Raw genomic sequence first — 54,689 nt, forward strand, 5'->3', positions numbered from 1 at the left:
TAAGGGTTGCTGCAGTTATAAAAAATCAAGCCAGCTATAAAAATAACTATAAAATAGCTGCTTAAAATTTGTTTTTATCATAACAATCATTTCGACCGAAGCATATCGAAATGGAGAAATCTTTGAACCATGCTAAAAGATTTCTCCGCTGCGGTCGAAATGACGATATCTCTGAACCTGTCGTTTTATTTAAATCTGCTCGCAATTTATATGGTTTTCACGAAAAATTAGCCCACACAATGACAAAACGCATCTTAATTTAGGCAAATTAACCTAACCTTCTTAAATACAGGATCTGGAAAGGTCATCTATTCAACCGGTAAACAGACCAATAAACTAGTATCTTAGCGTAGAACTAACGGTCTAAATTTACGGCGCCTAATTTTTAAATCATTCATCCAATCTTCATATTCGTTAGTGACATTTGATCAATAAATCAGAAAAGAAAAATGTCCGGAAAACAAATATTTCAAACTGAGACTAAAGCGCGCTGGCATACATTTACATGGGTAAGCCGTACGTTTTTTGTAGTCTTCATTATCGCAATCATTTGTGTAGTGTACACACTATCTTCAGTGCAGGCACCTAATTTGCCTTTTATCAACACGAATACACCTTTAACACAAAAACAGTTAGAGAAGTTAAAAAAATCGCAACGGTATAAGGATTTCACTATCGAAAAATCAAAGTTGCAAAAGATCAAAAAAGATCGCGAACACCGCATTTTAACCCACCATGGCAACAATAAGCGCATCAACCTGGCATTTTATGTGAGTTGGTCAGGAAGTAAAGAATCATCAATATCGGATTTAAAACGCAACATCAGCCATTTAGATATGGTGGCCACAGAATCGTTCTTTTTAAATGGAGATTCTATTGTAGACAAAGCAGATACTGCGGCCTTAAAGGTGATACATGCTGGTAAAAAATCGGCTCTTGCAGTGGTTTCAAATTATAATAAAGATCATTGGGATGGTGCAGCAGTACGAAGATTATTAGATGATCAGCCTGCTCAGCAAAAATTGATCTACGAACTGATAGCCATAACCAAAAAATACGGTTATCGGGGAATCAACATCGATTTCGAAGAGCTGAACCTTAAAAACAGCGATAGTTTTAACGCTTTTATGAAGAATCTGTATGCGCAGTTTCACGCTGAAAAACTGATTGTATCTCAGGATATTTCTCCTGAAAACGACGATTATAAGCCAGAAATTCTTCAACAATATAACGACTACCTTATATTAATGGCTTATGATCAGCACACCGAACTAAGTAATGCCGGCGATATTTCACATCAGGAATGGGTTGAAGAAAAGCTTGATGAGATCTGCAATAAAGTTGATGCCGACAAAGTAATCCTGGCATTGGCTTGCTATGGTTACGACTGGCCAAAGAATAGCGTTGGAGAACCGGTTACCTATGAGCAGGCGATGACAAGAGCGGTTACTTATAAAAGCAAGATAAACTACGATCCCGCTTCTGCCAATTTAAACTATACTTACAATGATGGAAGCGGAATTGAACACGAAGTGTATTTTACCGATGCAGCTACCTATTTTAATTTAATCCGCAAAGCTGATGACTGGGATATTGCCGGTGTAGCTTTATGGCGTTTAGGTTCGGAAGATAAACGTTTGTGGTCGTTTATTTCTAACGACTTAAGTTTGGATACGTTAAAGAAAAAACCATTCGATTTACGCAAAATTGCTTCTTTAAATATGGGGGGAATCTCCTATTTGGGCGATGGTGAAATATTAGACCTCATTTCTACTCCTAAACCAGGCAGCGTAAAATTCACTTTAAATAAAGAAGATTTCTCCATTGCCGATCAAAAGTATACCAGGCTTCCAGAGCAATACGTAATTAAAAGGTTTGGAGAGGCCGATAAAAAAATTGCTTTAACTTTTGATGATGGCCCCGATCCTGTTTATACACCGCAGGTACTGGATATTTTGAAAAGGGAAAAAGTACCTGGCTGTTTCTTTGTAGTTGGCGTTATGGCCGAAAAGAATATGGAGTTATTAAGGCAGGAATATAATGATGGTTACGAAATTGGAAACCATACCTTTTTCCATCCTGATATGTCGGCTATTGGCACTAAAAGGGTAAAATTTGAGCTGAATGCAACCCGCAGGTTAATTGAAGCCGTTACCGGACACAGTACCATTTTGTTCCGTGCGCCTTTTAATGCCGATGCCGAGCCACAAAATATTTCCGAAATTTTACCGGTTGCACAAAGCCGCAAAGAGAATTACATCAACATCGGAGAATATATCGATCCAGAAGATTGGGAGCCTGGCAAAACTGCAGATCAGATTTTTAACGAGGTGGTAAAACAGCAAGACAATGGTAATATCCTTTTACTGCACGATGCCGGCGGAAACCGTGAAGCTACTGTTGCAGCCCTACCCCGGATTATAAAATTCTTTAAAGACAAAGGTTACACCTTTACTACTGTGGGCGATTTGATGGGCAAAAAAAGATCGGAACTCATGCCAGCCGTAAAATCTACGGCAAATAGTGGCTTTTCAGGTTCTGGTGATTACTTTTTCATCAATTTCTTCTATTATGGCAACATGATTTTAAACATCATATTTTCTGTTGCAATCGTACTTGCAATCTTAAGGACCATATTTATCGCTTATTTAGCCATCAGACAGCGTAAAAGAGCAAAACGCAACCGGGGTAAACTAGTAGAGCATCCTTCAGAAAAAGTAAGTATCATCATTCCGGCCTACAATGAAGAAGTTACTGCAGTTCAAACCATCAATAGCCTTTTAAAAACAACCTATCCGGATTTTGAATTGATTTTTGTTGATGATGGTTCAAAGGATAAAACCTTTCAAATTGTTAACGAAAATTTTGGCAATCATCCTCAGGTAAAGGTTTTCTGTAAAGCAAATGGCGGAAAAGCATCTGCATTAAATTATGGTATTTCAAAAGCCACTGCCCAATTTGTAGTCTGCATAGATGCAGATACGCAGTTAAAAAATGATGCCGTAACCGAACTAATGCGCTATTTCTATAGCGATAAGATAGCAGCTGTAGCAGGAACCGTAAAAGTTGGAAATGCCAATAATATCATTACCAAATGGCAATCGATAGAGTATATCACTGCCCAAAATATGGATAGAAGGGCTTTCGATTTGCTCAATACGATTACTGTGGTACCGGGAGCGATAGGTGCCTTTAGAAAAAATGTAATTCTTGAAATTGGTGGCTTCACTATCGATACTCTTGCAGAAGACTGTGACTTAACCATGCGCATTTTGAGAGCGGGTTATAAAGTTAAAAACTGTGATAGCGCTATTGCCTATACAGAAGCACCAGAAACAGTAAATATGCTGCTCAAACAGCGTTTCCGTTGGAGTTTTGGGGTAATGCAAAGTTTTTGGAAAAACAGAAAAACATTACTCAACAAGAAATATGGCTATTTTGGTATGGTAGGGATGCCAAATATCCTGATCTACCAGATCATTTTACCATTATTTTCACCCCTCGCTGATCTTTTTATGCTTATTTCTTTAATTAGTGGTCTCTTTTCATTAAGCGCTATTAATAATTTAACAATAACCGGATTCTCAGGAATTTTAAGCCTTCACAATGGTTTTGGCCAGGTGCTCTTTTATTACATTATCTTCATCTTTGTTGATATGATCTTTGCGGCAATTGCTTTCCGGATGGAGAAAGAAAAGTATACCAATTTACTTTACATTTTCCCTCAACGCTTTTTCTGGAGACAATTGATGTATGTGGTGTTATTCCGTTCGTTCAGGAAAGCGATTAAAGGCGAACTGGAAACCTGGGGAACGATAAAAAGAACAGGAAATGTGAAGGAACGGGTAGCTTAATGGAATTCCCGTTTAAAAAAGAAGTCAAGTTTAATAGCCAGTGTGCTATAAAACTTGACTCTTTGATTCAGTTAGAAAAAATCTTTTACTTTTCGATTAAGCAAACGGCATAAGAAACAACGCCCTCTTCTCTGCCAATAAAGCCCATCTGTTCGTTAGTTGTTGCTTTAATAGAGATATCTTCGGTAGAAATTCCAATGGCATCAGCAATATTCTGCTGCATGGCAGGAATATGAGGATTAATTTTTGGCGCTTCTAAACAAAGCATGGCATCGATATTTCCGATCCGCCATCCTTTTTCAGCCAATAATTTAACGGTTTCTTTCAGCAGGATTAAACTACTGATCCCTTTCCACCGATCATCTGTATTCTTAAAATGGAAACCAATATCGCGAAGATTGGCTGCACCTAAAAGCGCATCGCAAATGGCATGAAGTAAAACATCAGCATCCGAATGCCCGAAAGCCCCTTTATGATGATCTAAGGTAACACCGCCAACAACAAAAGGATGTTGATCTTTTAACTGATGTACATCAAATCCGAAACCTACTCTAATTTTCATGTTTATTTGCTTTAATCTTATTTATCTTTTTGCTTTATTTTCGCCAAAGTTAAACAATAGACCAAAACGGAGGGTATTTGCAAGTGGACTAGTCTGTGCATTTGCAATTAAATAAGAGAAATCGATATTAAAAACATTGTATTTTAAGCCAAGTCCTAAGGTAAAATACCGGCTATCACCTTTCATCGGGCTCTGATAGTTATAACCTGCCCGAACCGCAAACTGTTGATTGTACCAGTATTCGAGACCAGTTGAAATTCCAACTTCTTTTAATTCTTCGCTAAAACCACCCGGTGCATCGCTAAATGAACCAAAAATTCCGGCAGGTACCGAACGGTTTGGATTTTTTCCGCTTACGATGTTATCGTTCGAATCGTATATTGGCTGTGTGGGTACCAGCAATTTATTAAAATCAAGCGCAAATGTTAAAGTGCTAAAATCATCTACAGTAACTGTTGATGCCCCTCCGATTTTAAAATTCGTTGGTAAAAAGAAATTCTCCCCACCATCAGAATAGCTCATTTTTGTTCCAATGTTAGATATATTGGCCCCGGCAGAAAGAACAGTTTGCCTTCCGAACATGGTAGTTGTTGTTTTGTATAATCCGGAAACATCAACTGCTACAGCATTTCCACTGTGCACCTGCCCTGAAGAAGAAAATTGACCGGAAGCCAAATTCGAGTAAATATACCTCAATGAAGTTCCTAACGAAAACTCCTTGCCAAAATTACGGGCAAAAGAAACATCTAAAGCAAGCTCATTAGGATTGGCAATCCCCAGATCCTGTTGGTTAATATCGGTAAGCTGGATGGACCCCAAAGAGAAATATCGTAAAGATGCACCAATGGTATTACGGTCGTCTAGTTTATAAAATCCACTCAAATACGCGAGATTAATATCAGGCACTAAACTTTTTAACCATGGGCTGTAAGACACAGCAAATCCGTAAGGTTTATCTAGAAAAGCAAGTTTAGATGCATTGATACTGGCTGAGTTTACATCACCTGCTACGGCTACACCTGCATCACCCATTGCACCGGCACGGGCATCGGGTGTAATGAGCAGAAATGGAACTGCTGTTACAATATTGTTTGCCTCGCTACCGTTTGTTTGGGTATTACCTATGGTTACCTGTGCGTTTGTTTTACCAAACACCAATGCCATTGAGAGTGCAGAAAAAGCAAGTTTACTGATGTACTTGAAATTCATCCTTTTAAAGGTACGTAATTTTAGATTTCGGTATTTTGTAATCACTGGGGAATATATCAGTAACGTAAAACCAAAACTTATATTTCACCAAAATACGAATTCTAAGATTATTTACTAATTAAACATACGATTTTTACATATGGGTGTTAGTACCTGAAATGTAAGTATAAAGCTAATAGCCATTTAGCTTAAAAAACAATACATATATTATCGCAGCGGAAAACCAATTTAACTGTTAAGGAGCCAAAAAACGAAATGTGGCGGTTTGAATAACATATTCCAAACCGGATATTATTTGTACTGTTTAATAATAACGATTTCAACCGAATGCCATATACTTAGCCTGATTATCCAACAATTTTAATTAAACTAAACTATAATAAATTCATCCATAGAAATGTGATTGATTACCAATACACTGTACAATCTTGAAGTAATTATTTTATCTAGCTTATTTATAATTATTTAGCTATAATTTCGTTTAAAATCGAAGAGACGCAATATGCTTTGAAATCATACACTATCAATCAAAAATATATTAGATATTTATTGCCTCATTATTTATATATTCATTTAAAATTTGTTTAATTTTATCGGTTGAAAGGCCGTTAGGCTATATCCATTTGCTTTATATGAAAAAACTATTACTATATTCTTTTACTTGTTTATCATTAGCCGCCCTGCTTTCGAGCTGTAGCTCAAAAAGCGCGAGTTCTAGCAAAACAGGTATTCCTTATGCCAACAGGAAAAGCAAAAACAACCAATCCGGTGCTTTTGCGGTAGCCACCCAGTATAAAAGGGCGCCCGGACCTGGTTTAATCCCAATTGAAGGTGGGGTTTTAGTTGTTGGTGGTAGTGCCATCGAAGTACCAGGTGTTGAGCCCAATATTTATAATTACAAAAGACAGGTAACAGTGCCATCTTTTTATATGGATGAGACTGAGGTATCAAATACCGATTGGTTAGAATACTTGCACTGGATCAGATACAATTATCCTGAAGATCAGGAGTTTTACTACAATGAGCTCCCTGATACTTTGGTTTGGCGCCAGGCATTATCTTATAATGAACCTTATGTAGACAACTATCTAAGACACCCTGCTTACCGTGATTACCCTGTGGTAGGCGTTTCATGGGAACAGGCTTCACGCTATTGTGAGTGGAGAACTTCAAGAGCAAATGAATTTATTTTACGTGAAAAAGGAATCCTAACTGATTATAAAACGCTTGCCGGAAATGGAAAAGGTAAGGCTGGTGCAACCACTGCTGCAACGCCTAAACCAGATAAACCTTTCAATACAGATGCCTATTTAAATGGTCAGTATGATGATAAAGGTAAAAATGCATTTGTTGATTACAATACTAAACCGGGTGCAGCTACCACTACAGCAGGCGGAACAGCAGCTACCGGCACAGGCAAAAATAATCAGCCAAGAAGAACAGCTACCTTAGAAGATGGGGTAATTATGCAACCATACCGCCTACCAACTGAGGCAGAATGGGAATATGCTGCCTTAGGTTTAATTGGCAACACGGAATACGAAAATATTAATCAGAATAAAATTTACCCTTGGAATGGATTGGGTGTTAGTTCGGCCAAAAAGAAAACCAGAGGTATGATTCAGGCTAACTTTAAAAGGGCGCCTGGAGATTATATGGGTGTTGGTGGTTCATTGAACGATAAAGGAGATTTAACTGTTCCGGTTATTCAATACGCTCCAAATGACTTCGGTTTGTATAACATGGCCGGAAACGTAAACGAATGGGTGAATGACGTTTACAGAACAGCTACATTTACTGATGCAGATGCATTTAACCCTTACCGTGGCAACTATTTTACCAATAAAAAGTTAGCAGATCCTCAAAGCGGAAAAATTGCATTGGATAAATATGGTAATCCGATTAAGGAAAACGCTTATGCCGGAAGAAAGCAAACCTGGGCAGAAAAACAGGCACAAGCGAAACGTACTGATTCGATTTCAAAATCGACTGATCCACAATCGCCAATGGCATCAACCAGCTATCAAGCCGATCAGAGAGGTTATCGTGATAGACAAAATATTTTATTAAATGAAGAAGGTGTAACGCTTGTAAACGATAAATCAAGGGTTTATAAAGGTGGTTCATGGAATGATATGGCTTACTGGTTAAACCCGGCAACACGCCGCTTTATGCAACAGGATGAATCATCGGCTGAAGTAGGTTTCCGTTGTGCCATGACTATGCTTGGTGCTCCAGAAATTAGTACTGCTGGCAAAAGAAGTTTTAAAAATCCACCGCAAAAGCCTTACAGGGTAAGTAAAGGTAGATAATAAAGAAAAGTCCCGAGGTAAAATCGGGACTTTTTTTGTGTTATGTATTGTGATCTAACTTAAACGAAACTAGTCAATTCACGACACACCCCCTCAAAGACTCGTCATTTCGACTGAAACGCGGCGAAATGCCTGCCCGTACAGGCGGGGAGAATCTATCTAATCAAGAGACTTAAACGATCCTGAAATAAGTTCAGGGTGACGACAGCAATAAATAGCTTAGTGTGAACAAGTCTAACTACTTAAACTGAACCAATATCTGGTTCTTTTCTACCTTATCTCCCTGCTTAACAAGGATCTTTTTAACCACCCCATCTGTTGATGATTTTAAGATATTTTCCATTTTCATCGCCTCCAGTACCAAAAGGTTATCTCCTTTTTTTACCTCAGCATTTTCTTCAACCAAAACCTTTAGCACTAAACCAGGCATAGGCGCTTTTATCTCTAAAACTTTGTTCGCGGATAGATTATCCAGACCTAGTTGTTTTAATAAAATATCGAACTGATCTTCGATACTGACCTGATAAATATTTCCGTTCACCTTTATTTTGCAGGTTTTTTCAGCCTTATTTATGTCAACAACCTCTGTATTAAAAGACCTGTTTTGGTATAGCACATGTGTCCTGTTATGTCTAATTGTACTTAGATCAAGCTGAACCTGCTCGCCATTCACCAAAAAAGCTGAATCCTTATTCTCCACTTCGAATAAAAATTGATCGTTTACTTTTACTTTATACATGGCTTATTGTGTTAAAGCATATTGAACTAAATTGGCGCCCATTTTTAGTGCTTTGGTCCGCGTTTCTTGTGTATCTTCAGGGTAAGTACCAAAATCTTCCCAACCGTTCCCTAAATCGCACTCATAGGTATAATAACAAACTACCCTACCCTTGTAAATTAAAGCAAATCCTTGTGGACGTTTATTATCATGCTCATGAATTTTTGGCAAGCCACCTGGGAACTTAAACTTTTGATTATAAATGGCGTGGTTGGCGGGCAGTTCTACAAAACTGAGTTCGGGAAATACCTTCTTCATTTGTGGCCTGATAAATTTATCTAAGCCGTAGTTATCGTCTATATGAAGAAAGCCACCACCTGTAAGGTATTGACGTAAATTTTTGATTTCCTGATCACTAAAAACAACATTTCCATGCCCCGTCATATAAATAAACGGATAATTGAAAATTTCTTTTGAGCCTACTTCCACAATGCTTTCTTCAGCATAAAAATTGGTTTTCAGATTGGCATTACAATAGGCAATTAAATTTGGCAAAGCTGTTCTGTCTGCATACCAATCGCCACCGCCACTATATTTTAATTTGGCCATACGATAGGTTGGCGGAGTGAAAGCGAAAAGCATAAAGCTAAAAGCTAAAAGAGCAAAGCTAAAAGCCAGTGTCAAAAATTTTTGAAACTGAAAACTGAAAACTGAAAACTTCAAACTGACTATCGGTTAAGGTAATTGATTTCAAAACAAACAGATAAAGCCGCAGTTTCTGTGCGCAACCTGTTATCACCTAAAGTTAATGCTTTAAAGCCTTTGTTCAAAGCTAAATTAACTTCATCTGGTGTAAAATCTCCTTCAGGACCAATAAGAATTAAATACTTTTGATGCGGAGCCACCAATTCGGATATAAATCGTTTTTCTCCGTTATCAATACAATGTGCAATTAATTGATCACCATCAAAGGGTTCTTTTAAGAAATCATCAAAGGCAATGGCATCGTTTAATTTGGGGTGATAAGCCTTAATAGATTGTTTTACGGCAGCGGTAATTACCTTGTTGAGGCGATCTTCTTTAACCACCCTCCGCTCCGATCTGTCGGTAATAATTGGTGTAACTTCATCAATGCCCAATTCTGTAGCTTTTTCTAAAAACCACTCTATACGGTCGATATTTTTAGTTGGTGCAACAGCAACATGCAGGTAATGATTCCTTTTATGGAACTCCGTTTCTACTTTTAAAACGGATAAAGAAACTTTTTTTGGATTATCAGCAGTAATTTCAGCAGTATAAAAACTACCTTTCCCATCAACCAGATTAATGATTGAGCCTATGGTAAGGCGAAGTACCCTAACACAATGTTTACTCTCTTCTTCGTTAAGGGTATACGTATTTTGGGTGATATCTGGTGTATAAAAAATATGCATGGTTGAAATTAATGATTATCAACCATATCTTCTTTATTGATCACCAGTTCTAATTTGATGGTTTCGATATTTTGTTCCGTCTTTTTTAAGATGGTAAACAGGTAACCATATGATTCGTTGCTTTCACCCACCTCTGGAATACGTTCAAAAATGTGTGATACCAATCCACCAACAGTATCGAAATCTTCGTCCTCTGGCAAGTCGTGAGGCAAATGTTCGTTCACATCATATACGGTAGCAAATGCATTTACAATAAACTCGTTATCAGAAACTTTTTCTACCAACGGTTTCTCTTCATCGTATTCATCTTGTATTTCTCCTACAAGCTCTTCTACAATATCTTCTAAGGTAACCATACCCGCTGTACCACCAAACTCATCCAACACAATAGCAATCTGTATGCGGTTACTTTGCAGTTCGCTCATCAAATCGTTAATTTTTTTGGTTTCTGTAACGAAATATGGCTTTCTGATGATGTCATTTAATGTCCAGTGCTGGTTACCCGCTGCAACCAATGGTAAGATGTCTTTTGCATGGATAATCCCCACAATTTTATCCATAATATCATCGTAAACCGGCAAACGGGAATATCCTTCCTTAATGATGGTATCAATTACTTCTTCTTTAGGGGAAGTTAATTCAATCCCCGAAATCTTCGTCCTGGGTACCATGATATTCTTTACCACGCGCTCATTAAAATCAAATACGTTTTTAATCAGCTCATGTTCGTTATTATCCAATGCACCACTTTCTTTACCCTGATCGAGCAAATACTGCAATTCTTCGGTACTATGGATCGATTCGTGGCCGGCAGAGGCATCAATGCCAAATGGTTTAAGAATAATGGCGGCTAGACTATTTAGCGTCCAGATGAATGGTTTAAACACCACATAGAATAATTGCAGCGGTATAGAAACAAAAAGAGTAGTGGCTACAGGTCTTTGAATAGCGAAAGATTTTGGGGCCAGCTCACCAAATACGATATGCATGATCGTGATGAGCGAAAAGGCAACCACTGTAGATGCCGTATGGATAGAAGCGTCGCTTAAGCCCCACTGTAAACTATCAAAAAGATTTTTGAAAATAGTATGCATAACGCCTTCACCTACCCAACCTAAGCCAAGTGATGCAAGCGTTATGCCTAGCTGTGTGGCGGCCAGATATCCGTCGAGGTTATGGATTATCCCTTTGGCCATTTTGCCAACACGGCTGCCTGTTTTTGCTTTAATTTCAATCTGTGATGCCCTAACTTTTACAATTGCAAACTCCGCTGCAACAAAAAAACCATTTAGTAACACCAAAAATAATGCAAGGAATAATCTCCATCCAACAGAAGTGGTATCAGTTTCCTGTACTGCAGCCAAAACTACGTTTGTGGGCAGAATTGCACTTAGCTCTAAATTTAAAAACAAACATACCGTGGGTAAATCCATTAAGCTAATTCTCTAAATGTTGTGTTGTAAAGTTCTATGCTTTCTTTAATTACTTTATGCGCATAGCGAACACCAAGTAAATGTTCGATAGTCACATTTTTATCTTCTAATGCTTTATAATCCTGAAAGAAACGAACAATCTCTTTCATTTGGTGCGGAGGCAACTCATCTAAATCATTGATATAGTTTACCGACATATCGTGAGCAGCTACAGCGATGATTTTATCATCCTGTTCTCCGTTATCAACCATGTGCATTACACCTACTACTTTTGCTTCAATCAATGTCATTGGATATACATCCACTGAACATAGCACTAAAATATCTAATGGATCTTTATCATCACAATAAGTTTGTGGGATAAAGCCATAATTTGCAGGATACATTACTGACGAAAAAAGAACCCTGTCCAACTTAATCAGACCTGATTCTTTATCTATTTCGTATTTTGCTTTTGAACCTTTTGGAATTTCAATAATTGCGTTTACAACCTCTGGAAGGTTTGAGCCAGGAGATACGCTATGCCATGCGTGATGATCGTCTTTTGCCATTTTTAATTTAAATCTGTTTTATCCTCTTCAGGACCACTTACTACTTTACTTTTTACAAAGGTAATTAATAATGGAATAGTTGTAATAAGGATAAAGCCAATAATAATATATAATAAATAATCGTTTATTTCTTTTTCAAATCTTTTGCCTAAAAAATAACCTAGCAAAGTTAAGGAACAGATCCAAAGTACTCCACCTAAGATATTATATAAAGCAAATTTTTTAAAGTCTAGTTTTACAACTCCTGCAAAAATCGGTGCAAAAGTTCTAACAATGGGTACAAATCTGCCCATTATTAATGCAAAAGCCCCCTGTTTCTGATAATATTCCTTAGCAGCGGTTAAATATCTCTTTTTGAAAAAGAAACTGTCTTTTCTGGTATACAACACCGGGCCAGTTTTCCGGCCGAACCAATAACCTGTAAAATTTCCAGAAATGGCCGCTATACATAAACCAGCCAAGAGTACCGCAATGTTTACATCAAGCTTGCCTGTTGCCACAAACATTCCCGCTAAAAACAACAAATAATCACCAGGAAGGAAAAAGCCAAAAAACAGGCCTGTTTCTGCATAGATAACGAATACGACTAGATAGAATCCGCCCTCCCTCAATAATTTCTCGGGATCAAGTAGCTGATGCAGGTTATTCCAAAAATCGTGCATATTCAATTATTCGTAAAACTACAAATAATTATTAAACAACAGCATACCTATATTAGGTTTAAAATAATTGCCGGATAAATACCCAATACCAATGTAATTGCAACGGAAACCAACAAAACCACTTTATATTGTGCAGGGGCTGAAAGCTCTGTTTCTGCACCATCTTTAAACCACATGGCTACAATCACCCTAAAATAATAATAGAAACCAACCAGCGCATTTAAAATCGCGAATGCAACCAACAGGGTTTTATACTCGGTCATTACATTCAGGAACATTAAATATTTACCAATAAAGCCAGCGGTAAGTGGAATACCGGCCAATGAAAGCATCGCTACAGTTAAACACAATGCAATAAATGGATTCCGCTTTGCCAAACCATTAAAGCTTTCGAAGCTATCGCTACCTGTTTTTTGTTTTACCAAAATTAATACAGCAAAAGCGATAATTGAAGCGAAAGTATAGGCAGCTGCATAAACCAGCACATTGTTTCCAGAGTTTTTGGTCAGTACAATTAACGAGAACAACAGGTAACCTGCATGTGAAATACTGGAGTATGCCAACATACGCTTGAAATTCTTCTGGAAAAGTGCCGTTACGTTACCTATAAATAAAGTTAAACAAACGATCACCATCAGTGGGGCAACCCAAAAATCGTGGAGTGGTGCAAATGCATCAGCAAATAATCTTAAAAATGCGGCAAAACCTGCAGTTTTAACCACCGTACTCATAAAAGTAGTGATCAAAGATGGCGAACCTTCGTATACATCTGGTGTCCAGAAGTGGAATGGGGCAGCGCCAACTTTAAAGCTTAAACCTATCATCATCAGGATTACCCCAGGATAAAATATTGGAGAAATTGTTTGACTATTATTTACAAGATAAGCTTGTATTTTATCTAAATCGAATGAGCCTGTGGCACCATAAATTAAGGTAATTCCAAACAACAGGAAACCAGTGGAGAAGGCCCCCATCAGGAAATACTTTAGTGAAGCTTCGTTAGAGGCAAAATCCTTTTTACGGATACCCGCCAAAATGTATAAACTCACCGACATGATCTCTAAGCCTACAAACAACATGGCCATATTTTTATATGATACCATCATGATCATGCCTGCCAGTGCGAAAAGAATCAAGGTATAATACTCAGCTATGTTATCGCTTTTAGCGTGGAAATAGTTTTGTGTTAATAAAAAGATTAAAAGTGTACCAACAATACATATTCCTGAAAATGCCAGTGCGAAGTTATCTGTCTGCATCATCCCGAAATGAACAGCATTAACATTCCACGCAGAAAAAGTAAATCCCAATGCAGTAAGTAAGCCAATAACGGTAAGTGGTAGTAATGCTTTATTTGCTTTAAACAAACCTGCATAAAGCACTATAAAAGCTGTTATACTAATGGTTATAATAATATTCATTGCTTAATTTACTGTGTTTAATTTTTGATTTACCTGTTCTAATAAATGTTGTACAGATGCCTCTGTTAAATGCAAAACCGGTTTGGGATAAACACCCAAAACAATAATCAATGCACATATAGTATAAAGAACCAGTTTTTCAGTTCCTTTAATATCGGTAAAGGTGATGGTTAAACTATTGGTTTCGCCCAGCATCACGTTCTGGTACATGCGTAACATGTAAACTGCTCCGAAAATGATGGTTAAGCCGGCAATGGCTGCAGCCCAGATACCGTAATTGTAAACGCCCAATAGCAATAAAAATTCGCCAATAAATCCGTTTGTTCCTGGTAAAGCTACAGTGCCTAAAACAATAATCAGAAAAGTCAGTGCCAACTGTGGTGCTACTTTTGCAATGCCTCCCAATTCCTCAATCCTATTGGTTTTAACGCGAGAGAAGATAATATCCAAAACAAAGAACAAACCCACTACATTAATACCATGGCTCAACATCTGCACCATTGCACCTTGCATACCTTGCTGATTAAAAGCGAAGATACCTGCTGATATTAATCCCACGTGAGCGATAGATGAATAAGCGACTAAACGTTTTGCATCCTTTTGTGTAAAAGCAATCAGCGAAGCATAAACAATACCAATGATTGATAAAATAATAGCCAACTGACCCCAATCATGAACGCCAGCCGGAACAATCGGTAACAACCACCTGATTACACCATAAATACCCATTTTTAACATAATACCTGACAACAACATGGTTCCTTGTGCAGGTGCTGCAGTATAAGTATCAGGCTGCCAGGTATGGAAAGGAAAAATCGGCATCTTAATGGCAAAGGCAATAAAGAAAGCCCAGAAAATCCACCCTTGTTGTGCGCTGTCTAAGTTTAAAGCGTAAAAGGCCTGAATGTTAAAATTATGCGCTGGATTTTGAAGATATAGGTAAATAATCCCCATCAACATAAACAATGAACCTGCAATGGTGTACACAAAAAATTTCATGTTAATCCGGATGCGGTCTTTTCCACCCCAAATGGCGCAGATAAAATAGATTGGAATTAAGGCTGCTTCCCATCCGATATAGAACAAGAAAGCATCCAATGCGGTAAATACCAATAATAAGCCCGTTTGCATGAATAAAATCAGCGCATAGAATGCAGCCGGATTTTTATACTCATGGTTGTAACTCGATAAAATGATAATTGGTACCAGTAAATTAGTAAGCAATACCACCAGAAGGCTAATGCCATCAATACCTGCGTGGAAGTTAATACCCAGATCAGCAATCCATGGCAGGTTAACCTCAAACTGAGTACTTGCATCTGGAATGAAATTACCGGCGACAACCAAAGCTAACACCAAAGAAGCCACCGAAAACACGGTAGATACGATTTTAGCCGACTTACCAGTAAATGCGGTAATAATTGCACCTACAAGCGGTAGAAATATAAGTAGTAAAAGTTGTTCCATTATTTATTTTGAACCCTTTTTATATGTAGAAAAATGTATACAATAGCAATGCGACGATACCGAATACCATCATAAATATATAGAAACCTACGTTTCCACTTTGCAATAAACGAATACCTTTACTGGCCTCATTGGTGCTCCATCCCAATCCATTTACAATTCCATCTATAAATTTATTATCGATAATCCTATAAAAGAATTTCGATAGTGCATCTAAAGGTTTTGTGATGATGAAATCATAAATCTCGTCTAAATAGAATTTGTTGTACGATAGTTTTGCGAGTGGTGAACGCGGTGCTTCATCAGAAACAGGAACCCGTGCGCCTTTTACATATCTGGTGTACGCATATAATAAAGCGATTACAGCCGCCGCTACCGAAACACCCATTAATGAATATTCAGTTGAATGGCTTAACTCCAATTCATGCTGCGAAACACCTGCGCCTGATAACCAATGAGCTAACCATTCATTTCCACCAAAAACATGAGGAAGATTAATTAATCCACCAATTGCAGCAAGAATAGCTAAAATGATTAAAGGCAAGGTCATCGCTGTTGGCGATTCGTGTACATGGCTCTCTTGGTGATGTGTTCCGCGGTATTTTCCAGAGAAAGTCAGGAACATCATCCTGAACATATAGAATGCGGTTAAAAATGCGGTTAAAACGCCAACTCCCCAAAGTATCGGACTAGCCTGAAAAGCATGTGCTAAAATTTCGTCTTTAGAAAAGAAACCCGAGAATGGAGGTAAACCCGCAATGGCAATAGTACCGATCATCATCGTTAAAAAAGTAACCGGAAGTTTCTTTCTCAACCCGCCCATATGACGCATATCCTGTTCATGGTGCATGGCATGAATTACCGAACCGGCACCCAAAAATAATAATGCTTTAAAGAATGCATGGGTTAATACATGGAAGAATGAACCGGTATAAGCGCCAACGCCCAAACCTAAAAACATATATCCCAACTGCGATACGGTAGAGTAAGCCAATACCTTTTTAATATCAGTCTGCGTTAAAGCAATAATGGCAGCCACTAACGCGGTTGCTGCGCCTACAACGGCAATAATATGTTGAGTAAGCGGTGCAAGATCGAATAATATACTAGAACGTGCAATCATATAAATACCTGCCGTTACCATCGTTGCAGCGTGGATTAAAGCTGAAACTGGGGTTGGCCCGGCCATCGCATCTGGTAACCAGGTAAATAACGGCAATTGAGCCGATTTACCACAGGCACCGATAAATAATAAAATGGTAATTAAAACCAATGTATTATTGCCTGGCAACATATTAGCTGCCTGAGGAAAAACTTTAGCAAATTCTACACTGCCAAAAGTGGTGAATACTAAAAATACGCCTAGTAAAAAACCTAAATCGCCGATACGGTTCATTACAAAAGCTTTTTTAGCTGCTGATGCATAAGCACTATTGGTATACCAAAAGCCGATTAGCAGGTAAGAGCATAAACCTACACCTTCCCATCCAATGAACATGACGATGTAATTTGAACCCAATACCAACAACAGCATGAAAAACACAAACAGGTTTAAATAAGCAAAAAACTTACCGAAGCCTGCATCATCGTGCATATAACTAGTGGAATATAAATGGATCAGGAAACCAATTCCGGTGATGATCAAAAGCATGATCGAGCTTAGGGGATCAACCAGGAAAGATAGTGGAATGTGTAATGTACCCGCGCTGATCCAATCGAATAAAAATACTTCGTGAGATTTCTGTGTGTCGCCTTGTAAACTAAAGAAAATAACTAAACTGATAACAAAGGAGGCCAGAATTACTCCGCTTCCGATGATACCAACAAGTCCTTTAGATAAAGAGTTTCTGCCCAGTCCATTAATTACAAACCCTAAGAAAGGAAGTAACGGAACCAACCAAATCAATTGTTCTATTGTCATTCTTAATTATATATTTACCACTTAAGGCGATTTAAAACATTAATATCTATCGATTTCGTATTTCTGTAAACCATTACAATGATGGCTAAACCTACTGCAACCTCTGCAGCGGCCAGGGCCATAATGAAGAATACGAAAACCTGTCCGGATGGATCGTTGCTATGCACAGAAAAAGCGGTTAACAACAAGTTAACGGCATTAAGCATCAGCTCAACCGACATAAAGATTACGATTGCATTTCTACGGGTAAGTACACCGATTACGCCAATAGAAAAAATAATGGCACTTAAATAGATGTAGTGATTTAGCGGAACGCCCTGAAGTTGTGATGTTAAATTTTCCATTATGCTTCTACCTCATCTCTTTTAGATAATAAAACGGCTCCTACCATTGCTGCCAATAATAATAAAGATGACAATTCGAATGGCAATAAGAATGGGCCAAATAGCTCCTTGCCTAGATTTTCTACCAATCCCAAGCTTGGATTTTTCAAAATTAACGGACTGGTAATACTTGCCGATTTTAAAGAACCGATTAAGGTAACCACCAAACAACCGCCGGCAATAACCCCAACAATTTTAATCAACGGTGATTTACTGGGCTCAGTCTCGTTATTCAGGTTAAGCAACATCAGTACAAATAAGAAAAGTACCATAATGGCCCCCATGTAAACAATAAAGTTTACCACTGCCAAAAACTGCGCGTTTAAAAGCACGTAGTGAACAGTGAAGGTAAAAAAGGTAAGAATTAAGTATAATACACTGTGGATTGGATTTTTTGCAAAAATCACCAGCAGCGAAAAGATGATACTTAATGTGGCTACGAAATAGAATACTTGTGTACTCATTAATTGTTTATTTATTTATGTTCTATGGTTTTTGTCTCCACAAACCATTAATTATCTTTTGTTTCGTGAAGACACGAACCGAAGCCTAATGGCATTTCTTGTTTAGTCCTTCGACAGGCTCAGGATGACAATAATTATTTTTTCATTTCTAATGGTGCCTCTACCAGCTTATCTTTTCCGTAAATGAAATCTTTACGTAAATAATCAGCAGGTACAATCGGGCCATCTAAATAAATAGCCTCTTTTGGGCAAGCTTCTTCACATAAACCGCAGAAAATACAACGCAACATATTGATTTCGTAAGTAGCTGCATACTTTTCTTCACGGTATAAATGTTTTTCTTCTGGCTTACGTTCAGCGGCTATCATGGTAATGGCTTCAGCCGGACAAGATAAAGCACATAGGCCACAAGCAGTACAACGTTCTTTACCATTCTCATCGCGTTTTAGCGAGTGCATTCCCCTAAAGTTGGTCGAGAATTCGCGTTCTACTTCAGGATATCTTACGGTAGCCTCTTTTTTAAATAAGTGACTGATGGTGATGCCCATGCCCTTGGCAATTGCCGGCAGGTACATCCTTTCCATAAAGCTCAAGGGCTTTTGTTCCAGTACTTTTTTCTTATTACTTAATGATTCCATAATTAAAACTTCTCAATAATCGCAATCACGACACCTGTTATTATAATATTGGCTATGGCCAAAGGTATTAAACCTTTCCAGCCTAAATTCATCAATTGATCGTAACGGAAACGAGGGATTGTCCAACGCACCCACATAAAGAAAAAGATGAACATTACTATTTTTCCGAAGAAAACAGCCGTACCAATAAGCGGAGCCCAGGTTGGACCTAAATGCGCAGCAACGTAATCCATTCCAGGATAGTTATAACCACCCCAATATAAGGCTGCCATTACTGCCGATGACACGAACATGTTGATATATTCTGCAAAAAGGTAAAAACCTAATTTCATTGATGAATATTCAGTATGATAACCACCAATCAGCTCGGTTTCACACTCAGGTAAATCGAAAGGTGCACGGTTGGTTTCAGCAAAAGAGCAAACCATAAAGATTAAAAATCCGAGCGGCTGGTACCAAACATTCCAGTTTAACCCATGCTGCTGACCAACAATTTCTTTTAAGCTTAAGGTATTGGTCATTAAAAGCAAAGCGATGATCGATAATCCCATTGCAATTTCATAACTGATGTTCTGTGATGCGGCGCGAATGGCACTTAACAAAGAATATTTATTGTTTGAGGCCCATCCACCAATCATTACACCATAAACACCTAAAGAAACTACGCCAAAGATGTATAAAACACCAACGTTGATATCTGAAACCTGTAAGGGAATAGTTTTACCTGCAATTAAAACCGGGCTACCCCATGGAATAACGGCCGTACCGATACAGGCACAAAGTAATGCTAAACCAGGACCAGCGATAAACAAAAATCTATTTGATGATGTAGGAATAATTTCCTCTTTCATAAACATCTTAATACCATCTGCCAGTGGCTGTAAAATACCAAACGGACCAGCTCTATCCGGACCTAAACGATCTTGTAAATATGCAGCAACCTTACGTTCTGCATAAGTAGAATACATGGCAATAACTAAACTGATGCCGAAAATTACAGCTACCAGGATAAATTTTTCTATAACAAAAGCGCTATCCATTAGTATTTAACTGTTTTATGTAATTCAATTTCATTTGCAGCCTGTAAAGCCTCATTAGGCTGAATTACATGCAAAGGTTTTAATGTTTCGTAGTGGTTAGATGCAATTACCGAAGTATCATCAATGTGTGTTGGATGTTCAATTACCCAATCAGCAGTTGCTTTTTTATCGAAGCGGCAAGTATTGCAAATAAATTCTTCCACTTCGCCAAACTGATCCTTACGGGCAGTAACACGTAAAACATCAGCTCCTTTATACCAAAGGGTTACTTTTCCATTGCACTTCTCATGATCGCAATCGCGATGCGCATCAACAGGTTTGGTAAACCAAACACGGTTTTTAAAACGGAAAGTCCTATCGGTTAAAGCACCAACAGGGCAAACATCGATTACGTTTCCTGAGAAATCGTTATCAACCGCTTGTTGGATATAAGTAGAAATTTCTGAGTGATCGCCACGGTTTAAAATACCGTGAACACGTTTATTGGTAATCTGATCTGCAGTAAAAACACAACGATAGCATAAAATGCAACGGTTCATGTGCAACTGGATCTTATCACCTATATCAATACGCTCGAAAGTACGGCGTTCAAACTCATAACGTGTTTTTTGCAAACCATGCTCATAACCCAAATTCTGAAGATCGCACTCTCCTGCCTGATCACAAACAGGGCAATCTAAAGGGTGGTTAATCAACAAGATCTCTACCACACCCGCACGTGCTTCCAAAACTTCTGGTGAAGTAATGTTAAGCACTTCCATCCCGTCCATTACTGTAGTACGGCAAGAAGCCACCAACTTTGGCATAGGGCGTGGATCTTTTTCCGAACCTTTAGTCACCTTTACAATACAGGTACGGCATTTACCGCCACTGCCCTGTAATTTAGAATAATAGCACATGGCTGGTGGAACAATATCCCCTCCGATTTGCCTTGCAGCATTCAGAATGGTTGTTCCGTTATCAACCTCTACTGTTATCCCATCTATCGTAACCTTAACTTTTTCACTCATGGTTAATGATATTCTTTTATTTTTTTTATTTCTAACGTCATTACGAGGTATGAAGCCTTTTTTTATTCAAGCCATGGTTCGTGTTTCCACGAACCAGTTCATTTCGCTTTCGTTTCGTGGGGACACGAACCGAGGCGCTTTTTAAAAATTCTTATTTTCAAAGGTCGCAAATTGTGACTTTAGATCTTATTTTTCTTCCGCTACCGGAGCTTTTTCAATCGGTGTTGCATAATTGGCAATACCATAATTTTGGCTCTGGCTCTTTATCGGTTCTTTAATGTGCCATTCAAATTCATCCCTGAAATGACGGATTGCACTGGCAACCGGCCAGGCTGCTGCATCACCCAACGGACAAATCGTATTTCCTTCAATTTTTCGTTGGATATCCCACAATAAATCAACATCTTCCATGGTTCCATGGCCATGTTCGATTTTGTGCAATACTTTTTCCATCCATCCCGTACCTTCACGGCAAGGAGAACACTGTCCACAACTTTCATGGTGATAAAAACGAGAGAAATTCCAGGTATTACGAACAATACACTGATCTTCGTCAAAAGCGATAAAACCACCTGAACCTAACATGGTTCCAGTTGCGAATCCTCCTTCCGATAATGATTCATAACTCATTAAACGAGGCTCGCCGTTGGCTAATTTTAAAGTTAGGTTAGCTGGCAAAACAGGTACAGAAGAACCGCCCGCAACTGTTGCTTTAAGGCGTTTGCCATTGGCAATGCCACCACAATATTCATCAGAGTAGATAAATTCTTCTACTGGTAAACCCAATTCTATTTCATAAACACCTGGTTTTACCAAGTTGCCGGATGCTGATATTAATTTTGTACCCGTACTTCTACCGATACCGATTTTGGCATATTCATCACCACCATCATTGATAATCGGAACTACTGCAGCAATGGATTCAACATTATTTACCACAGTTGGACAACCATATAAACCAGCAATAGCGGGGAATGGCGGTTTAATACGTGGATTCCCTCTTTTTCCCTCCAGTGATTCTAACAAAGCAGTTTCTTCACCACAAATGTAAGCGCCACCGCCAGGTTGAACATATAATTCTAAATCGTAACCTGTTCCTAAAATGTTTTTACCTAACCATCCGGCAGCTTTAGCTTCAGCAATTGCTTTTTCTAAAATGCGGATCTGAGGCATCATCTCGCCACGTACGTAGATATAAGAAACCTTTGCACCTAATGCGAAACTTGATACGATCATTCCCTCAATTAAAGCATGAGGAATGTAAGTCATTAAATAACGGTCTTTAAAAGTTCCCGGCTCAGATTCATCGGCATTACACACCAAATAGCGCGCAACACCTTCTGGTTTAGCCAAAAAGCTCCACTTCATCCCGGTTGGGAAACCCGCACCTCCGCGACCGCGTAAACCTGATTTTTTAACCTCTTCAACAATTTCTTCTGGTGTTAAGGTTTTCAGGGCTTTTTCCACAGCACGGTACCCGCCCTTCTGGCGATAGACTTCAAGTGTATTGATGCCCGGTACGTTTATATGCTCAAGTAATAATTTACGGCTCATTATCTATAGATATGAGATGTGAGACATGAGATATTAGACAAATGCCTGATCTCATATCTCAAATCTAGTTTCTCAAATCTTATTCTTTAAATCTTCAATCAATTTATCTACACTTTCGGTAGTTAAGTTTTCGTAGAAAGTATATTCCGGGCTAATTTGTAATACCGGCCCGTAACCACAGGCGGCTAAACATTCAACTCCTCTAAAGCTGAATAAACCATCGGCAGTAACTTCACCTTCTTTAACACCTAACTTGTTTTCCAGGTGACTTAATATTTTTTCGGCACCAACCAGGCAACAAGGACCAGTACGGCAAACCTCTAAGGCATACTTACCTTGTGGTTTTAAAAAGTACATGGTATAAAATGTAGCCACCTCATACACTTCAATTGGCTGAATATTTAAATATTCGGCAACTTTATCCATCGCTGGTGTACTTACCCAAAGGTACTCGGCCTGTACCAGGTGCAAAAGTGGTAGCAATGCTGATTTGCTTTTATCTGCCGGATAACGGCTTTTTATATCATCAAATTTGGCAAGCAATTCTGACGAAAACACTACAGGTGTTTGTTCTTCTACTTTAAGCATCTAATTCTCCTGCAATAATATTCATACTACTCATGTTGATAATGGCGTCAGACAATAACATGCCTTCGCTCATCGGTGCAAACATCTGGTAGTTTATAAAACTTGGTCTGCGGAAGTGTAAACGGTATGGTGTACGGCCTCCATCGTTAATCAGATAAAATCCCAATTCACCATTTCCGCCTTCTACAGCGTGATAAACTTCTGCTTTTGGCGCATCAATCTCACCCATCACAATTTTGAAGTGATAGATTAATGCTTCCATATTATTGTAAACTTCTTGCTTCGGAGGAAGGTAAAATTCAGGAACATCGGCATGAAAAATACCTTTTGGCTCTGTTTTTAACTTTACAATTGCCTGTTCGATAATGCGGACACTTTGCCACATCTCTTCGTTACGCACCAGATACCTGTCATAAATATCGCCACTGGTACCAACTGGTACTTCAAAGTCAAAATCCTGATACGAAGAATATGGATCGCTTATACGCACATCATAATCTACTCCCGTTGCACGCAATAATGGGCCCGTCCAACTGTATTCTAAAGCAGTTTCTTTAGTTACTTCTGCAACACCGGCCGTTCTATCAATAAAAATACGGTTACGTGTCAGCAGATTTTCGAATTCTTTTAGTGCTTTAGGAAATTCTTTTAAAAACTTATCGATTTTGGCAAAGGCGATATCATTGAAATCTCTTTCAAAGCCACCTATACGTCCAATATTTGTGGTTAAACGTGCGCCACATACTTCTTCAAAGATTTCGTAAATATGTTCACGAAACTGAAAAAGATATAAGAAAGTGGTGGTGGCTCCCGTATCCTGACCAATAATCGTGTTACAGATAATATGATCGGCAATACGTGAAAGCTCCATAATGATTACCCGGAGATAATCTACACGTTTCGGCATCTGAATATTTAATAACTTCTCCACCGTCATGTGCCAGCCCATGTTATTAATAGGCGAAGAACAGTAGTTTAAACGGTCGGTAAGTGGGGTGATCTGATAAAATGGGCGATGCTCGGCAATCTTTTCGAAAGCACGATGTATGTACCCAATAGTAGAAACGCCGCTTACAATACGTTCGCCGTCTAACTGCAAAACATTTTGAAAAACGCCGTGGGTTGCAGGGTGTGTTGGACCTAAATTTAGGGTTACCAGCTCACTTTGCGGATCGTTATCTGTAAATACCGGATGGTTATGATTCATAGTTTACCTTCCAAAAAATTCATCTTTTTTATCTACCCTATTCGGATCTTCCAATGGATATTGTTTCAGCATTGGGTGAACACCTAAATCATCCATATTTAAAATACGGCGTAAATCAGGGTGACCTTCAAATTTAACCCCGAACAGATCGTAAGTTTCACGCTCCATCCAGTTGGCACCTTTCCAAACAGTTGTTGCTGTAGGGATGGTTGGATTTTGTTCTGAAATGAATACTTTAATCCTGATCCTCACTTTTTCTACCATGTTATGCAAATGGTAAACCACTGCTATACCATGATCTTTACCAGGGTAATGAACTGCTGTAATATCTGTTAGAAAATTGAATTTTAATTCTTCTTTAAGATGCGAAAGCACATTTACGATAACATCTTTATAAGTTACAAAAGTTAATAGACCATAAGGCTCAGAAACAGCAGTAACTTTTTCGCCAAACTTTTCAGTCAGCTTAACATGAATGTCGTTATTTAGCGTCGTTTCTTCCATTACTTAATGCCATATTGACCTAAAAGGTCTTTGTAATAATCAGAATTTCTTCTTCTTCCTGATTCGTTCTTCACTAAATCCTGAATACGCTGGAAACCATCTAAAATAGCTTCTGGTCGTGGCGGGCACCCCGGAACGTAAACATCTACCGGAATCACTTCATCAATACCTTGCAACACAGAGTAAGTGTCAAAAATACCACCACTACTTGCGCAGGCACCAACTGCCATTACCCAGCGTGGCTCTGCCATTTGGATATAAACCTGCTTTAATACCGGGGCCATTTTTTTAGCGATGGTACCCATAACCATTAAAACATCGGCCTGGCGGGGAGAGAAGCTTAAGCGTTCGGCACCAAAACGACCTAAATCGTAGTGAGAACCCATGGTTGCCATAAACTCGATTCCACAACAAGAAGTGGCAAACGGTAAAGGCCATAATGAATTTGAGCGCGCCAAACCAATCACTTTATCAAGAGAAGTGGCAAAAAAGCCAGGTCCTTCGGTTCCCGGCGGCGCATCAACTATATTAATTTCACTCATGTTTATAAACAAAAAATGCTCATCCCTTTGCAGAATGAGCAACAAATTTACAATATTTTAAAGGCAAACAAGCGAGTTTTACTCGATTTAGAACCTTTCTAAATAAAAAAACTGGCTTGAGTTAGTGTAAGCGATACACATTCAGTTTTCAGTTGGCTTATTTCAGTTTATAGTTATTAAACCAAGAACTATTAACTGCCGATTGTGAACTGATCACTACGGACTGACTAGTTCCAGTCTAAAACTTTTTTCTTGATTACGTAAATGAACCCGAGCAATAAAGTGCCCATAAAAATGAACATCTCAATCATTCCATCCATTCTTAATGCGCGGAAATTCACAGCCCACGGATACATAAAGATAACCTCTACATCAAATAATACAAAGAGTATAGCTACTACGAAATATTTGATTGAAAAAGGCTGGCGTGCATTACCAATCGATTTTACACCTGCCTCAAAAGTTTCTAACTTATCACTCGTTTTACGTTTTGGTCCTAAAAAGTGAGTAGCAACCAATGTAGTTACCACAAAACCTAAAGCAACAATTACTTGAAATATAATTGGTAAAAAATCTATAGCCGAACTTTGCGCTTGCATAATTTTAATTTTTGTGATGCAAAAGTAAAAGAAAAAGGCAGAGTAACCAAACTCTGCCTTTTCTAAATTATTTAACTGATTAATTATTTGCCTTTACCTTTTGCTTTTGAAGCACCTGCAGGTGATTGCAATTCTTTAAGCTTGGCTGCAGCAAAAGGACCTTGTGGATCTAGCGCTATACTTTTATTTAAAAAATCTATAGCTTTCGCTTTATCCTTATCGGCATAATATGCACCAAGATAATCATAAGCCTCTACAAGGTTTGTTTTGTTTGCAGCCTGTTCTTCTGGTTTAACCAAGCTGATATACTTTTCAAACAATGGAATTGAAGCATATTTTGGATTTGCTTTGTCCTCTAAAAGGTTAGCAATCCTTGCTCTTGTAAAATAACCTAATGCAAATTCAGGAGAAACGTTATTTAAGTGACTCAATGCTGAATCAGCCTCAACTAATGCAGCTGTATTTAAAGGTTTTTTATCTTTTTGCGCAAAATATCCTTCCAAGAACCTGGTTTGACCTATATAATAGTAATTGGTTAATGAACCCTTACCATTTGGATTATACTTAGTTGCTAAAGTATAAATTTCAGCTGCCTTACCATATTTCTTAGCTTTGTATAAAGCTAAACCAGCTTCAGCTAATGCATCAGCGTTGGTTGAATCGATTTTAGCTGCTTCGATAATATTGTTTACACCTAAACTATCTTGACCAGCTTTTAATTGAGCTTTACCCAAATAAAGGTAATCATTACCTAAAATTTTAGATTTATCTTTCTCTTTTGCGAAAAATTCAGTTAAGCTGGTTAATGCCTGAGGATAGTTACCATTTTCATAAGCTGCCCAACCTTTCATCCTCGCAACAACATTACCCTTAGGGTCGTTAGCTGGAACCTGTAAAGAAGAAGCCACTTGCTCTAATGTTTTATAATCTTTTGCATAAAACAAGAATTGAGCATAACGTAATTGAGATTCTAAAGATTTATCAGTTAAATCCATGTATTTTTTATAATTCTCAATTGCTTTAGCTGCTTTTTCTTTATCAACACCAAAACTACTCCATTGTAGGTATAACTCCCCTAACTCACGGTAAGCCGGACCATAATTTGGATCAGCAGTAATTACATCTTGTAATTCTTTTTCTCCTTCAGGAAAAGCCCTTGATTCTTTATACATTTTACCAATTTGCGTTTTAGCTCTTCTGTTGTTCGGATCAACATCATTTACGCGCATGTATGGGCCTAATGCTTCAGAGTTTTTCTTTTGTAAGGCATAAGCATCACCTTGAGCCAAGAAAACTTCAGCATCCTTATCTTTAGAATCCAATTCATCAGCTTTGGTAATATTGGCTAACGCATTGGTAAAGTCAGGTTTTGATACATCATCACTTGGTTTATCCTGAGCCAAATAAGCTTTACCGATATACAAATAAGTTTTGTAATCTTTAGGAGATAATGCTACTGCTTTATCAAAATTAGTTTTTGCAGACGTTGCATCGTTAGACAATAAATCCGCTTCGCCTAAACCAATTAAGTTTAAGTTATTTTTAGGGTCAGCAGTAACACCTTTATTAAATACGGCTCTAGCTGAATCTATATAACCGGTCTTTAAATAAACCAAGCCAAGATTGTAATAATTATCACCATCTGAAGCTTTTGAACTCACCAAAGATTTAAGCATTGATGATGCTTTTTGATATTGCTCCGCGTCGATGGCTTTTTTCGCCTCATTTAAATCTTGAGCAAAAACGGCAGAACCCATCAACACCAAACCTACATTTAAGGTTATCGCTTTCTTTAAAATTTTCATAGTTCTTTATTGTTTTTTAATGGTAATGAAACTTACAATCATGCAGGTCTCATCTGATATTCTGTTTTTTATTTAATAAAAATGAAGTGTTGCTTTTGGGCTTACTTCGTGGTTCAATTTATAATTTTTAATTTAATTTCCTTTGGTCAGGTTAATTTGTCTTGGCATTAATTTATGTGGGCCAAGTCCAGATTTAAGTACAATCAATTGTCCCCTCTGACTTCTTAACCATGTTGCAAATCCTGTGCCTAAACCATCTCTTCCTTCGCAATCAATAATATTTATATTTCTCAAGAAAGGATAGACACCATTAATTAAATTATCCTGAGTCGGTTTATAGAACTGATCATCACCCACCTTTCCTTTTACGTTCTTTACCCCCAATACCTTTATTTGAGAAAGGTATTCGCTCATTTCTGCATGTTTGCCCGTGATCCAATTCACGCCCAAAATACCAATAAAATTTTTATCTTCTGCAATAAGCTTAATTACTTCCTTACTAGAATTTTTTGAGTAAACACCTGTAGCAGGAAATTGTTTAATATTGGCCAACGTTTTAAAATACTGAAAGGTACTTGAATAAGCATTATCAAAGACCAATTTTTTGTCTGATTTCTTTCCCTGTAAGATGTCAATTACCTCTTTAACGTTAATGGTACTGTCTATATTGCTCTTATTGGTAATTAACGCAATACCATCAACAGCAAAACGCGAAGTATTGATCTTAATACCGCGTTGGTTATAATACTTTTCTTCAGCTTTGGTTAATAACCTTGGCAAAACAATTACCCTTACGCTATCATTCAGGAATGCAGGTAATAACTTTTCTTCAGGTTTAACGGTCGTCTGAAACTTGGCATCGGGATAATCTAAACTAAAAATATCGATCTGGTCCTGAACAATCTGCCCAACACTTTCATCAACCAATATTTTTAAGGTACCACTTGTTCTTGTCTCTTTAACAACTACTGGCTTGTTTTTACGCTTGCAGGATAAGAGTAAAGCGAGTACACAAAATATTAAAAGGATATTTTTCATTTAAATGATTAGTCGCGCCTACCAAGGCTTAAAAGTCTTACAAAAGCATAAATAACGAGGAAAACACCAATTGTAATACGTCCCCATTGCGGAATAGCACTTAAACGAAGTGCAATAGGTTTATAAAATATAAATGCGCAGCCCAGTATCACATAAAAGACAAACATGATAAGGCCTAAAATGAGCAAAAACCGCTGTTTAGGCGATTTTTGCTTAAAGATATCGAAATTTAACATTTACGATTAGTTCAATGTAAAGTTAACGTTGATGTTGTATTTTACCCTTACCGGCTTACCATTCTGGATACCTGGGTTCCATCTTGGACTAGCTTTCAATACACGGATGGCTTCTTCATCAGTTCCGCTACCCAAACCACGGGTAACTGTGATATCAGTTAATTTACCATCTTTTTCCACAACGAAAGATAAAAACACTTTACCCTGAACGTTGTTTTCTTGTGCCATTGGCGGGTATTTTATGGCTTTACCTAAGTAACCATAAAATTTAGCGATACCTCCCGGGAATTCTGGTTGTTTCTCGATACTCACAAAGTCATAAACTTTATTGTCATCTACCGCAACAGCAGCTTCTCTTTTTGGTCCTTCCCCTACCGGTTCAGCGATATTAATCTCTGCCGTTGGATCACCTTTGATATCTCTCTGACCTGGATCAGCTTCCTTCAATTTTTCAACTGTAGGTGGTTCATCTCTAACCTCTATATCAGGTTTTACAATTGGAGGTGGCATTTTCACCTGGTCAACCTTTGGTGGCGGTGGCTCTACCGGTGGCGGTGGAGGTGTCTCCGGGTTTACCGGTGGTGGTGGAGCTAAAATAACTTCCTGTGCTTTTACCTGTTCTTCCTGTTGATCCATTGAGCCTTTGATCAGACTAAAGATCTTTGGAGAGAAGAATAAAATAAGGAAGATAACAGATCCAATAATTAAGGCTCTTGTAGTATTAGCACCATTGGTTTTACGCAATTGGTACGCACCGTAGCTTTTGTTCTTATCAGCAAAAACCACTTCAAGCCATTCTTTTCTGAATATATCTAACTTCGACATAAAATTGGTTTTATTGATTATAAAATTCCCTTTTCTTTCATGAACTGCTTCTCATTTTCAAGGATGTTATCATCATCAATCTGACGAACCTTTACTTTAAGAATTTCCAACTCGTCCATAATATCAACGAAGTTCTGAAAGGTAGAACCTGCTGTTGGTTTTACAAGTACAACAAAGTCACCTGCAACACCCGAAGCATCGGCTGCTTTTCTATTTTTAACAATTGCATCTTCGATCTGCGAAGCTGATTCGATTGTTGGTGCGCTTGCGCCAGCTACTCCCATGTACCAAGCTACTTTATTGTTTTTACCCAATAAAATGGTCATCGTTTTACTTGCTTTAAGCTCTAATCTATTTTCAGGTAACTTCTCGTTTTTATCCGGTTTTGCAATATCCATCGCCTGTGGCGTAGAGATTACTGTTGTTAAGATAAAGAAAGTTACCAACAGAAACATTAGATCCACCATCGGGGTCATATCAACCCTTGGCGTGGCTTTCTTCCCGCCCGTGTTTAATTCTGCCATTTCTTATTTCTTCTTTTTAGCTTCAGAATTAGTTACCAACAAAAATTTGTTTACACTTTGTTTCTGAAGTACATCAATAATCTTTTTCACAACTGGATACTCTTCTTTAGCATCGCCTTTGATACTGATACGCATATCCTGATTGTTGATCTCTTTTGTAGCTTTACGTGCATTCAGTACCCAAGCATTTAATTGATTGTCGGTTGAATCAGCAGGGATACCTGGCTGAATACCTGGTTTCATACGGTCGCCCGCATTCATCGCAATTAATTGCTTTAAGCTTTGAATAGGAACACCGAAGCTTCCGATTCCTGAGAATCTAGCCACTTCTTCAGGTGTAAATTTAACACCATATTGTTCGCCCATCAGCTGCAATGTTTTTTCTCTCACTTTATTACCTGCTACCTCGAAGAATACCTTTCCTTGTCCGATTGTTAAAATCGCATTGTTTTCTACCGGCACCTTAAACTCATATGTAGATGAGGGTGTAGAAACAGCTAGGGGTTCTGGTTGTCTTGCCGTAGCGGTTAAAATGAAGAACGTAAGTAACAATGCCGCCACATCGCACATTGCGGTCATGTCTGTTACTGTACTTGTCCTTTTTACTTTAATTCTAGGCATAATTTTTTTTACTAGTTTTAATAATGATGATCTTTTTTCCGGTTTTCCATAAAGCCGGTAAAAATTTTTTCAAAATTCTTATTTATGCGAACTAGCGTATGTTTGAACGATGCTGAAACCAGCCTCATCGATTGCGTAAGTTAACTTATCGATTTTAGATGTTAAGATATTATACATAATGATCGCCAAAGTTGATACCGAAATACCTGTCATGGTGTTGATCAAGGCCTCAGAGATACCTACTGCTAATGCTGACTGATCTGGAGCACCAGAATTTGCTAAACCGGCGAATGCACGGATCATACCTGTTACTGTACCCAATAAACCGATCAAAGTACCGATTGATACCAAAGTAGCAATAATGGTTAAGTTTTGCTCTAACATTGGCATTTCTAAAGCTGTAGCTTCTTCAACTTCTTTTTGGATAGCAACGATAGATTGCTCAACATCCATGTTGGTATCAGCTTCAACTTCGCTATATTTTTTCAAACCAGATTTAATTACGTTAGCAACTGAACCTTGTTGTTTATCACATTCAGCTTTAGCTGCTTCGATATTACCTGCGTTTAATAAACCTTTTACTTTAATGATGAAAGAATCTAAGCTTGATTTACCACTTGCTTTACCGATAACAATTAAACGCTCGATAGAGAAAACGATTGTTGTTAATAATAAACCGATCAAAACGGCAACAATAGGACCTCCTTTGTAAGCTGTACCTGGGTAATTGTTAGGTAATGGTAAGTTTTCGTTGTTGTTATCGATAAAGTTAGAGGGATCTCCCAATACATATTTCCAAATCACGAATCCGATAACGATACAAATAGGAATAACTAATGTTGCGAAAACATTTGAAGCACTAGAAGAGCTCTCTTTTTTAACAGTTGCTGGTTTTGGTGCGTTTGCCATTTTTTTTGAATTTTTAGTTTTAGTTCTTGTTTTTAATTTTAGCTGTTTTTTTCTTTTTGTATTACACTCAACGTTTCTTATCCGAAATTGTTGCGAAAAACAAATTTATAAATTGATTTTAAATTACAAATTAATAAATCAATAAACTATTAAATCGTTACTTAAAATTAAGTTTCGGTAATCACCTAGGGTGTATAACAAAAAAATTGCCCCAGCCGAGGCAATTCTTTCACAATAAAAACTAAAAAAAACTCCAATTGCAAATTTTTCGTTCAAAAAATGCATTTTAAAGCACATTTAACATAATTTTAACGCCTCGTGTCTGCTTTTTGGTACTTTTGTCAGTTCGAACTGCCTGAAATTCTCTGTGAAGGCATTAGACAGTTCATATGCTTTTAAAAAGTATTCTTCCTGGTTGCTCCATGTCTTAGAGGGGTCTAAAATTTCATCGGGTACGCCAGGGCAACTTAAAGGCATCATTAATTTAAATACGTGGTGTTGCTTATATTTATTATGATCTAAATCGCCGTGTAATGCAGCTGAAATCATTGCTCTGGTATAACTTAATTTCATTCTTTTACCTACACCATAAGCTCCTCCGCTCCAGCCTGTATTCACTAACCACACATTTACCTGGTGTTTTTCCATTTTCTCGCCCAACAACGCAGCATATTTAGATGGGTGTAGCGGTAAAAAAGCCTTACCAAAGCAAGCTGAAAAAGTTAATTGAGGCTCTGTTATCCCGGTTTCTGTCCCTGCAACCTTTGCGGTATAACCACTCATAAAGTGGAACATGGCCTGTTCTACATTCAATTTTGAAATTGGAGGTAATACCCCAAACGCATCTGCAGTTAAGAAAAAAATGTTTTTCGGAACAGCTCCTATTGACGGTAGAATGGCATTTTCGATATAATCTATAGGATAGGCCACACGGGTATTTTCTGTTTTGCTGATATTACCATAATCAACCTTTTGCGTACCCGGGAAAAAATTAACGTTCTCCAATAATGAACCAAATTTAACTGCTTTAAAAATCTGTGGCTCTTTTTCTTCGGTTAAATCTACACATTTTGCATAGCAACCGCCTTCGAAATTAAATACTGAATCTTTGCCCCAGCCATGTTCATCATCACCAATTAGTCCTCTTTCGGGATCGGCCGACAGGGTAGTTTTTCCGGTTCCCGACAAGCCAAAGAATATAGCGGTATCTCCATTTTTACCCATATTAGCCGAGCAGTGCATGGATAAAGTGTTATGATATACGGGCAGCATAAAATTTAAAACAGAAAAAATTCCTTTTTTTATTTCACCGGTATAACCTGTTCCACCGATTAAAATCATCTTCTTGGTAAAATTGATGATGGAAAAGTTTTGTTGCCTGGTTCCATCTAGTGCTGGCTCGGCCAAAAAACCTGGTGCAGCAAGGATGGTCCATTCTGGTGTTGAACCCAGTTGATCTTCCTCCGGGCGAATAAACAAATGATGAGCAAAAAGATTCTGATACGCCGTTTCGGTAATGACCCTGATGGATACGGAGTAATCCGGATGGGCACAAGCGGAAGAATCGCGGACATAGATTTTCTTATCTTCAAGATAATTGGTCAGCTTATAAAATAACTGATCGAATTTTTCAGAAGAGATTTTAATGTTTACATCACCCCACCAAACCTGATCTTCGGTGATGTCGTCGCATACAATAAAACGATCTTTAGGAGAACGTCCGGTAAACTTTCCGGTATCAACCGCAAGTGCACCTGAAGCGGCCAACGTACCTTCTTTATTTAATAAGGCCTCATCAATTAATTCCGTAGGAGATAATTGGTACTTTACAGCAATGTTCCCGCCTAGATTTAAATAGCTTAAATCTGGCGTTTGCAGTTTCTTTTTGCTCATAACAATAAGTTAGTTAGTGAGGCAAAGGTAAAAACTTATCAGGTACAAAAACGACTTTTAAAACGTAATTTTTTACATATTGTAGCAAATACACTATGATTTAATTTACTAAAAATCAGCTATTTAAATCATAATTTTAAACCTAAAAAAAATTAAAAATATACACTAAGTAAAATCTGATAAATGGTTTTAGTACGTTTAAGTTCTTATGGATATACACACTTATAATGGATTGAAGAAGTCATGCTTTTTCCATTAAACATCAATTGATCACCTACCTTACGGGCACCTCTCCAAAGGAGGGGAATAATTAGACACTGGAAAGGCAAGCCGCTTAATAGCAGCACCAGCCTGCGTGAAATAAACCTGATAAAAGCGGCAGCTCCCGATCGCACAAACAATAAAAAAGCACCGACCATCGGGACTATAGCGGTTAGCAGGGCTACACCGACATACGCATTACTGCAGTATATTTTCTAATAATCAAAATTTACTGATCAACCACCCCGCCCTACGGGCACCATTTCAAAGGAGGGGAATAATTAGACGCTGGAACGACAAGCCACTTAGATAGCAGCACCAGCCTGCGTGAAATAAACCTGATAAAAGCGGTAGCTCCCGATCGCAAAACAATAAAAAAGCACCAACCATCGGGACTATAGCGGTTAGCAGGGCTACACCGGCCGAAGCCTAACTGCAGTACCTTTTCTAATAATCAAAATTTACTGATTAATCACCGCGACCTACGGACACCATTCCAAAGGAGGGGAATAATTAGACGCCGGAACGACAAGCCACTTAAATAGCAGCACCAGCCTGCGTGAAATAAACCTGATAAAAGCGGCAGCTCCCGATCGAACAAACAACAAAAAAGCACCAACCATCGGGACTATAGCGGTTAGCAGGACTACACAGACATAAGCATTACTGCAGTATCTTTTCTAATAATCAAAATTTACTGATCAACCACCCCGCCCTACGGGCACCTCTCCAAAGGAGGGGAATAATTAGACAATGGAAAGGCAAGCCGCTTAATAGCATTCTACTAAGGGCAAAAAAAATATGGCTATTTCATTTACTTAAACGTTTTAATAGAAATTTCGAAATAAAAATTAAAAAACATTTGCATTTTAAAAAAATTATATACTACTTTACAAGTGTAAAAAGTACACCAAGTCAAGATGAATTTTAATACTTCAATTATTACAACGATTATTATTACCACCGGTATAAACCAGCGGGGCTAATTTGTTGTAAATTGAAAAAACATAAAACACAGAGAGCGTCCCGATGAAAATCGGGACGCTTTTTTTTTAAACCCATGCTGAATGAAACCTGCACAAGCGAGCATTTTAAACCATATACCGGGTGCAGCAGCAAACAGTTAAACCTCATATAAAATAATGAAAATACTCAAATTCGGCGGCACATCCGTAGGTTCGGCCGAGAACATTAAAACGCTCTTACGCCTGGTTGGCGAAGAAAAACAGAAGAATAGCCCGGTAGTTGTATTATCGGCAATGAGTGGTGTAACCAATTTGCTCACCGATATGGCTGAAATGGCTGAACGGGGTGAAGATTACGATGCCCATTTAAAAGAAATCGAAGCAAAACACTTTGCTGTAATCCGCGCACTTTTGCCTGCAGCAGCACAAAACCCGGTGTTTACCCGTTTAAAAATATTTTTTAACGAGTTAGAAGATCTGCTGCAGGCTGTAACCAATCTACGCGAACTAAGTTTACAAACCAAAGATCAGATTTTAAGTTATGGTGAACGCTGTTCTACCTTCATGATCAGCCACATTGCCTCGAAAAACATTGGCGATTCGCTTTACGTGAATGGATCTGACATGATTAAAACCGACAGCAATTTCGGACAGGCCAAGGTTGATACTGAACTGACCGAGCTACTGATCAACAATTTTTATCAGGAAAATAAAGACAAAGTACTTTTTGTAACTGGTTTTATTGCCAGCAATGCCGCTGGAAGGATGACTACTTTGGGCCGTGGTGGTTCTGATTATACCGCAGCGGTTTGGGGCGCTGCATTGAATGCAGAAGAAATAGAGATATGGACGGATGTAAATGGTATGATGACCGCCGACCCACGAATGGTTAAAAAGGCTTTCTCGTTACCTGAATTAAGTTATACTGAAGCCATGGAACTGAGTTATTTTGGAGCGAAAGTAATCTACCCGCCAACCATGATCCCTGCTTTCATGAAGAAAATCCCGATTGTAATCAAAAACACTTTCGAGCCTGACTTCGCAGGAACCTATATCAGAAGCGATGTAAAAACATCAAATTTACCCATCAAAGGAATTTCTTCAATCGATCATATCAGCATTATCAACCTCACCGGAAGTGGTATGGTAGGTAAAGCAGGCTTTAGCGGAAGACTATTTTCACTGCTTTCGCGCGAACAGATCAATGTGGTATTAATTACGCAATCTTCATCAGAACACAGCATTACTTTCGCCGTTAAACCAACAGATGCTTCGCAGGCCATTTTCCTGATCAAAAAAGAATTCGAGCTGGAGCTGGATGCTAAAAAACTGGAATTACCGGAAGTTGAAAATAACCTTGCCGTTTTAGCCATTGTGGGCGAAAACATGAAACGCACCCCGGGCATGAGCGGACGTTTGTTCAGCGCACTGGGCCGTAATGGTATCAACGTAAGAGCAATCGCCCAAGGTTCATCAGAATACAATATCTCGGTAATCATTAGCAAGGATGATTTATCGAAAGCTGTAAATGCAGTGCATGATGCTTTTTTCACCGACCTGAAAAGAACATTGAACGTTTTCTGTTTGGGTACGGGAAACATCGGCAAAACCTTATTCAACCAGTTAAAAGAGCAGATGCCCTTCCTCGCAGCCAATAACGATCTGCAGGTGAAAGTAACAGGCATCAGCAATACACGCAAAATGATATTCAATGCCGATGGGCTTTCTCTGGGAAATTGGGAAACAGAATTGAATACAGCTGGCGAACCAGCAGATTTAGCAGGTTTTGTTGCTCAAATGAAAGCGCTAAACTTACCCAACTGTGTTTTTGTAGATAACACGGCAGCGGAAAAACCTATTGAATTTTACCAGGGTATATTCGAAAGCAGCATTTCGGTGGTAACCTGTAACAAAAAAGGGAACTCGGCAGATTATGCACAGTATAAATTATTCAAAGATACTGCCCGTAAATTTGGTGTAGATTTTTATTACGAAACCAATGTTGGTGCAGGCCTACCGATTATCCGTACGCTACGCGAGCTGATGATGAGTGGCGATAAGGTAGCCCGGATTGAAGCCATCTTATCAGGAACGATTTCTTACATCTTCAACAATTTTAAAGGCGACGCTGGCTTTTACGAAACGGTAAAGGAAGCACAGGAACTGGGCTATACTGAACCAGATCCCCGCGACGACTTAAATGGAAAAGATTTTATGCGTAAGATGTTGATTCTTGCACGCGATGCCGGCTATCCACTAGAAGCCAGTGACGTGAAAATAGACAATATTTTGCCTGATGCCTGCTTAAATGCAACATCTGTTGAAGACTTTTATTCGGAATTGCAGGCCAATGCGGCTTATTTCGAAAATTTAAAAAACACCGCAGCGAGCGAAGGAAAGGTTTTACGTTATATCGGTAAACTGGAAGATGGCAACGTAGAAATCAGCCTGCAAATGGTAGATGACAGTCACCCTTTTTATATGCTATCGGGAAGTGATAATATTATCTCTTTTACAACAGATCGTTACAAAAGCCGCCCACTGGTAGTTAAAGGGCCAGGAGCTGGTGCTGAAGTGACCGCCGCCGGAGTTTTTGCCGACATCATTAATGTGGGTACTTTAAATAAATAGCTAAGCCAATTAATAATGAAAAATAGTATAAAAGTTTTCGCTCCGGCAACCGTTGCAAACGTAGTTTGTGGTTTCGATGTACTGGGTTTCGCCGTAAACGAACCTGGCGACGAAGTTGAAATGCGTTTTACCGATACGCCAGGTGTGGTGATCAAAAAAATTACCGGCGATGATGGCCGTTTGCCTTTAGATTCAGCAAAAAATACCGTAAGCGCCAGTGTTCAGCATTATTTAAAACACATCAACCGTTTAGATGTAGGCGTAGAAATTGAACTGCACAAAAAAATGCCCATAGGTAGTGGTTTGGGTTCAAGTTCTGCCAGTACCGTTGCTGGTTTAGTTGCCATTAACAAATTAATGGGCGATTTATTAACGGCTAAGGAGCTGGTTCCTTTTGCCATGAAAGGCGAAGAACTGGCCTGCGGTTACGGACATGCAGATAATGTTGCGCCAGCTTTGTTGGGTGGTTTTGTACTGGTAAGAAGTTACGAACCATTGGATGTAATTTCTTTACCTACTCCAGCCGGCATGTATGCCGCAATTGTTTACCCAGAGGTAGATGTACCTACCAAAGATGCCCGCCAAATGATTCGCAGTAAGGTGGCATTAAAAGATGCGGTTACGCAGTGGGGAAACGTTGCAGGTTTGGTAAGTGGGCTATTTATGAACGATTTTGACCTGATTGGAAGAAGTATGCAAGATGTTCTGGTAGAACCAACACGTTCGATCCTGATTCCTGGTTTTGAAGAAATGAGAAAACTAGCGACAGAAAACGGCGCCATTGGTTTCGGGATTTCAGGCTCAGGCCCATCTGTTTTTGCTTTAACCCGAAACGAAGAAACAGCCAGAATAATCACCAAATCACAACAACAACATTTACATAAAATAAATATTAACAGCAAAGCTTTTGTTTCTCCGGTGAACGCCGAAGGACCTAGAGTAATTTAAAGAAGTTGTAAGGTAAAAGGCTTATGGCGTAGGGTTGTACCCGGCGCCATTAACCCTAAACCTTACACCCCAAACCCTACACCTTAAAATGAAACTATACTCAACCAACAATAAAGATTTACGGGTTTCTTTTAAAGAAGCCGTTTTTAACAGCATGCCACAGGATAAGGGCTTATATATGCCTGTTGAAATACCACAGCTTGATGCCGAATTCATTCAAAATATTGAGCAATATTCTTTACCTAAAATTGCTTATAAAGTTGCTTCAACCCTATTAAAAGATGAAATTCCGGCTGAAGATCTAAAGGCATTAATTGATGATGCGATTAATTTTGATGCACCAGCTGTTAAATTGGACGACAAAACCTTTGTTTTAGAACTTTTCCATGGGCCATCTTTGGCTTTTAAAGATTTTGGTGCCCGTTTTATGAGCCGTGTAATGGCTTACTTCCTAAAAGACGGGGAACAGCTGCTGGATGTCCTGGTTGCAACTTCGGGCGATACCGGCGGTGCAGTAGCTTTAGGTTTCTTAGGCGTGCCCAATACGAGAGTAACTATCCTTTATCCGGAAGGAAAGGTAAGCCCGATACAAGAATTACAGTTAACCACCAACGGGGAGAATATCAGGGCTATTGAAGTAAAAGGAACATTTGATGATTGCCAGGCTTTGGTAAAACAGGCTTTTGCTGACGATGAATTAAATGCAAAATTCAGGTTAACTTCAGCCAATTCGATTAACATTTCGCGATTGATTCCGCAAACATTTTATTATTTCAATACTTATGCCCAACTGAAAAAACAAGAGTTTAAAGATGTGGTATTTTCTGTCCCGAGCGGAAATTTTGGAAATATTGGCGCAGGTTTACTGGCCTATAAATTAGGATTACCTGTTAAACAATTTATCGCCGCTACCAATGTGAATGATACCGTACCACGCTTTTTAGAAAGTGGTGTTTATGAAACCAAGCCTTCAACCCAAACCTATTCTAATGCCATGGATGTTGGTGCGCCAAGCAACTGGGTCCGCATTATGGATCTTTTTGACCAGAATATAGAAGCGGTTAAAAAAGTGGTTACTTCTTACCGTTTTACAGATGAAGAGACATTGGTAGGGATTAAAGAACTTGATAATAAACTAAATTATGTTGCCTGTCCGCATACCGCGATTGCTTACTTGGCAATAGAAAAGCACAGAACCGAAAATCCAACAGATAATAGTGCAGCTGTTTTCTTATCTACTGCACATGCCTGTAAATTCCCAGATATCTTTCCGATAGACATCGCTGCAAAAATCGAGATCCCTGAACAGGTTAAAACTTTAGAAAGCAGACCTAAACATGCAGATCAGCTGGGAACAGATTTTGAAGGATTTAAAGGTTACTTACTTAAAGGTTAGTAATTAGACTGATCGTCATTTCGAGCGGAGTGCAATGAAGCCGAGAACCACGGAGTGCTCAGCGAAGCTAAATCTGTCTAGAGATAGATCTCTCCCCGCCTGTACGGGCAGGCGTTCCGCTGCGCTACAGTCGAGTTGACGATTTATAAAAATGCAAATCCATTCCAACTTCTGACCTATCTCTAAAGTTAGTCGGGATTTGTAATCCTTAACAAGGAAAAGTCATACAACACAAAGGTCCGGACTATAAATCCGGACCAATTAGAAAATATTTATTTAATTAACAGAAGCGAAAGCTGTAGAAGTAATGCTGACATTATTGAATGTCGCGCTTCCTGAACTAGTGGTGATCGCCTGTCCATTAAATCTAAAAGTGCGTGAGCCTGGGGCCGCGGTATAAATAATAATAGTATAGGTGCCGGCAGTCAGCGGACCATATGACCCGCCACCTGGTCCAAAATAAGCACTAACAGGCGTAGGTCCATATAAGTAAATGGACCCGTTATCACCAGTTCCATTGCTTAAATTTAAACCAATGCTAAAAAATTTACTGGCATTAATTTCAGCCTTGGTATTTTGTAAAGGTAATACAGCCAGCACTGTACAAAACAGGAATAATTGAATAAGCTTTTTCATAAGAATTGTTTTTTAATGTAGATTTATATCGGTTAGTTATATAAAAATAAAAATTTAAACGTTACGCAGGATGGTATTTGTAAAAATAAATAGTCATAGCATTACGTTAGTTAATACAACCCTAACTAAATTAAAAATTTCTTTAGAAATTAATCAAAGCCAGATTACAAATCTGAAGAACTGTAGGTCCAGATTGCAAATCCGGACCAGCATCCAACACGAAGTTAGTCGGGATTTGCAATCCCGACTTTTGTACTAAGGATTTGTAATCCTTATAATTAAATGAATTATGGCTTTCAAATACGCTGTTACTGATCAAAATAACATTTACTTCATTACTACAACAGTAGTGGGATGGATTGATGTATTTACACGAAAAGAGCTCGCCGAAGTTATTATTGAAAGTCTTAGATATTGCCAATCACAAAAAGGATTAATTATTTATGCATGGTGTTTAATGCCAAGTCATTTACATATGATTGTTAGTGCTAAAGAGAATTACAACCTTTCGGACATTATCAGGGACTTTAAAAAATTCACTTCTAAAAAGATTGTCAAAACGATTGGAGAAATTAATGAAAGCAGAGAATGGCTATTGGATAAGTTCTCCTTTGCTGCCCGAATCCATATCAAAAACAAAGAATATAAATTCTGGCAGGATGGTTTCCATCCCATCGCTTTATATTCAAATGAGTTTAAAGACCAAAAACTAGAATACATTCATCATAATCCTATTGAATCGGGAATTGTTTCTGAAGCGGAACATTACAACTATAGTTCGGCTATAAACTATGCTGGTGGTCTAGGCCTGTTGGAAGTTGTTTATTTATGATTAGGTGATTAGGAACTTGTAAACCAGACTACAAATCTAGAAAACTATAGGTCCGGATTACAAATCCGGACCAACGTAAATGAAATTATTTAGCACCTTGCGATTTTAGCATTTTAAGCTCGTGCTTTAATGCTTCGATCTGTTGCTGTTGCTCTTTTATGCTCGCTACCAAAAGCGGAACCAAGCGCTCATAATCCACCTTGGTAATGGTAGCACTTCTAAAAGCATTTTTACCTGAGCTGTAATCTTTGGATTGTACTGAAACAATATTTGGAACGGCGGCTTTTGCATCAGCACCTACAAAACCATATTGCGGCCTTGCAGATAACTTTAATTTTTCTGCCCAAACTTTATCATAATTAAAACTTACGGGCTCTAATTTAGTAACCTGGCTTAAAGCATTTTCTACAGGTTTAATATTATTCTGCACCACTTCTTGTGCACTGATTTTTAAAGAGGCAGCGATTAAAAGCACTGCGAATGAAATTGCTCGTTTCATATCTATTAATTATTTTGTAATTTTTGAAATAGAAAATTGGTTCTGCTTCTTAGAAACAGGAAATAAATTTAAAAAGATGTATTAAACGGATGGCGGCGGCGTTAAAACCTCTGGAAAGTATGCCAGCTGGAAAGCATGATCAGGGATAATCACCTTTTTTGTAGTCTGAAATGGGAAATATAATGTCGAATTAAATAAGACTTCATGCACTACAAATTCGCTTTCTGTCTTCTTTTCTTCCTTTTCAGTTGCATCATCATTTGTAGACGAAAACTCCACATTTTGAACAGAATAGCTTAAATACGAAACCACATGACTTACTTTTACGAAAAAAGCGAGTGTAATGCAGGTAATCAATATATATTTAAGACCATCAGATTTCATTGCGACAAATATAACTGCTATTCTACTAAAACAATAATTTAAGCTTAATGTTCGGTAAGAATTTCAAATGCAGCATCAGCTTGACAGTATTATGGCAGAATTTTCGACTTCTTGCGCCAAATATTTCAGTAAATATAATCCTCATTTTCGTCCGTGTGGATTAACATTGATAGAATCGACAAATGCAGTTGTCATTCTCGCGCAAGCCGGCATCTAAACACTTGTATTAAGATCGCCAATTAAGTTGGGGATGAAGATCTCACGAGGGACATCACCTAATAAATTTAGTTTTCAATCATATTGATTTTCATACAATAAATTATCCCTCAGATGGAAATTTTATACTCATAATAAAGCCTCGTCGCTCTGTCCTTAAAATATAGCCTTCGCAATTTGCTTGGTCTGCTCTGGGCGACCCATGGTATAAAAGTGTAATACAGGCGCACCAAAATCAATTAGTTCTTTACATTGTTTGATCATCGCTTCCGTACCAATTTCTTTTGCCTCATTATTGTTTTTAGCATGCGATAGTGCATCCGTTAACTCATCTGGTAAATCAATGTGGAATATCTTGGGCAATACATTTAGCTGCGATAAGGTACTGATGGGCTTCAAACCCGGTATAATTGGAATATTGATATCATTCTCCCTACATTTCTTTACAAAATCGAAATACTTCTGGTTATCGAAGAACATCTGCGTAACAATAAACTCCGCTCCTGCTTCAACTTTCTTTTTCAGATATTTGAAATCTGTACTCATATTGGGTGCTTCGAAGTGCTTTTCCGGATAACCTGCAACACCGATACAGAAATCACTTTTAAAAGTTTCTACATCTTCGTGCAGAAATTTACCTTCGTTATGGTTCTTGATATGCTCGATTAAATCTGTTGCATAACAGTGCCCGCCAGGAGTTGGCACAAAATTCCCATCTGCCTTACGGGCATCGCCACGCAAAGCCAAAACATTATCAATCCCCAAAAACTGTAGGTCGATCAATGCATTTTCAGTTTCTTCTTTGGTAAATCCACCGCAAATGAGGTGCGGAACGGCATCAACTTTATATTTATGAATAATGGCTGCACAAATGGCAATGGTACCCGGACGTTTACGGTAAGATACCTTTTGAAGCAAACCATTAGCCTGTTCTTTATAAATGTAATCCTCGCGCAGCGAAGTTACATCGATAAAAGGCGGATTAAACTCAAGCAATGGCTCTATCGCATCATAAATCCATTGTATACTTTGCCCTTTGATGGGCGGCAATAATTCAAAAGAGAATAAGGTTTTACCCTTTGCGTTTTTTATATGGTCTGTAATCTTCATAACCCAACCCCTAAAGGGGCCTTAAATTTTAATTTGTTTGTAATTCCCTCCCCTTAAGGGGACGGGGGTTAATAAGCTAAATTTGGACTTAACCATCGCTCTACTTCTTCAATCGGCATATTTTTCCTGATGGCATAATCTTCAATCTGATCCTTGGTAATTTTTCCTAATCCAAAATATCGTGAATCTGGATGTGCGAAGTAAAAACCACTTACCGCAGCTGTTGGGTACATGGCATAACTTTCGGTTAAACGCAATCCTATTTTGTTCTCTGCATCAAGCAATTGGAATAAAGTTCCTTTTTCGGTGTGCTCAGGGCAGGCAGGATAACCTGGTGCGGGGCGGATACCTGCATATTCCTCTTTAATTAATTCCTGATTGCTTAGTTTTTCATCTTTGGCATAACCCCAGTATTCTTTACGTACACGCTCGTGCATGCGCTCGGCAAAGGCTTCTGCCAAACGATCGGCCAGTGCTTTGACCATAATACTGTTGTAATCATCGTAATTGGACTCGAACTCATTCACCAGTTCGTCAATCCCAATACCTGCAGTTACCGCAAAACCACCAAAATAATCCTGAATTCCGCTTTCTTTTGGCGCAATAAAATCAGATAAAGCATAATATGGCTGCCCATCTACTTTTTCGGCCTGTTGGCGGAGGGTGTGAATAGTTACCAGTTGGGAGTTTTCGGTTCTCAGTTCTGAGTCGACGGGCAGACTTCCGACTTCGGACTCCGGACTTCGGACTTCTAAAACAATGTCGTCTCCTACCGCATTTGCCGGCCAGAAACCAATTACTGCTCTTGCTGTTAATAGTTTCTCATCGAGGATGCGTTTTAATAAAGTCTGTGCATCATCAAACAGTTTCTTTGCTTCGTCGCCTACATTTTTATCATCGAAAATTTTCGGATAACTTCCGCGGAGCTCCCAGGTATGGAAAAATGGTGTCCAATCGATATACGGAACCAGTTCTTCTAAGGGATAATTATCGAAAACCCTGGTACCAGTAAATTCGGGAACAGGTAGATTAGGTTGAAAATCGATCTTAAACTTATTATTTCGGGCTTCTTCCAGCGTTTTAAAACGTTTATCAGAACGTTTGTTTAAATGGGCTTCGCGGGCTTTATCATATTCAGCTCTTATTCCTGCAATATATTCATCTCTCGTATCAGGATTCATTAAAGTACTGCAAACTGTAACACTTCTTGAAGCATCTAATACGTGAATTGCAGGACCTGAATAATTCGGCGCTACTTTTACCGCTGCATGGATACGTGAAGTGGTGGCACCACCGATAATCAATGGAATGGTAAAACCTTCGCGTTCCATTTCTTTGGCAAAGTGAACCATTTCATCCAATGATGGTGTGATCAATCCACTCAAACCAATAATATCAGCATTTATTTCTTTGGCTTTTTTGATGATATCCTGCGCCGGAACCATCACGCCCATATCTACAATTTCGAAATTGTTACAGGCCAATACCACGCCCACAATATTTTTACCAATATCGTGTACGTCTCCTTTCACGGTAGCCATCAACACTTTTCCTGCTGAAGAATTTTGGTTCTGATCTGGATTATCCAGTTTCTCCTGCTCAATAAAAGGCAACAGGTAGGCTACGGCTTTTTTCATTACCCTGGCCGATTTTACCACCTGGGGCAAGAACATCTTTCCAGCACCAAAAAGATCACCAACAATGTTCATCCCATCCATCAATGGTCCTTCGATTACCTGGATCGGGCGGGCATATTTTTGCCTGGCTTCTTCCACATCATCATCCAGGTATTCTACAATTCCTTTTACCAGTGAATGTGATAATCTTTCTTCAACAGAACCTTTTCTCCACTCTTCGTCTTTAACTACCTCTTTCCCTTTTGATTTTACGGTATCTGCATATTCTACCAACCGCTCTGTGGCATCTTCTCTTCTGTTTAAAAGTACATCCTCTACTCTTTCCAATAATTCGGGTGGAATTTCCTGATAAACCTCTAACATCCCTGCATTAACGATGCCCATATCTAACCCAGCCTGAATGGCATGATAAAGAAAGGCAGAGTGCATGGCTTCACGTACCACGTTATTTCCCCTGAATGAGAACGAAATATTAGAAACCCCTCCACTCACTTTAGCATGAGGTAAGTTTTCTTTAATCCAACGGGTAGCATTAATAAAGTCGACCGCGTAATTGTTGTGTTCCTCCAGTCCGGTGGCTACGGTTAAAATATTCGGGTCGAAAATTATATCTTCTGGTGGGAAGCCAATTTCGCTTACCAGGATATCGTAACTGCGTTTACAAATTTCGATCCTGCGTTGGTAGTTATCGGCCTGTCCCTGCTCATCAAAAGCCATTACCACTACGGCAGCACCATATTGCATAATTTTACGGGCACTTTCGCGGAATTTATCTTCACCCTCTTTTAAGGAAATGGAGTTTACAATTCCTTTTCCCTGCAGGCATTTTAAACCATTTTCAATCACCGACCATTTTGATGAATCGACCATGATCGGCAGTTTGGCGATATCAGGTTCGGAGGCAATGAGGTTTAAGAATTTGGTCATGGCTGCTTCCGAATCGAGCATCCCTTCATCCATATTCACATCAATTACCTGTGCACCACCTTCAACCTGTTGCAGGGCAACGGCTAATGCAGCTTCGTAATCTCCACCCAAAATCAGTTTGGAGAATTTTGGAGAACCGGTAATATTGGTCCGCTCGCCAATGTTTACAAAAATGCTTTCGGGCATAATGGTTACTGGTTCTAATCCACTTAAACGCATGTATGCCGGAAGCTCAGGTAATTTTCGGGGTTCGGCTTTCCGGGCATTTTTAGCAATACAGCCAATATGTTCAGGTGTGGTGCCGCAACAGCCGCCCACAATATTTACAAAACCCGAGGCAATAAAATCATCCACCAGGTGGGCAGTTTCGTGTGGTTGCTCATCGTAAGCACCAAATTCGTTTGGTAAACCTGCATTTGGATAAGCCGAAACATAACAACCTGCTTTTGTGGCCAGCTCCTCAATATGCGGACGCATTTCTTTTGCACCTAAAGCACAGTTAAAACCAATACTTAATGGTTTTGCATGCATTACAGAGTTTAAGAAAGCTTCGGCAGTTTGTCCTGAAAGTGTTCGCCCGGAAGCATCTGTAATGGTACCAGAAATCATGATCTCCAGTTTACGGCCTATTACTTCTTCATATTTTTTAATGGCCACGATAGCCACCTTGGCATTTAAAGTATCGAAAATAGTTTCAATCAACAATACATCAGAACCACCATCTACCAATCCACGCACCTGCTCGTAATAAGCTTCTTCCAACTCATCAAAATAAACCGCCCTAAAACCAGGGTCGTTTACATTTGGCGACATGGAAAGGGTACGGTTTGTTGGCCCGATAGCACCGGCAACGAAACATTTACGGTCAGGATTTGCGGCCATAAATTCATTTACAGCCTCCTTTGCCACCCGTGCGCCTTCGAAACTCATTTCGTAAGAAAGATCTTCCATTTGGTAATCGGCCATGGAAATGCGCTGTGTACTAAAGGTATTGGTTTCGATAATATCGGCACCAGCGGCCAGGTACTCCAAGTGTATTGTTTTGATAATATCAGGCCGCGTGATGTTAAGCAAGTCGTTATTGCCTTTTACATCACAGGGATGGTTTTTAAATCGCTCTCCCCTAAAATCTTCTTCGCTTAAGTTATATCGCTGAATCATGGTACCCATTGCACCATCAATCACTAAAATACGTTTCTCTAATTCTTCTCTTATACCCATTTGTTGTTGTAAGATTTGAGATATGAGAGATTAGATATGAGAATGGATTAGACGCAATGTCTAAAACCTCAAATCTATTGTCTCAAGTCTCTAAAAGGCTTATTTAAAAAGTTGGTACGTGAATCGTAATCCTAAACTTATCTTTTTCTGCTATTTGCAGAATAGAATTTAGCACCTTGTAGGTTACAGGTTGCTAAGACTTCGTTGGGTCTAATCCCTCCGTCTTTCTTAATAAGCATACAAAAATGCAACAAAGCTACATCAATTCCAAAATTTATCGCTTTGCTGCCAAATAAAATTACAAAGGCCATGCAATTCTGCACGGCCTTTAAAATATTATTCGGTTTTGCGTTTACTTTCTGCTTCCGAAAATGCGTAATAAGAAAAGGAATATGTTTAAGAAATCAAGGTATAAAGACAATGCAGCTACAATGGCCATCTTTTTACTTTCAACCTGAAGAACCTGTTCGCCGCTTGCTTCAATTCCTTCACCAATTCTTTTGATTTTTTGCACATCATAGGCTGTTAATGCTGTAAATATTGCAATTCCAATAAATGCCATAAACAAGCTGAACTGTTCGCTTTGAATAAACATATTAATTACACTGGCAATTACTAAACCAATAACCCCAACCATTAGAATCGGTCCAAATTTACTTAGATCGATATTGGTTGTGTACCCCATAAATGCCATAATTCCAAATATTCCGGCAGCTCCTGCAAAACAGCTCACGATTGAACCTGAGGTATAAGTTAACAAGATAAAACTTAAACTCACTCCAGTTAGTACTGAATAGAGAACGAAAACGCCGATTAATGCAGGTAATGATAATCTACTTAAACCCAATCCCATTAAAAGAACTAATCCCAGCGGTGCAAACATTGCTATATAGCCAAAAATTGACATGCTCACTTTTCCAGTTGCAGGGTTGATATTTAAAAGGTATTGCATCAACTGCTCATTAGTTCCGAATAAATAGGCAGCGATTGTAGATAAACTTAACGCCACAAACATCCATAAGAAAACGTTGGCAAAGAATTTTTTAGAAACAGATCGTTCCTGAACGAAAACACTGTTGTCTTGGTATTGATAATTTTGTTGTTCCATTTTAGTTTTTGTGTGATAAATTATATAAAAATAAAAATTTAGTTCAATCTTTTTGTCAGCTGTTCTTCAACTTTTTTAAAGAACTGTAATGGCTTTAATGTACGCCAAGGCAGATTGTCAAACGCACCGCCAAAGTTAATGTAATAATCGATGCTATTATCGCGAAATTCACTGATCACATGTTCCTGAAAATTCACCCCAACAATCCAGCCATCTTCTACTTCCTGAAACCATTCTTCATAATAACTATCATCAGAGGCATGAAAATTAAGAACGTTTTCACCGATCAGGATAAATTTATTAAGTCCTTCATCCATCATCGTCTCTAAAATATCGCGTTTCAGCAACATAATGTCGTTATTAATGGCATCGTTCCACTCGCCTATAAACTCAATAATCGCATAGCCTCGATCATAATCAGCATATAATACCTTCATGTACAATGTGTTCGAACCAAACTCATCCCACTGTGGGTGCAATAAAAAATTATATATCTGCTTATCGAAGTAAAGTTCTGAATACTCGGTATTGTAAAATGGCGAACGCTCATCTTCCGCCGAAATATAATCATCTCTCCACTGGTAATAAGGCTCAATTTCGTGCATATTTTTCTCTAGTTATTGAATGAGTGAATTTTGAATAAATGAATGTAAGTTTGTTTCTACCTTACATCATTTTATCTTTCAATCATTCTCTCATTTCTTATTGTCCTGCTTCTACGGCTTTACGTACACTTCCATATCGGGTTAACAATTCGGCGGCTTCATCGTAACCAATATTCAGTTCATCCGCAACCATTTGCGTGCCACGATCTACCAGTTTATGATTAGTTAACTGCATATCGACCATTTTGTTTCCAACTACACGCCCCAGCTGAACCATCACCGTGGTACTCAACATATTTAATACCATTTTTTGCGCTGTACCGGATTTCATGCGTGTAGAGCCGGTAATAAATTCAGGTCCAACCACAACTTCAACCGGAAAATCAGATTCAGCAGCAATAGGGCCACCGGCATTACAAACAATACAACCCGTTAAAACACCATGTTTACGCGCCATGTTTAATCCACCAATTACATATGGCGTAGTACCTGACGCGGCGAGGCCAACCAAGCAATCTTTTTCATTAATATCAAATTCCTGAAGATCTTTCCAGGCTTGCTCAGCATTATCTTCAGCAAATTCTACCGCTCTTCTAATGGCAGTGTCTCCGCCGGCAATAATCCCTACAACCCAATCAAACGGCACACCATAAGTTGGCGGGCATTCTGAAGCATCTACCACACCTAAACGACCGCTGGTGCCTGCACCTATATAAAAGAGACGACCGCCTTTTTTCATGCGTTCGGCCACGGCCGATGTTAATTTTTCGATTTGAGGCAAAGATTTTTCAACGGCAAATGCTACAGTTTTATCTTCGTTATTAATGCCCTGCAAAACCTCTAATACCGACATCTGATCAATGTGGTCATAATTAGATTCCTGCTCGGTAACTCTATTCATAAATTTAATTTTGATAAAATTCGGTAAATTCTTTCTAAAAACTAGGCTAAAAATCTAAAAAATATCTACCATAAATTTTAACCAACTGTGCCAGGCGTTATTTAATGTTAAATATTATAAACAAAAGACATGAAAATGCAGTTAAAAAATATATCAACCCGCTAATTTTCATAAATTTGCGGTAACGCCAATGAAAAAAAACACCAAAAACAACATGCTTATCGCTTTAAGCTATTCTGTGATCTTAATAGTCGGCATGTTTTTGGGCATAAAATTCATTAAAGATCAAGGCTTTGGCGTTAAAAAAAGCCCTCAGCTCGCTCAAAATAGCGATGAAAAATTAAACGAAATCTTACACATCATCAACGGTAATTATGTTGATGACATTAATACCGATTCGCTGCAAAACTTACCCATAGATAGTGTTTTGCATCAGCTTGATCCACATAGTGTTTACCTGCCACCGACTGATGTGCAAGATATGACCGATAATCTGGAGGGAAATTTTGAAGGTGTAGGAATAGAATATTATATGCTTAATGATACAATGATGGTTACCGGCGTGGTTAAGGATGGGCCAGCTTATCAGGCGGGGATTAAACTTGGCGATAAGATCCTAAGTATTGATACTGCAGTAGTAAGCGGACGAAACCTACCTAAAGATCAACTTACCGGCCGTTTCAAAGGCAAATCTGGCACCGGCGTAAGCGTAGTGCTTTTGCACCCGGGAGCGCCACAGAGCAACCGCATTATGGTTACCCGCGGTAAAGTGAACATCAGCAGTATTGATGCAGCTTACATGATTAACAATGAAACTGGCTATGTGCGGATCAGTAAATTTGGCGCCAATACGGATAATGATTTCACTGCTGCAGCTAATAACCTGAAAGCAAAGGGCATGAAGAAACTGATTCTTGATCTGCGCGATAATGGGGGTGGTTATTTTACAGCGGCCACAGGTCTGGCCGATCAGTTTTTGGGCGAAAACAAACTCATCGTATATACCCAGGGCAAACATGAGCCACGTACCGATTATTTTTCTACCGGTACCGGATCCTTTCAAAATGGTAAGCTGGCTGTACTGATTAATGAAAATACAGCATCGGCAAGCGAAATTGTAGCCGGAGCCATCCAGGATTTGGGCCGTGGGATTATTGTTGGCCGCCGCTCTTTTGGTAAAGGTTTGGTACAAGAGCAATTTGCTTTTGGCGATGGATCTGCATTGAATTTAACCATCGCGAGATATTATACACCATCCGGCAAAAGTATCCAGAAATCGTACAAAAAAGGTTATGATGCTTATAAACATGAATTAGATGAACGGATGACGGATGGGGAACTTACGGGAGACCATACATCTTTCCAGGATTCTATTGAGAAAACCGAAGGGGTAAATATCCAACCGAATAAAAAAGTTAAGCCGATTGGCGGTATCCAACCAGATGTATTTGTGAAACTGGACACCAATGGCTACAATAAGTTTTATAGTAATTTAGTCAGCAAGAAAATACTTTCTGATTACGTATTTAATGTACTTACCAATAAGTATAGTGCTAGTTTTGTAGAACAGAACATCAATATCTTTACCATAAACGATAACGACTTTAAAGACTTTATCGGGTTTCTTCAACGCAAAAATGTAGCAATAGATCGCTTTCAATTGTACAATTCTAAAAACGTGATCTTAAATGATCTTAAAGCTTTACTTTGTCGCTATTATTTGGGCGACGTAGGCTATTACAAGGCCGTTAACCAAACCGACAATGCGGTAAGGCAAGCACTCCTTAACCTTCAATAGCCATATTTTATATGCTTAAGAAGCAAAATCAATTCATAAATTTGAAATTATATTTTAATTAACAAGATTAAAAACATATAATATTCTATTTTAAAAACAATTTTTAATACTATATTTTGGTTTAGTAAATTTGCCTGCAAATCATATCTTTTATGGAAGCGAGTAGATTAGCAGCAAAAGACCAACAAGTTTTGGAAGCTCTTTTGGAAAAGGTTAAGGAACAAACCGATTTATTCTTAGGTTATCCGGTAGCTAAAGATTTTGATTACCAGGCACTTTCTGACTTTTTAAAATACCCGATGAATAACCTTGGTGATCCTTTTGTTAACTCCACATACGGTGTTGGATCCCGAGAACTGGAAAAAGAAGTAGTACAATTTTTTGCTGAACTTTTTCGTGCACCAGCTGATAATTGGTGGGGTTATGTTACCAATGGTGGTTCAGAAGGTAATCTATATGGCTTGTACCTTGCACGCGAATTACATCCGAAAGGAATGGTTTATTACTCAGAAGCTACACATTACAGTGTGCAAAAAAACCTGCATTTACTGAATATTCCGAATATCGTTATCCGTACGCAGGAAAACGGAGAAATCGATTATGAAGACCTGGAGTATACCATTAGAATGAATCGACAAATGCCTGTTATTATTATGGCCAATATTGGCACCACCATGACTGAAGCACGTGATGATGTGGCTAAAATCAAAGGCATCTTGAAAAAACTAGCTATCCAACATTATTATATCCATGCAGATGCGGCGCTTTCTGGCACCTATAGCGCACTCGTTGAACCAAGGCCAGCATTTGATTTCGAAGATGGTGCCGACAGCATCGCCATTAGCGGACATAAATTTTTAGGCTCACCCATGCCTTGCGGGGTGGTAGTGGCCAAAAAATCGAATAGAGATAGAATTGTCCGTTCGGTAGCTTATATAGGAAGTGTTGATACAACCATTACAGGTTCGAGAAATGGCCATAGCCCCTTGTTTTTATGGCATACAATTAAACATTTAGGCATATCAGGTTTAAAGAGCAGGGCTGTGCACAGCTTAGCAACCGCAGCTTATGCTGAGCAAAAACTTAAAGCACTAGGTATCGCTGCCTGGCGAAATGAAAATGCCATTACCGTAAACTTTCCCACCCCATCTGCGAGAATCTGTAAAAAATGGCAACTGGCAGCAGAGCAGGGAAATTCGCATATTATCTGCATGCCAAATGTAACGCAATCGCATATCGACCTCCTAATTACCGACCTAAAAAATGAAACAGTATTGCAGGATTGACCCCTGTACAAACATTTCAAATCAACCCGGTGTTTAATGATGACCATACACATTAAACAGATTTAAATGAAAATAATTATTATAGGCGCAACAGGTACACTGGGCAAAAAAGTAGCTGAAGCATTTGCATCAAAACACGAAATCATTCGTGTAGGAAATACTAAAGGCGATGTTCAGGTAGACATTACCAATGAAACATCGATCAAAAATATGTTTGAGCATATCGGTGCTTTCGATGCCTTGATCAGTACAAGCGGAAAAGGTCCGTTTGCACCTGTAAATCAGTTAACTGGCGAAGTGTTTAAAAGTGGTTTGCTGGATAAATTATTGGGGCAGGTTAACCTGGTGCTGATAGGTCAGCATTACATTAACAAAGGTGGATCATTTACATTAACATCGGGTATATTGGCCGAAAGTCCTGTTGCTGCTGGTTCAGCATTGAGTACCATAAATGGAGGTTTAAATTCATTTGTTTTGGCAGCTGCTCCGGAACTTGGAAACGGGATTCGTATAAATGCTGTTAGCCCTAACGTGGTTGAAGATTCTCCTGCTTATTTCGAATCTTTCCCCGGAGAAATCCCCGTTAGCATGGAGAAGGTAGTTAAAGCCTATGAAAAAAGTGTATTGGGTATTTTAACGGGCAAGGTTATTAAAGTTTATTAAAAAGATTCGGCGATTTGAGCAAGCCGAGCACATCACGATTTAATCAAAGCTTATCGTAAAATTTTACTTATTCAAAACCCAAAGTTTTATATTAGTCGATATAACAAAACGAATATGATAGAAACAGAACGCCTCATTTTAAAACCTTTAACCCACGATCAACTTTTAAAATACATTAAGGATGATCATTCTTTAGAAAAAGAATTTGGCCTTCTACCAACCAAGAAAAACATTTCTCCTTCGCTTCAGGAGGCGTTAGAGCAAACGATTTTACCTAACGTTTTTGACAAGGATAAAGATTACCTGTATCATACCTTATGGACGATTATATCCAAACCGGACAATAGAATGGTAGGTGATATTTGTTTTGTTGGTGAGCCTGACCAGAATGGAGAAATCGAGATAGGTTATGGGACCTATAAAGAATTTAGAGGTAAAGGCTTTATGACTGAAGCGGTAGGCCGAATAATAGATTGGGCAAGGGAACAGCCTAAAGTAAAATCAATTTTTGCCGCTACTACCAAAGATAACGTGGCCTCTTATTCTATTTTAGAAAAAAACAATTTCATCCATATTGGCGAAGTGGATGATATGTTAAGCTGGAAAATTGAATTGAAGTAGTTTTAAGCATTAGTTGTAGTACGGTCGTCATCCTTGTAATAGTTTAGTAATTCGGTAACAGATTTTTTTGAGGAGCATTAATTATTAGATTTTTTCATTTGCTTTTTTTGCCATTTCAATT

The 54,689-nt window shown here is 38.6% G+C and carries 47 protein-coding genes and 1 riboswitch; of the genes, 10 read left to right on the top strand and 37 right to left on the bottom strand.

Annotated elements, in window-relative coordinates:
* Window positions 1-449 precede the first annotated feature (449 nt).
* Window positions 450-3,854 carry a trifunctional glycoside hydrolase family 18/polysaccharide deacetylase/glycosyltransferase family 2 protein gene (locus BLR60_RS22730; protein ID WP_090504223.1) on the top strand — a complete coding sequence of 1,135 codons (3,405 nt, stop codon included), beginning with the start codon at window positions 450-452 and terminating at the stop codon, window positions 3,852-3,854.
* 85 nt (window positions 3,855-3,939) lie between these two features.
* On the opposite strand, the gene ispF is transcribed toward BLR60_RS22730, so the two are convergent.
* Both ispF and porV read right to left on the bottom strand, forming a co-directional pair.
* Window positions 3,940-4,416 carry a 2-C-methyl-D-erythritol 2,4-cyclodiphosphate synthase gene (ispF, locus tag BLR60_RS22735; RefSeq protein ID WP_090504226.1) on the bottom strand — a complete coding sequence of 159 codons (477 nt, stop codon included), beginning with the start codon at window positions 4,414-4,416 and terminating at the stop codon, window positions 3,940-3,942.
* A 21-nt stretch (window positions 4,417-4,437) separates the two neighbouring features.
* A complete protein-coding gene (porV, locus tag BLR60_RS22740; RefSeq protein WP_090504228.1) occupies window positions 4,438-5,625 on the bottom strand; it encodes a type IX secretion system outer membrane channel protein PorV in 1,188 nt (395 codons plus the stop codon).
* A gap of 632 nt (window positions 5,626-6,257) precedes the next feature.
* Here porV and BLR60_RS22745 point away from each other — a divergent pair.
* A complete protein-coding gene (locus tag BLR60_RS22745) occupies window positions 6,258-7,937 on the top strand; it encodes an SUMF1/EgtB/PvdO family nonheme iron enzyme (protein WP_090504231.1) in 1,680 nt (559 codons plus the stop codon).
* 238 nt (window positions 7,938-8,175) lie between these two features.
* Here BLR60_RS22745 and BLR60_RS22750 read toward each other — a convergent pair whose 3' ends face one another.
* The 27 genes from BLR60_RS22750 to pckA form a co-directional block, all read right to left on the bottom strand.
* On the bottom strand, window positions 8,176-8,676 hold the full coding sequence (locus BLR60_RS22750; protein WP_090504234.1) for an acyl-CoA carboxylase biotin carboxyl carrier protein subunit: 501 nt from the start codon (window positions 8,674-8,676) through the stop codon (window positions 8,176-8,178).
* A gap of 3 nt (window positions 8,677-8,679) precedes the next feature.
* A complete protein-coding gene (locus BLR60_RS22755) occupies window positions 8,680-9,264 on the bottom strand; it encodes a DUF4159 domain-containing protein (protein ID WP_394333584.1) in 585 nt (194 codons plus the stop codon).
* Window positions 9,265-9,383: 119 nt separating this feature from the next.
* Window positions 9,384-10,088 carry a 16S rRNA (uracil(1498)-N(3))-methyltransferase gene (locus BLR60_RS22760; RefSeq protein WP_090504237.1) on the bottom strand — a complete coding sequence of 235 codons (705 nt, stop codon included), beginning with the start codon at window positions 10,086-10,088 and terminating at the stop codon, window positions 9,384-9,386.
* Between the two features lie 8 nt (window positions 10,089-10,096).
* Window positions 10,097-11,521 (bottom strand): hemolysin family protein, encoded by a 1,425-nt coding sequence (locus BLR60_RS22765; protein WP_090504239.1) that lies wholly within the window; start codon window positions 11,519-11,521, stop codon window positions 10,097-10,099.
* The gene (locus BLR60_RS22770) at window positions 11,521-12,072 is read right to left on the bottom strand and encodes an inorganic diphosphatase (protein WP_055908779.1); all 552 of its coding nucleotides are present in this window, start codon (window positions 12,070-12,072) and stop codon (window positions 11,521-11,523) included. The genes BLR60_RS22765 and BLR60_RS22770 overlap by 1 nt, the downstream gene beginning before the upstream one ends.
* Window positions 12,073-12,074: 2 nt before the next feature.
* Window positions 12,075-12,734 carry a DedA family protein gene (locus tag BLR60_RS22775; RefSeq protein WP_090504242.1) on the bottom strand — a complete coding sequence of 220 codons (660 nt, stop codon included), beginning with the start codon at window positions 12,732-12,734 and terminating at the stop codon, window positions 12,075-12,077.
* 47 nt (window positions 12,735-12,781) lie between these two features.
* Entirely contained in the window at window positions 12,782-14,155 is a 1,374-nt protein-coding gene (locus BLR60_RS22780) for an NADH-quinone oxidoreductase subunit N (protein WP_090504245.1), read from the bottom strand.
* A gap of 3 nt (window positions 14,156-14,158) precedes the next feature.
* Complete coding sequence (locus BLR60_RS22785; RefSeq protein WP_090504248.1) at window positions 14,159-15,622, bottom strand: complex I subunit 4 family protein; 1,464 nt, start codon at window positions 15,620-15,622, stop codon at window positions 14,159-14,161.
* 19 nt (window positions 15,623-15,641) lie between these two features.
* Window positions 15,642-17,543 (bottom strand): NADH-quinone oxidoreductase subunit L, encoded by a 1,902-nt coding sequence (gene nuoL / locus BLR60_RS22790; RefSeq protein WP_394333585.1) that lies wholly within the window; start codon window positions 17,541-17,543, stop codon window positions 15,642-15,644.
* Window positions 17,544-17,557: 14 nt separating this feature from the next.
* Window positions 17,558-17,887 (bottom strand): NADH-quinone oxidoreductase subunit NuoK, encoded by a 330-nt coding sequence (gene nuoK, locus BLR60_RS22795; protein WP_055908793.1) that lies wholly within the window; start codon window positions 17,885-17,887, stop codon window positions 17,558-17,560.
* Window positions 17,887-18,390, bottom strand: a complete 504-nt coding sequence (locus BLR60_RS22800) for an NADH-quinone oxidoreductase subunit J family protein (RefSeq protein WP_090504251.1) — start codon at window positions 18,388-18,390, stop codon at window positions 17,887-17,889. Before BLR60_RS22800 ends, nuoK begins: the two co-directional genes overlap by 1 nt.
* A gap of 134 nt (window positions 18,391-18,524) precedes the next feature.
* A complete protein-coding gene (locus BLR60_RS22805) occupies window positions 18,525-19,028 on the bottom strand; it encodes a NuoI/complex I 23 kDa subunit family protein (RefSeq protein ID WP_090504254.1) in 504 nt (167 codons plus the stop codon).
* Window positions 19,029-19,030: 2 nt separating this feature from the next.
* Window positions 19,031-20,068 (bottom strand): NADH-quinone oxidoreductase subunit NuoH, encoded by a 1,038-nt coding sequence (gene nuoH, locus BLR60_RS22810; protein ID WP_090504256.1) that lies wholly within the window; start codon window positions 20,066-20,068, stop codon window positions 19,031-19,033.
* Window positions 20,068-21,078 (bottom strand): NADH-quinone oxidoreductase subunit G, encoded by a 1,011-nt coding sequence (locus BLR60_RS22815; RefSeq protein WP_090504258.1) that lies wholly within the window; start codon window positions 21,076-21,078, stop codon window positions 20,068-20,070. The genes nuoH and BLR60_RS22815 overlap by 1 nt, the downstream gene beginning before the upstream one ends.
* Before the next feature lie 186 nt (window positions 21,079-21,264).
* Entirely contained in the window at window positions 21,265-22,632 is a 1,368-nt protein-coding gene (gene nuoF / locus BLR60_RS22820) for an NADH-quinone oxidoreductase subunit NuoF (RefSeq protein WP_090504261.1), read from the bottom strand.
* A 72-nt stretch (window positions 22,633-22,704) separates the two neighbouring features.
* Window positions 22,705-23,220, bottom strand: coding sequence for an NADH-quinone oxidoreductase subunit NuoE family protein (locus tag BLR60_RS22825; RefSeq protein ID WP_090504264.1), 516 nt, complete (start codon window positions 23,218-23,220; stop codon window positions 22,705-22,707).
* Window positions 23,213-24,427 (bottom strand): NADH-quinone oxidoreductase subunit D, encoded by a 1,215-nt coding sequence (locus BLR60_RS22830; RefSeq protein ID WP_090504267.1) that lies wholly within the window; start codon window positions 24,425-24,427, stop codon window positions 23,213-23,215. Before BLR60_RS22830 ends, BLR60_RS22825 begins: the two co-directional genes overlap by 8 nt.
* A gap of 3 nt (window positions 24,428-24,430) precedes the next feature.
* Window positions 24,431-24,931, bottom strand: a complete 501-nt coding sequence (locus BLR60_RS22835) for an NADH-quinone oxidoreductase subunit C (RefSeq protein ID WP_090504270.1) — start codon at window positions 24,929-24,931, stop codon at window positions 24,431-24,433.
* Window positions 24,931-25,473, bottom strand: coding sequence for an NADH-quinone oxidoreductase subunit B (locus BLR60_RS22840; protein ID WP_090504273.1), 543 nt, complete (start codon window positions 25,471-25,473; stop codon window positions 24,931-24,933). The genes BLR60_RS22835 and BLR60_RS22840 overlap by 1 nt, the downstream gene beginning before the upstream one ends.
* A gap of 227 nt (window positions 25,474-25,700) precedes the next feature.
* Window positions 25,701-26,072 (bottom strand): NADH-quinone oxidoreductase subunit A, encoded by a 372-nt coding sequence (locus BLR60_RS22845; RefSeq protein ID WP_090504276.1) that lies wholly within the window; start codon window positions 26,070-26,072, stop codon window positions 25,701-25,703.
* Window positions 26,073-26,155: 83 nt separating this feature from the next.
* Entirely contained in the window at window positions 26,156-27,877 is a 1,722-nt protein-coding gene (locus tag BLR60_RS22850) for a tetratricopeptide repeat protein (RefSeq protein ID WP_090504279.1), read from the bottom strand.
* Window positions 27,878-28,009: 132 nt separating this feature from the next.
* A complete protein-coding gene (locus BLR60_RS22855) occupies window positions 28,010-28,915 on the bottom strand; it encodes a substrate-binding domain-containing protein (RefSeq protein ID WP_090504282.1) in 906 nt (301 codons plus the stop codon).
* A 242-nt stretch (window positions 28,916-29,157) separates the two neighbouring features.
* Complete coding sequence (locus BLR60_RS22865) at window positions 29,158-29,976, bottom strand: energy transducer TonB (RefSeq protein WP_090504288.1); 819 nt, start codon at window positions 29,974-29,976, stop codon at window positions 29,158-29,160.
* A 17-nt stretch (window positions 29,977-29,993) separates the two neighbouring features.
* Window positions 29,994-30,500 carry an ExbD/TolR family protein gene (locus BLR60_RS22870; RefSeq protein ID WP_090504291.1) on the bottom strand — a complete coding sequence of 169 codons (507 nt, stop codon included), beginning with the start codon at window positions 30,498-30,500 and terminating at the stop codon, window positions 29,994-29,996.
* Window positions 30,501-30,503: 3 nt separating this feature from the next.
* Window positions 30,504-31,121 (bottom strand): biopolymer transporter ExbD, encoded by a 618-nt coding sequence (locus tag BLR60_RS22875; RefSeq protein ID WP_090504294.1) that lies wholly within the window; start codon window positions 31,119-31,121, stop codon window positions 30,504-30,506.
* 78 nt (window positions 31,122-31,199) lie between these two features.
* Window positions 31,200-32,030 (bottom strand): MotA/TolQ/ExbB proton channel family protein, encoded by an 831-nt coding sequence (locus BLR60_RS22880; RefSeq protein ID WP_090504297.1) that lies wholly within the window; start codon window positions 32,028-32,030, stop codon window positions 31,200-31,202.
* 297 nt (window positions 32,031-32,327) lie between these two features.
* Window positions 32,328-33,923, bottom strand: coding sequence for a phosphoenolpyruvate carboxykinase (ATP) (pckA, locus tag BLR60_RS22885; RefSeq protein WP_090504300.1), 1,596 nt, complete (start codon window positions 33,921-33,923; stop codon window positions 32,328-32,330).
* A 1,403-nt stretch (window positions 33,924-35,326) separates the two neighbouring features.
* Here pckA and thrA point away from each other — a divergent pair.
* The 3 genes from thrA to thrC all read left to right on the top strand — a co-directional run bounded on the left by thrA (window position 35,327) and on the right by thrC (window position 40,124).
* Entirely contained in the window at window positions 35,327-37,780 is a 2,454-nt protein-coding gene (gene thrA, locus BLR60_RS22890; protein WP_090504303.1) for a bifunctional aspartate kinase/homoserine dehydrogenase I, read from the top strand.
* 15 nt (window positions 37,781-37,795) lie between these two features.
* On the top strand, window positions 37,796-38,728 hold the full coding sequence (locus BLR60_RS22895; protein WP_090504306.1) for a homoserine kinase: 933 nt from the start codon (window positions 37,796-37,798) through the stop codon (window positions 38,726-38,728).
* Between the two features lie 88 nt (window positions 38,729-38,816).
* A complete protein-coding gene (gene thrC, locus BLR60_RS22900; RefSeq protein WP_090504308.1) occupies window positions 38,817-40,124 on the top strand; it encodes a threonine synthase in 1,308 nt (435 codons plus the stop codon).
* 276 nt (window positions 40,125-40,400) lie between these two features.
* Here thrC and BLR60_RS22905 read toward each other — a convergent pair whose 3' ends face one another.
* Entirely contained in the window at window positions 40,401-40,760 is a 360-nt protein-coding gene (locus BLR60_RS22905) for a hypothetical protein (RefSeq protein ID WP_090504311.1), read from the bottom strand.
* Window positions 40,761-41,049: 289 nt separating this feature from the next.
* Between BLR60_RS22905 and BLR60_RS22910 the strand changes: the two genes are divergently transcribed.
* On the top strand, window positions 41,050-41,592 hold the full coding sequence (locus BLR60_RS22910; RefSeq protein WP_090504314.1) for an REP-associated tyrosine transposase: 543 nt from the start codon (window positions 41,050-41,052) through the stop codon (window positions 41,590-41,592).
* An 85-nt stretch (window positions 41,593-41,677) separates the two neighbouring features.
* Here the strand turns inward: BLR60_RS22910 and BLR60_RS22915 are convergent, their stop codons facing one another.
* The 7 genes from BLR60_RS22915 to murQ form a co-directional block, all read right to left on the bottom strand.
* On the bottom strand, window positions 41,678-42,091 hold the full coding sequence (locus BLR60_RS22915) for a tail fiber domain-containing protein (RefSeq protein WP_090504317.1): 414 nt from the start codon (window positions 42,089-42,091) through the stop codon (window positions 41,678-41,680).
* A gap of 81 nt (window positions 42,092-42,172) precedes the next feature.
* Window positions 42,173-42,475 carry a hypothetical protein gene (locus BLR60_RS22920; RefSeq protein ID WP_090504320.1) on the bottom strand — a complete coding sequence of 101 codons (303 nt, stop codon included), beginning with the start codon at window positions 42,473-42,475 and terminating at the stop codon, window positions 42,173-42,175.
* A gap of 372 nt (window positions 42,476-42,847) precedes the next feature.
* Window positions 42,848-43,801 carry a methylenetetrahydrofolate reductase [NAD(P)H] gene (metF, locus tag BLR60_RS22925; RefSeq protein WP_090504322.1) on the bottom strand — a complete coding sequence of 318 codons (954 nt, stop codon included), beginning with the start codon at window positions 43,799-43,801 and terminating at the stop codon, window positions 42,848-42,850.
* 68 nt (window positions 43,802-43,869) lie between these two features.
* Window positions 43,870-47,586 (bottom strand): methionine synthase, encoded by a 3,717-nt coding sequence (gene metH, locus BLR60_RS22930; RefSeq protein WP_090504325.1) that lies wholly within the window; start codon window positions 47,584-47,586, stop codon window positions 43,870-43,872.
* A 134-nt stretch (window positions 47,587-47,720) separates the two neighbouring features.
* A riboswitch (SAM riboswitch) is annotated at window positions 47,721-47,824 on the bottom strand.
* A gap of 114 nt (window positions 47,825-47,938) precedes the next feature.
* Window positions 47,939-48,694 (bottom strand): Bax inhibitor-1/YccA family protein, encoded by a 756-nt coding sequence (locus tag BLR60_RS22935; protein ID WP_090504327.1) that lies wholly within the window; start codon window positions 48,692-48,694, stop codon window positions 47,939-47,941.
* Window positions 48,695-48,732: 38 nt separating this feature from the next.
* Window positions 48,733-49,299 carry a hypothetical protein gene (locus BLR60_RS22940; protein ID WP_090504330.1) on the bottom strand — a complete coding sequence of 189 codons (567 nt, stop codon included), beginning with the start codon at window positions 49,297-49,299 and terminating at the stop codon, window positions 48,733-48,735.
* Between the two features lie 97 nt (window positions 49,300-49,396).
* The gene (gene murQ, locus BLR60_RS22945) at window positions 49,397-50,200 is read right to left on the bottom strand and encodes an N-acetylmuramic acid 6-phosphate etherase (protein ID WP_090504334.1); all 804 of its coding nucleotides are present in this window, start codon (window positions 50,198-50,200) and stop codon (window positions 49,397-49,399) included.
* 190 nt (window positions 50,201-50,390) lie between these two features.
* On the opposite strand from murQ, the gene BLR60_RS22950 reads away from it, so the two are divergent.
* The 4 genes from BLR60_RS22950 to BLR60_RS22965 all read left to right on the top strand — a co-directional run bounded on the left by BLR60_RS22950 (window position 50,391) and on the right by BLR60_RS22965 (window position 54,568).
* Entirely contained in the window at window positions 50,391-51,998 is a 1,608-nt protein-coding gene (locus BLR60_RS22950; RefSeq protein ID WP_090504337.1) for a S41 family peptidase, read from the top strand.
* A 152-nt stretch (window positions 51,999-52,150) separates the two neighbouring features.
* A complete protein-coding gene (locus BLR60_RS22955) occupies window positions 52,151-53,284 on the top strand; it encodes a histidine decarboxylase (RefSeq protein WP_090504339.1) in 1,134 nt (377 codons plus the stop codon).
* 66 nt (window positions 53,285-53,350) lie between these two features.
* Window positions 53,351-53,947, top strand: a complete 597-nt coding sequence (locus tag BLR60_RS22960) for a short chain dehydrogenase (RefSeq protein ID WP_090504342.1) — start codon at window positions 53,351-53,353, stop codon at window positions 53,945-53,947.
* A gap of 114 nt (window positions 53,948-54,061) precedes the next feature.
* The gene (locus tag BLR60_RS22965; protein ID WP_090504346.1) at window positions 54,062-54,568 is read left to right on the top strand and encodes a GNAT family N-acetyltransferase; all 507 of its coding nucleotides are present in this window, start codon (window positions 54,062-54,064) and stop codon (window positions 54,566-54,568) included.
* Window positions 54,569-54,689 lie beyond the last annotated feature (121 nt).

Origin of the sequence: Pedobacter terrae (assembly GCF_900100705.1) — a bacterium.
Classification (GTDB): Bacteria; Bacteroidota; Bacteroidia; order Sphingobacteriales; family Sphingobacteriaceae; genus Pedobacter; species Pedobacter terrae.

What these genes read in the sequence shown, in the direction of transcription:
- BLR60_RS22865 (WP_090504288.1), bottom strand. Translation starts at nt 29,976, where the DNA reads ATGTCGAAGTTAGATATATTCAGAAAAGAATGGCTTGAAGTGGTTTTT.
- BLR60_RS22775 (WP_090504242.1), bottom strand. Translation starts at nt 12,734, where the DNA reads ATGCACGATTTTTGGAATAACCTGCATCAGCTACTTGATCCCGAGAAA.
- BLR60_RS22815 (WP_090504258.1), bottom strand. Translation starts at nt 21,078, where the DNA reads ATGAGTGAAAAAGTTAAGGTTACGATAGATGGGATAACAGTAGAGGTT.
- BLR60_RS22950 (WP_090504337.1), top strand. Translation starts at nt 50,391, where the DNA reads ATGAAAAAAAACACCAAAAACAACATGCTTATCGCTTTAAGCTATTCT.
- BLR60_RS22835 (WP_090504270.1), bottom strand. Translation starts at nt 24,931, where the DNA reads ATGGAAGAAACGACGCTAAATAACGACATTCATGTTAAGCTGACTGAA.
- BLR60_RS22830 (WP_090504267.1), bottom strand. Translation starts at nt 24,427, where the DNA reads ATGAATCATAACCATCCGGTATTTACAGATAACGATCCGCAAAGTGAG.
- BLR60_RS22850 (WP_090504279.1), bottom strand. Translation starts at nt 27,877, where the DNA reads ATGAAAATTTTAAAGAAAGCGATAACCTTAAATGTAGGTTTGGTGTTG.
- metF (WP_090504322.1), bottom strand. Translation starts at nt 43,801, where the DNA reads ATGAAGATTACAGACCATATAAAAAACGCAAAGGGTAAAACCTTATTC.
- metH (WP_090504325.1), bottom strand. Translation starts at nt 47,586, where the DNA reads ATGGGTATAAGAGAAGAATTAGAGAAACGTATTTTAGTGATTGATGGT.
- BLR60_RS22825 (WP_090504264.1), bottom strand. Translation starts at nt 23,220, where the DNA reads ATGCTTAAAGTAGAAGAACAAACACCTGTAGTGTTTTCGTCAGAATTG.
- BLR60_RS22875 (WP_090504294.1), bottom strand. Translation starts at nt 31,121, where the DNA reads ATGCCTAGAATTAAAGTAAAAAGGACAAGTACAGTAACAGACATGACC.
- nuoH (WP_090504256.1), bottom strand. Translation starts at nt 20,068, where the DNA reads ATGGATAGCGCTTTTGTTATAGAAAAATTTATCCTGGTAGCTGTAATT.
- BLR60_RS22805 (WP_090504254.1), bottom strand. Translation starts at nt 19,028, where the DNA reads ATGGAATCATTAAGTAATAAGAAAAAAGTACTGGAACAAAAGCCCTTG.
- BLR60_RS22800 (WP_090504251.1), bottom strand. Translation starts at nt 18,390, where the DNA reads ATGAGTACACAAGTATTCTATTTCGTAGCCACATTAAGTATCATCTTT.
- nuoL (WP_394333585.1), bottom strand. Translation starts at nt 17,543, where the DNA reads ATGACAATAGAACAATTGATTTGGTTGGTTCCGTTACTTCCTTTCTTA.
- BLR60_RS22770 (WP_055908779.1), bottom strand. Translation starts at nt 12,072, where the DNA reads ATGGCAAAAGACGATCATCACGCATGGCATAGCGTATCTCCTGGCTCA.
- BLR60_RS22920 (WP_090504320.1), bottom strand. Translation starts at nt 42,475, where the DNA reads ATGAAATCTGATGGTCTTAAATATATATTGATTACCTGCATTACACTC.
- BLR60_RS22750 (WP_090504234.1), bottom strand. Translation starts at nt 8,676, where the DNA reads ATGTATAAAGTAAAAGTAAACGATCAATTTTTATTCGAAGTGGAGAAT.
- BLR60_RS22940 (WP_090504330.1), bottom strand. Translation starts at nt 49,299, where the DNA reads ATGCACGAAATTGAGCCTTATTACCAGTGGAGAGATGATTATATTTCG.
- BLR60_RS22905 (WP_090504311.1), bottom strand. Translation starts at nt 40,760, where the DNA reads ATGAAAAAGCTTATTCAATTATTCCTGTTTTGTACAGTGCTGGCTGTA.
- BLR60_RS22760 (WP_090504237.1), bottom strand. Translation starts at nt 10,088, where the DNA reads ATGCATATTTTTTATACACCAGATATCACCCAAAATACGTATACCCTT.
- BLR60_RS22855 (WP_090504282.1), bottom strand. Translation starts at nt 28,915, where the DNA reads ATGAAAAATATCCTTTTAATATTTTGTGTACTCGCTTTACTCTTATCC.
- nuoK (WP_055908793.1), bottom strand. Translation starts at nt 17,887, where the DNA reads ATGGAAAATTTAACATCACAACTTCAGGGCGTTCCGCTAAATCACTAC.
- murQ (WP_090504334.1), bottom strand. Translation starts at nt 50,200, where the DNA reads ATGAATAGAGTTACCGAGCAGGAATCTAATTATGACCACATTGATCAG.
- BLR60_RS22895 (WP_090504306.1), top strand. Translation starts at nt 37,796, where the DNA reads ATGAAAAATAGTATAAAAGTTTTCGCTCCGGCAACCGTTGCAAACGTA.
- BLR60_RS22915 (WP_090504317.1), bottom strand. Translation starts at nt 42,091, where the DNA reads ATGAAACGAGCAATTTCATTCGCAGTGCTTTTAATCGCTGCCTCTTTA.
- BLR60_RS22755 (WP_394333584.1), bottom strand. Translation starts at nt 9,264, where the DNA reads ATGGCCAAATTAAAATATAGTGGCGGTGGCGATTGGTATGCAGACAGA.
- BLR60_RS22870 (WP_090504291.1), bottom strand. Translation starts at nt 30,500, where the DNA reads ATGGCAGAATTAAACACGGGCGGGAAGAAAGCCACGCCAAGGGTTGAT.
- BLR60_RS22765 (WP_090504239.1), bottom strand. Translation starts at nt 11,521, where the DNA reads ATGGATTTACCCACGGTATGTTTGTTTTTAAATTTAGAGCTAAGTGCA.
- BLR60_RS22960 (WP_090504342.1), top strand. Translation starts at nt 53,351, where the DNA reads ATGAAAATAATTATTATAGGCGCAACAGGTACACTGGGCAAAAAAGTA.
- BLR60_RS22955 (WP_090504339.1), top strand. Translation starts at nt 52,151, where the DNA reads ATGGAAGCGAGTAGATTAGCAGCAAAAGACCAACAAGTTTTGGAAGCT.
- BLR60_RS22780 (WP_090504245.1), bottom strand. Translation starts at nt 14,155, where the DNA reads ATGAATATTATTATAACCATTAGTATAACAGCTTTTATAGTGCTTTAT.
- BLR60_RS22730 (WP_090504223.1), top strand. Translation starts at nt 450, where the DNA reads ATGTCCGGAAAACAAATATTTCAAACTGAGACTAAAGCGCGCTGGCAT.
- BLR60_RS22935 (WP_090504327.1), bottom strand. Translation starts at nt 48,694, where the DNA reads ATGGAACAACAAAATTATCAATACCAAGACAACAGTGTTTTCGTTCAG.
- BLR60_RS22785 (WP_090504248.1), bottom strand. Translation starts at nt 15,622, where the DNA reads ATGGAACAACTTTTACTACTTATATTTCTACCGCTTGTAGGTGCAATT.
- BLR60_RS22745 (WP_090504231.1), top strand. Translation starts at nt 6,258, where the DNA reads ATGAAAAAACTATTACTATATTCTTTTACTTGTTTATCATTAGCCGCC.
- BLR60_RS22880 (WP_090504297.1), bottom strand. Translation starts at nt 32,030, where the DNA reads ATGGCAAACGCACCAAAACCAGCAACTGTTAAAAAAGAGAGCTCTTCT.
- BLR60_RS22910 (WP_090504314.1), top strand. Translation starts at nt 41,050, where the DNA reads ATGGCTTTCAAATACGCTGTTACTGATCAAAATAACATTTACTTCATT.
- BLR60_RS22845 (WP_090504276.1), bottom strand. Translation starts at nt 26,072, where the DNA reads ATGCAAGCGCAAAGTTCGGCTATAGATTTTTTACCAATTATATTTCAA.
- thrC (WP_090504308.1), top strand. Translation starts at nt 38,817, where the DNA reads ATGAAACTATACTCAACCAACAATAAAGATTTACGGGTTTCTTTTAAA.
- porV (WP_090504228.1), bottom strand. Translation starts at nt 5,625, where the DNA reads ATGAATTTCAAGTACATCAGTAAACTTGCTTTTTCTGCACTCTCAATG.
- BLR60_RS22840 (WP_090504273.1), bottom strand. Translation starts at nt 25,473, where the DNA reads ATGAGTGAAATTAATATAGTTGATGCGCCGCCGGGAACCGAAGGACCT.
- pckA (WP_090504300.1), bottom strand. Translation starts at nt 33,923, where the DNA reads ATGAGCAAAAAGAAACTGCAAACGCCAGATTTAAGCTATTTAAATCTA.
- ispF (WP_090504226.1), bottom strand. Translation starts at nt 4,416, where the DNA reads ATGAAAATTAGAGTAGGTTTCGGATTTGATGTACATCAGTTAAAAGAT.
- thrA (WP_090504303.1), top strand. Translation starts at nt 35,327, where the DNA reads ATGAAAATACTCAAATTCGGCGGCACATCCGTAGGTTCGGCCGAGAAC.
- nuoF (WP_090504261.1), bottom strand. Translation starts at nt 22,632, where the DNA reads ATGAGCCGTAAATTATTACTTGAGCATATAAACGTACCGGGCATCAAT.
- BLR60_RS22965 (WP_090504346.1), top strand. Translation starts at nt 54,062, where the DNA reads ATGATAGAAACAGAACGCCTCATTTTAAAACCTTTAACCCACGATCAA.